Genomic DNA, 57,671 nt, shown 5'->3' on the forward strand with positions numbered 1-57,671 from the left:
CAAATATCCGTGCATGTCCGGTTCGGTAGTGTCGTCCGTCGACTTGAACATAAACACGCCACTGGTAACGGTTTTGTAGGGGAGTGGGACGAAGGTCTGGGTGTATTCAAAAGTAGTCATGGGTCAGCCTCACGCAGTGGCCGCGATTACGGATCGGTTGTCTTTGAAACGTTGCATGATGTCGATCACCAGCGAGTTGACGGCCAGAATTTTCATGGCTCTTGTGACAGCTACGTACAGAAGGTTCAGCTCATCGTCGCGTTTGCCGGCGTCGATGTCAGGGGAAAGCGGATCTGCAGAAAAGTCGTCATAAAGCCCAACGAAGTCCCACTCCAGACCTTTGGCTCTGTGCGCAGTGGTAAGGGTCACGGTTGCATCGAGCTCCGACGTGACAGATGCAGCACGCAGTTGCTCGATTCGTTGGGGCAGATCTGCATAGTTTTCGATGATTTTGATCGACCGCAGCATCTCAGGATCCTGCGTGGCCTTCGCGATCACGACATACTGGTCGTAATCGGCATAATCGGTCAGCAATTTGCGCTGTTGGACCTGGTCATTCATATGCCGGCTGAAATAGAACAGGTCCTCCAGATCGCGCAAGGAATAGCTGTCGATCCCTCCGATCCACTGCATGCGGTGGTTTTGGTTGACCAGGCGCAGCGCGTTCTCGATCACACCGCTCACAGTACGGTGCAGGTAGGCGCGGTGAGGGAGATCGTCCGGTAAGGCTCGTTTCACCAACGTCGGCTGTCCCAGGCCTTGCAGGGGGATCTTTTCACCCTTGAAGGAAAGGATGACGTTGGCCACGTAGGCAACAGCCGGTCCAAATCTGAAGCTCTGAGTCAGGAAGTGTTTCTCGGCGTCGTTCATCGCCGGGCTGTTTAACGCATCAACAGCGCCCCTGAACCGATAGAGCTGCTGATGTCGATCACCGACGGTGACTTGCGTGATTTTTTGGATCTGGACCAGATTCGCAATGACCGGGTTCACGTCTTGCCCTTCGTCGAGCAAAATCGCACCGAAGCGCTGGCTCAGATCCGGCTGGCTCATCTGGTACAGCTTCAGATAGCCGTCGTGCGTCATGGAGACTGAGCGATCGTTGATATCGACCATCTTGTCCCAAACGTCCATGGTCAGATTCAGCGCTTTGCTCATGTATTGTTGCTGGACCGAGGTCAGCGTGCGGTTGCTCTGGAATCGCACGAAGTGATCCTCCTTCAGCTCCAGGTCTTTGCTGGCCATGAACGCATTGAGGGTCGAGACGATGTCTTTGGCCAGCTCCCAATCCTGCGTATTGATCGTCCTTGCGATGTCGGTCAAACGCAGATTGCCGGCCTGCTTGTGTTTGTACTGGCTGCCATAGACAGCGTAGGCGAGGCCGTGAGCTGTTTTGCAGGTCACGTTGCGTGGAAAACGGTTCTTTGCCGCGATCTCAACGGCTTTGTTGTAGCAGAGGTACAGCATTTTGACCGACGAGTTATGCGTGGCGTAACCGACGAGTGTCGTTGTCTTCCCGGTACCGGCAAACGCCTGGACCAGTAGCTTCTTTGCGAAGGAGTGAATAGCTGGCAGTTGTTCTTCTGTCCATTGCATGGAGGGCACCTAGAGGTATTTTTTGAAGCTGGACGCCGTAATGCTGACCGCCAGGCCGAGCAGCGCCGCGCATGGCAGGAGCACTAGCAAAGGGCTCACGCTGAATGGCAGAGCCAGGTAAAGGCTCCAGGGGATTATCACCAGCGGCACCATCGTTGCCCGAGCTTTGTGATACAGGTAGCTGGACTCACGGCCGGCACCGAACCGCCGCAAGTCTCTGCGCACCAGTCCGTCGACGAAACCCACGAACGCCGTCATCATAAATAACGGGATTGCAAGGGTGAGGATCACCAGGCGTACGCAAAACACCAGTGTCGTGTAGAGAGCCGCGAGGCCGTAATCCTGAAACTTGCTGACTCCCACGCCCAGCATGTAACGCATATCGAAACCGCGTGTTCGTTGTCCTGTCGCAGCATAATCAGACGTGTGTTGAACCCAGTCCTGAAGCCCGGTCTTGACCACCAGCCAGTCATACGTGGTTTGAACCAGCCATGTCGCTGTTCGGCCAGGCTCTTGAACAACCACACTCTGCAGGAACCCTTTGGAGAGCCAACTGAGTTCATGATCGAGTATTGCACGAGCATGCTGCCAACCTGCCTCCGGCCAGAAAAAGTACATGCAGATCCATTCGACGATGATGGCCCCCCCAGAGACAGGAACATCACTGCCGCGAACCGGAAGGGCAGGGTGAACAGTGAACCGATGAGCGTCTGTTCCTGGTCTTGTTGCTGTTTCGCACGGTCGGCAACGTCTGCCATATCAGATGACCTCCCGCCGGTCGTTCAACAAGCCGAAAGTCATGCCGCGTCCTCGGGAGCTACAGCAATTTTTTTGAAGTCGTCGAGCAGATCAGCAGGCAGCGACTCGTTGAGCGTCTGATAACCAGGCGCTGACCACCAACCCGTGTCGTCGACCTTGCCCACCTGATAGGTCTGACGCATGCTTTCCGCCAGGGCTTGCAGATCTGCCGGCATCACCTCATAAGGATCATGCCCTGGCAAAGGCATTCTGATTTTCCACAGATTGCCGCCTTCCATGAGCGCAAAGCATTGGCCCTTGGGCAGGCCGACGACGTGCGCGGGCTCAATCATTGGCACGCTGACCTGCTGCACCTGGTCATGGCTGGAGGACGTGAACGCGGTATTGCCCGTTGCACTGTCATTCGCCGAGCTGGCCGGTGTGGATGTGAAAACCTGAACCTTAGGCAACTGGTTTGTGAGCAGCTCGGCGGTGGACGTTTCACGGACGCGCAGCATGAACACGTTGTTGAAGTTACCGATCACCTGGCCAGCCTTGGCTTTATTACCGATCTTCGCTTCGATATCGCTCATGGTCTGGGTGTAGGCAGTCACCTGCATGCCGGCACCGCCACCCTTGTTGATCATCGGAATGAATTCCTCACCCATCAGCTCGTTGAACTCATCGGCGTGGAGGTTGATAGGCACTTTGGTGCCAGGGACGCCGCCCGGTAGTCCGTCGTCGACACCGAACTTGTAGATATGGCCTGCTACCGAGACCAGGTCGGAGAACATCGAGTTGCCGACGGCAGCAGCGACCTCAGTGTCCGACAAGGCGTCCAGGCCGATATAGACCACAGCCTTTTTGCGGACTACTTGCATCCAGTCGAAGATCGGTCGCGGATCATTCACATCCTGATAGTCCGGCGAGATCAGTTCCGCCATGCGGCCTGTTGTCAGCTTCTCAAGCAGTGGCAGCAGCGAGGCGACGATCTTGTCGAAATAGGTCTTGTCGTAGCGGACCGCGCTGCGCAGTCCATCCATCACTGGATCTGCAACGCGCGTCTGAGACAGGTATTGATCGATGGCCACCACGCGGAACGGCCGGCCCTTCATATTGAACGGTACGTTTTTATCGTTGAGCTTGCCCTCAATGGCAACGATCGCCTCCCAAGCCTTTGGATCAGACTCATCAAAGTATTTAGAGGCATACTCTTGAAAGATCCCTTCGATGTTGATCACGTGCTGCTGGATCTGCAGGTAGTCAGGTCGACGGCCCAATGCGACAAGGGCTCTTGCGATGATGTTCACGAAACGCCATGCGAACTCACGGAATGCTGCTGAGTTACCTTCCCCGGAGAGTTGCCCAGCGATCCGGGTGGCCACCTCTGAAATCCGCCCAAAACGCCCAACGGCGTTGTAGCGTGCCGAGTGATCTGGCCAGCCCAGGTGGAACACATAAAATTCGTTCAGGCGGCCGGCGCGTTTGGCTTCCAGATACATGCGTTTGAGCAAATCTGCATCGCCCTTCGGATCAAAGACGATGACGACCTCGTGCTTGCCGTGCTTTTTCCGCCGAATGTCCTGAGTGATGAACAATTCAGCCAGGCGCGTTTTTCCGACACGGGTGGTGCCCAGAACAATCGAATGGCCTACTCGCTCGCCCAAAGGGAGAGAGACGTTCTCCTCGTATGGCTCGATGCCGTGCAGCCTTGGCAAGCCGCCTACGGGTGGCAGAGGTCGCACAGGATTGATGGGCACGTCCCATGATGTTGCTCTGGCCAGAAGGCGGACAGGGTGTGGAGCGAACTCCGCTCTCTCCTCAAAGCGGCGCGCTGCGCGGAACAGTGGGGTGGCTTCAACGTAGCTGGAGTACTTCGGCAGGTAAGTGTCCATCAGCCGCTGGGTATGGCGCTGCTGCCAGCGAAAGCCAAGACCGATGAACAGACGTTGATTGCTCACCGGCACTTCTTTACTGGTCATCGTGTAATGAGGCAGACGACGGATATTTCGTCGATAGCGCAGCACATGCCATGCCTGTTTCAGGCGTACTAACCCCAAAGCCAGAAAGCCCGCAGCCGTCACGATGCCGAACAGCGGAGTCAGCGCGAACGCCCAGGGCGCGAACACGCATAGAAAAGCACCTGCAGCGCACACGTACACGGTGTACAGCTCAACGGCGGGTCTGAGCAGGGATTCGATGGCGTATTCATGAGCCATAACCCAACCTCCTATTGCTCGATGGCAGTTGGGGTGATCAACACCGGGTAGTGGTTCAGGCCGAGTCGTTGAGACAGGTCATCGCCAGCGGCAGGGGATACCAGCGTGTTGGGCAACCAGCTCCTGACCACAGCAAGTCGCTCTGGTGTGGTCACGTTGACCACTAGGCCTACGGCCTGCATCTGTTCAAGCACCGCACCGCGCTCCTGGATCCATCGGCGTGATGTTTCATCGTCCCCGATCAGGAACAAAGGCTGCAGGCCTGGCGCGGTGATGATTCGGCCCTGAACGGTTCCTGGAGTCATTCGAGTGGTGCGTACCGGCAATCCCTGTGCTGCTACAGGATCCAGTTGCGAGGTCAGGTCATTTGAGACAGAAGAGGATGGTTCGGGATTGAGAGATCGATAGTAATGCAGCGCTGAGTCACCACCTTTGTCTTCAACCATGGTGAGCTCTGCAGCCTGGCAGATCATAAATGGCAGGCAGAGCGCTGTGCCGAGGATCACTGATCGGGTCATGGATTGGTCACCAGCATTTGGATGCCGGTTACCCGGCTGAGATGTTTGGCAAAGGCCTTGCGGTAATTGGCGGCTGGAGCGCCGCCGGCAGGCCGGTGATAGCGTCCGGCGACGGTGATCCAGTCACCACCAAGCGCTCGCTGTTCAGCCAGGATCTGCGCAGTCACATCGAGGTTTTTGTAGGGATTGAGCGCGTCGCACGGATTGCTTGATTTGAACCTCTGGCCGTTCCAGCCCATGTTCACCTGTCCCAGACCCACGTCGACACGCTTTGGGCCTGCCTGAACCAGTGCTATGAGTAGGGCGGTGCAGGCATCTGCGCGGGTTGCAAAACGGTAACCCGCGCCGGCGACATTCAGTGTCCAGGGCCACGGCACAAGCTGCCCACGCAACTTTGCCCCGCTTTCCTGCAGCGCCACTGAGTAGAGCACTTCCGAAGGGATGCTCGCGGCGTGGGCAGCCAACTGATAAGCCGGTGGAGGCAGCTCGGCTGCGTGACTTGTCAGCGCGAAGCACAGCAGGGCAAGGCCTGCCCACGTCACTGACGCAGCCATTGCCCATTCACCTCTCGCACAACGGCCGGTAACTCGCCACCCAGGCTCAGGCCAAGCCAGCGTCCACCGTCATGGTTGAGGGTGATTTGTCGGGTTCTGACATTCGCAGGGTCGATCCCCGAGACAATCGCCCAGTTGCGAATTCGCTCGTCGTCGTTCTGGCTACCCACCATGTAGACGTCAAACGGCTGCTTCTGAGCTTGAAGGGCCTTAACCCGAACTGAGCACTCCGGGCAATCGTCCTTGACGAATACTGCCAATCGGCCATTGCCCTGGTTAGCAGGGCTCCCGGTCGCACCTTGGGACGCCGAACTGGAGATGGGCATCAGATTGGGATAGAGGCGTTTGAAGGCATCGTCATATGCGCGTTGATACGCCAATTCTTTTGCCGTGCGCTGCGCCTCGGCTTTGACCTGGAGCTCTGCATACCGCCGGCGCTCTTCATCATTGCGGGCTTCGATACCCAATGCAGTCAGCGGATCCAGCCCGGGGGAATACATACCTCGTGAACTCTGCATCAGAGTTTGATAGCGCTGCCATTCCTGAGGACTGAGGTTCCAGTCCCGGGCCAACATCTCGTCGCTGGATTGCGACTGGCTGTCGGTCAACACGCTCTGTTGCTCCCGGCTGTTGGACTGTGCGGAGCTGTTGGTTGCAGCGTTGGCCATGTCAGCTGCTGTGATCAGGATGACTCCCGTCAGTGTGAACATTCGCAGGTTGTAAATGGACATATGAACCTCTATGGACGCAGGGGCAGAATGCGTGGGGAACCGTTTATGCTGAACAAAGCGCGGGAGTCATCCAGGCTGTTGAGCTGCCAGTTGCTCCCTGCGACCATATCGCCGGGGCGTATCAGGTTCAGTTGGCTCAGCTGAGTGCTGCCAGGCGGGGCAACTGACAAGAAACGTTCCCCTCCGCGATACTCCACACCCACGACCGAAAACGGTGGAGGAGCCTCCGGAACTTTGGTTTGTGCTGTTGATTTGCGGGAGGAGGGTGGAGTCTTCGGCTTGGCCGCAGCGGTGACTTGAGCAGATGCGGCTTCAACTGCACGCAGGTCCTGGAGTTTCACCTGCAGCTCCTCGATCCGAGCCCCCATGACCACAACCTCTTGCATCGAGGCGCCCTGCAGGGCAGCGTCCTTCGCCGCCTCCTGCACCTGCTTCAGGAGGGCTTGAACGGCATCGATGCGGTTGGACAGTGCTTGCTGGCCGGCCCTGAAATCATCGATGGTCACGGACTTCAGCTGGCTGGCGGCATCGAGCCGGTCATCCACGCCATTGATGCGTTGGGTGATGGCGTTGACGGTTTCCAGGTTTGCAGCTGATTCAAAACCTGTTTTCAGGTGGAGAATCTGCCACTGCTGGTAGACCAGCACGCCGATCAGGACGATCAGGGCCAGGATTTGCAGGATGGCAGCGCGGGAAAGAGAAGGGCGCAGTGGCAGCTTCATGGAGGACCTCACTCAAGATGTGAGGCACGTTCGCAAAAAATGTGATCCGAGGCAGTGGGAAACCATTTTTCAATCGAAATGGGTTTCAAGGGTTGATCGTTTCTCCAAAAAGTTCCCTGTAGGTAAATCGCACTCTATTGACACCCCCGATTCTCGCCCTGTCTGTCGGCTATCACTATCCGAGCCATTCACTGTGGTCGTTGCGATATTGGCAGAAGAGGTCGGCTTTGATCGCCCTCACCAAACGCTAGGGTGAGCGTCCCTTATCAGTGCGACAACAAGATGCAGCACCGGGTATGGCGTCTGCCGATCGGAGCCGTTACCGCGTTCGCCTGAGGCCAGCGTGATTGAACGCATCGACGCACTACCGCTGTAGAAGCTTTTTCTGTCAGTAATAACTGATGATGTGGCGCGCTGGCGTGGCACTGATGCTAATCGGCAAGCGGCGTACGACGCTGTCCACAGCTCGGTGTATCTTGCCTCTCAGTGTGCTACCTTGAGGGCAGAATTGATCAAGCCGTTTGGGGTACTAAAGTCATGAACCACAAGCTGAACACCTATGGCGTATCCATAGTAGAGAGGCCTAAAGTTAAAGCCATCAAGAAGCTAGACTTGGGTGGCGACTCGGGTAAGCAGATCGTTTATTCAGAAACCAAGCTCGTTCTCAGGACTCACAAGAAGACCTTTAAAAAGTTGGCTGACATGTAATGGAATTAATCTTCTTTCCATTTGAACGTGTCATTGAGATAAACACTCAGATCTTGACTACCGAGCCCGGCATGAAGGGGGCGGTAAATATTCCGACCTTGCAAGGTGCGCTGGCTCGAATCGATAATGCGATCGCCTATAATGGCCTTGACGATGTATTTGAAATTGCCGCCAAGTATACTGCCAGTATAGCGCAAGGCCACGCACTGCCTGATGCTAACAAGCGCACCGGACTTGCAGTTGGCTTGGAGTACCTTTCGCTCAATGATTATGAAATTACTCTAGATAATGATTTGATAGCGGATGCCGTTAGGGAGACGCTGATTTATTCTAAAACCCAGCTGTTGCCCCCAGATAAATCAAGGCCTCCAGAGCGTTGCAGGGACGAAAAATCGAATAAATCAGCGCCTCCCTAGGAAGGCCTGTAAAATTCACTGGCTCAATTGGCCGCAGTCATGATTAGGCAATAGCAGAGTTTTCCAGGCTGATCCGTCATATGCAGTTGAGGTGCTGGCTGAAGTTGTCCGTGAAGGCCATTGAGATTAATGCCCGCCCGTCCCGGAGCATCAGCTACCGGCTGCCATTTCTATGTAAGGCGCTGGCTTGGTCTCATGAATAATGTATTTTTCGGCATGGTATTATTCATGGTTCTTTGATTTAAGTCTGAATTATAATATTGATTTGTATAGACTCTTTCCGCCTATTAATAACTGAGTGGGAGATGGTTGGTTTGTGTTGACTGGTCAGACGCCAAGCTGAGTGCGTTATAGACTGTCAACGTCGGCCGAAAACTGACCCGCCTATGTTTTAAATCGCCGACTTAAAATTGACCCCTTGGCTTGTGTTATCGAGCCGGTACGGCCCGTGAAATTGGGCTTCAAGCCGATCATATCGAACAGCCCCCGTCAGCATTGATCACGAAATTGAAAATCGATTGGACAGCGTTGCTTCGTCCATACCCATCAAAAAGGCCACCCGAAGGTGGCCGTGGTCAAGCGTTGATGAGTTGTCTGGCCAGTGCCATCTCTACAGAATCACCATCCTGGTTCAGTGAATCCAATCCAGACTCTGGAACATCTCCTGACGTACTCTGCGATACGGCGATCTTCTTGGCCATCAGCTGCAGGCAGGTGATCTGAGAGCTGCCGATGTAGCCGAAAAAGATCACTCTCACGTCCTGCTTCTGTCCGATCCTCCATGACCGCCTCGCCGCTTGTTGCACCGTGTAGACGTTGTAACCCGTCTGCATGAACGCAATGGTCGGAAAGTCGAGCAGATCCAGGCCGGTTTTGACGAGCTCCGGATTGGTGATCAGTACGTCGACGCCTCGATCAACCTGGTCAAGGATCCAGTCCTCACGCCTGGCGGTGTCCACCGATGCACGCAGCACTGCCACCTTCAGTCCCGATTGCTCGAGCACCCGCTTCATGCGGCTCGTGGTGTCTCTTGTACCCGTGTAAACCGAGTAGGCCAGAACCTTGCGGTTGCGGGCTTTTTCAGCAAGACATAGGTCCAGAAGGGCTTGTTCCTTCGGCATGAGCTCATCGTCATCGAAGACCGACGACACGAAAGCCAACGTGTCTCTGGATCGAGGATGCTTCACCACCTCAGGTCGAAAGCAGCAGTCCGGCCATGCCAGTAGCACGTTCAACACCACCCCTAACAGCGTGGTGTCTCTGCGGGCCAGTGCCTGACGAAGCTCGATGGTCAATGTCTGGGCAAGCTTACGGTGAGCCGCCTCCTGGTCTGGAGACATCGGTACGTCAATGAACTCCTCCCGGTAACCAGGTAGCACGTTGCCGCCGATATCCTTGAGTTTCAGGAACACAGTGAAGGGTAAAACGAAGCGGTGAATACCTTTCGGGCCGAAGCCCGGAGCTTTGACCGTCCGCACGGAGAGTTTCTTGCCTTTGGCAGTCTTGTGAGAGCTGCCATCACGCTCGGTGTAGATGTCCTTCAATACCCCGTGATCCCGCATAAAAGACATCGCCGCCGGCGCCATGCTTCCTCGCGCGTTGGGCTGATAGCCGTCCTCGATCATACGTCTGGTGAGGATCCGGAACAGGAGGTAGAACAGATCGTCTGCATAGCCGCCCATGAGAGTGCCGGTCAGCAGCACAGTCTTTCGTGCTTTGGCTGCCAGCACGCCCATAGCCTGACCTTGTGCCGATCCACTGTTTTTGTACTCATGCCCCTCGTCCACGACCAGTAGGTCGAAGCACCCATCAGGCAGGTAGCGCTTGATGAACTCGGTGGGTTGGTAACCCCCCTCGCCGAACCCGAACTCGATGTTGGCCATTGCGCGCTCCATGCGCTTGGCCTGTCGATCGCTGAAGATGAAATTGCCCTTGGCGTCCATCAGGTTGATGAACTCAGAGACATTGTCCAGAAGCATCGAGGCGAGAAAGTCTTCGCCGAAGTCAGATAAAAGCCGTTCTGCGCGAACAGGTCCGATTGTAGGGATGCGGCACATCGACTTAAGGATCGTGTTGCGGCGGCTGCCGCCATCTGGTTTGCCCGGACGCTTCAGCGTCCATAAAGCGGCATCACAGTGGTCGCAGCGTCGACGTCGCTCTTCACGCTGAAATTCCTCAGCGGTGATCAGATTGCCTTCCTGGTCCTGGAGCAGACGTCCACAATCTGGACACGCTGCCAGGCTCCTTCCACCGCCAGCACGCCGTTGCCAAAAGGCTAGACGCCAGTGGAACCCCATCCGCATCCGCACGCGGCCGAGAATAAAGAACTCCTGACGTCCGTCGTAGGTATCACCCAGTTGATCGCGCAGCTTCAGCAGCTTGACCAGAGTATCTGGTCCGTTGAGCACCCAGACGCGAGCGTCAGGGATGGTTTCGAGGATCTCGCGCCGCCACTTGTAGACCAGGTGCGGAGGCGCGATGACCATCGTCCTGCGATAACCAGCTCCATGCATGACTGCAGCGAGCGCGATGGCCATCATTGTTTTGCCTGTACCCATCTCGGCATTGATGATGCCAGCCTGCTCATTCTGATCGAGCAAAAGCGCGGTAATTGCCTGGACCACTTGAGCCTGGGCAGGGAAGGGCTGTCGTTTGAGGCCGTCCATCACCCGCTGCCGGGCCGGATTGTCGATGCCGGCATAGACCGGCGGGTTTGAGCGGTTGAGAGATTCCAGAAGTTCGTCACCAAACTCCTCGATAAACTCAGTGAGCCCAATATTCAAAGCATCGGCTTTCAGGTGGCTCGAGGCCCTTGGCAATGTAATGTCGTTCATGGTGTTTCTCCACATGAGAATGAAACAGGGCACGCACGACACCACGGAGGGTATTGGGCATACCCTGCGGGTTGGTTGAGAGAATGTTTTGTTTAATGCGCTGTCAGTAGTCCGACGGCAACATGATGGTGGTCACGGAGCGATCGACCTCGGTGATGATCCAGAGTCTGGTCTCATCCTCAGCGTCGATGTCATACCCGGAAAACAATCGGCCATCAGCACTCAGTGCTTGCTGGTTGCTGTCCCAGTCGTCGTTCGAAATCTCGCCCCAATCGCCTGTCGCGTGACGCTTTAGGTACTGCATCACGTCGAGAGAGTTGTTTTCGAGCAGACTTTGAACGCTATGTGTGAGCACCACACGGCCCAGTTCAAATAAAGCGTCCTGGCTACGTGCTTCAGTGTTTGAGGTGGTTTCGTGTGCAGATGGTGTTGTCGCATCCGAGCTGATGGTCAGTGCGCACCCGAGATAGGATGAGCCTGGCGTCATCTCCCATGCCCGAATCCTGGGCACAAAACGATCAGTCAAGATCCTTGTCTCAAACACGTTGCCGTCCTCGTCCTCGGTGAATTCGGTCTTGGGAACCTTATCCTTGTAGGTGTCGCCCTTGAGGACAAGGACACGCCCGGACCGAGAGGTCACCACACCGGTTATGGCTCCAGCAGCGAGTGCCAATGCTAAGTGCCACCGTGAAAGTGCCTTCACGGGCGCGCGCGGTTGAGCGCCAGTCTGGCCAAAGTGCAGCGTGAAATCAGGCCATAGCCCTCTCAGGCGAAGAACCTCTTCACTGAATTGCTCTGGTTCAAGCGTGATTCGGTAGAAGTGTTCCAGATCATTGGCGATCGGCAGGACAGCGTATTGCTCCCATGGCCAAGTGGCCGGTAGCAGATCAGCAGCTTGCTCCCCAGATCCGATTGCCCGCAGATACTCACGCATCGCCGCCACTTCCCGGGGTCTTGCCAGATCCTGACGCCGTACCCTGATTCCGAATATCACGACCTGTTTGAACGTCCGGTCTACCGCGGCGCAGACCCGCAGCCCGGTAAAGTGATTGGTGAGCCAGCCACACAGCTCGTCGTCCAGCACGTAGTGAGGAACGATGAATACCATCACCCCTCCGTACTGAAGCAACGGCAGTGACCGTTGGTAAAATGCCTTCTCCAGCCTTTTGCGGCCGCTACCCTGGTACTGTGAAGCGCCAGAGTGATCAGCGACCAGATCCCCGTAGGGAGGGTTGAGCCAGAGCAGTCCGAAGGACTGTCGAGAGATCATGGTGTCCATCAAGTCACCCTGCAGCACTCGGTCCAGCAACGTTTTCGAGTGATCAGCGCGCTCTTTGTCGTACTCAACCGCATACGCCTCGGTTCGGTCGCGCTCCAGACGGTGTGCGACTTCAGCCAAAGCCACGCCTTCTCCCGAGCACGGATCAAGAATCCGCATCCGTCCCGAGGTCGCCGGCAACAATGCCTGCAGAGTGCGTTCCAGCGTCAGTTCGTCAGTCGGGTAGTAGCCATTGCGTGCAAAATTACGGGCAAGCCGTGAAAACATCAAAGCCATGATCGGCTCCTTGGTAGGTTCGGCGCAGCGCTACGCTGTCACTTCAGTGGTCAGTTTTCCTTCGCGAATGAGTTCGCCCAGGGCTATTTCGAGTACGTCCAGCTGCAGTGACAAACGCCAGGCAGTCACCGAGCCAATAGCCCCTGGTAGCGGATGCAACATGTTGTGCGCAGTAAGGACTTCCATCACCGGCTCACGCCAATGTGGAAGGAAGGGAAGCGGACAAGTGTCTACGATCAGCGGCCACAACCTGTCGAACGGGTCTTGGGCTTGATTGATGAGCGCGTACGCACAGTGGTTTGCTCGATCCGGCTGCGAGCAACGCTGATCGAACAGCCATAAGTGCAACAGGCTGCCGAAGAGCGTTCCGCGAAGCTGGCGAGTGGTCCGTTTTTCCAACAGATCCGTATCAGGGAACACGGGGATGCGTTGGTCATTCATGACGATGTGAAACTGGTCCAGGCCATTCTCAGCAGAGCCGAGTGTTAGCCTGGCCAGAAACTCCTGCATGGCCGTGTCGCGGCCCCAGGCTGAGAGGAATATCAGGTTTCGCTGCTCGTCACAGACGCACGCGTCGACGTACAGATCCGGGCATTCTTCTATGTGAAAGAGTTGAGTGCGGCTCGGCATTAGGACCTCCAAAACAGGAGGGGAACCGCCCTGAGGGGCGGTGAGGCCCCTCGGGATTCAATGTGTTTAGCGGATAAATACGGGTTTATCGATTGCCGCCCGTGTTTGTTTTTCTGTCTCATACTGCCAGCGACCATCAACGAACGCATCGCGGTCGAAGTCGTAAACTTCAAACACGACGTTTTTGTCGCATGGGTTTAGATGGGTGCAATACAGCTCACCCTCTGAATTCAAACCGGCGGCCCAGTGATCCCCCAGCTTGAGTCGGTAACCCGGTCGACTCTTCAGCTGAATCGCCCCGGGTTTCGTAGACACCTCCATGCCTTAAACTGAGGCCAATCAGGAGGTGCCATGAGCAACCCACGTTATCCCGAAGAATTCAAAATCCAAGCGGTCAATCAAGTGACCGAAAAGAAGCTGCCTGTCGCTGATGTGGCGGCGCGTCTTGGCGTGTCGACGCATAGCCTCTATGCCTGGATAAAGCGCTACAGCAAACCTCAGGCAGAACGGCAGCAAGACGATGATCAGCACGCTGAACTGCGTCGTCTGCGAGCGGAACTCAAGCGGGTCACTGAAGAGCGAGACATCTTAAAAAAGGCCGCCGCGTACTTTGCCAAGGAGTGCGGCTGAAGTACGCCTTTATCAAGCAGCGCGCGGGCGACTACTCCATTCGACGGCTTTGCCTGACGCTGAAAGTCCATCCCAGTGGTTATTACGCTTGGTTGTCTGAGCCGCAATCTGCACGCGCTAAAGACGACCAGCGATTGCTGGGTTTGATCAAGCACTCGTGGCTGGAGAGCGGCGGAGTTTATGGCTATCGCAAAATCCATGACGACCTGCGCGAGGTCGGTGAAGATTGTGGTCGGCATCGTGTGGCGAGGTTGATGCGTCTTGAAGGTCTGCGCTCTCAGACAGGGTATCGACGTCGCCCTGGAAAGTACGGCGGTAAGCCAGCGGTCGCCTCACCCAATTTACTGAAGCGCGAGTTCGATGTCGTGGAACCCAACAAGGTTTGGGTCACCGACATCACCTACATTCGTACGTATGAAGGCTGGCTGTATTTGGCGGTGGTGCTGGATCTGTTTTCTCGTCAGGTCGTTGGCTGGTCAATGAAGTCGCAGATGACCAGTGATTTGGCCATTGATGCGTTATTGATGGCGGTTTGGAGGCGAAAACCGAAACAAGAGGTGATGGTTCACTCCGACCAGGGCAGCCAGTACAGCAGCTCCGATTGGCGCAGTTTTTTGAAGGCAAACAATTTGGTTGCCAGCATGAGCCGCCGAGGCAATTGTCATGACAACGCCGTGGCTGAGAGCTTTTTCCAGCTTCTGAAACGGGAACGAATCAAGCGGAAAATCTACACCTCACGGCAAGATGCTCGTAGTGATGTGTTCGATTACATCGAGATGTTCTACAACCCAAAACGCCGCCATGGTTTCAACAATCAGCTGTCACCGGTAGAGTTTGAAAAACGTTACGCAATGAGCTTGCAAGGTGTCTAGGGAGACGCTGATTTATTCTAAAACCCAGCTGTTGCCCCCAGATAAATCAAGGCCTCCAGAGCGTTGCAGGGACGAAAAATCGAATAAATCAGCGCCTCCCTAGAGAATCCGGGGCGATTCAAGCAGCATCGTGTATATCTCTAAGATCTGATCGAAACTCAAAGGCTCAGCAGCCACGAGTTTTTTCTCAAGCGGATCGAAGGTTACGGTGTTTGTTTGATACAACGGGCTTTGCCCAGCAATGAATATCTCGCATCGGAAGCGCGGTCGCATTGCTATGGCCGCGTCTGCCTGTTCTATGGTCAGGTCGAGTTCGTCGACCAGAAAGTTCCAGATTTCTGCGTCAGGTGCTTCTTCGTTGTTGGTGAGTTGATCCTCAATGATGTCCAGGATCGCTTTCTTGATATTCATGAAAAGTGGATGCATGTGATGCTCCTTCAGTCAGTAATGAGGAGCACCCATGAGGGAGCCCTCAGGGGATGTGAAAGTAGAAAACGCTCAGTTTTGAACAAGGTCAATGAGTGCTGAGATTCCAAATCTGCAGCTTGAAGTCAAGCTCATACCCGAGCTCGCCAAGGCGAACACATTGTTGCCGCAGACGCTGACGGTCTACCGTTGTATCGAGCTTGACTGAACTTCCAAGAGGCCAGATGGTGCCAAACAGCTCTGCATCAGCCTCAAGTGCGGTGACCTGTTTCTCAGGCTCGGATCTCGTCATCCCGAACGGTGCGTCACTGTCAGCAGAAACTGATCTTCTGGGCGTTGTTTGAACAGCCGGACGAGGTTTGGTTGACGACGAGCCTCCCGAGGCTTCTTCGTCGATTGGGTCCGTTTCGTTGTTGGACAGCCTCTCAGCCTCGTCTGCGCTCAGGTTAGCCACATCGTCCAAAGACATGCTGTCCAGCCTGGCGCGGATTTCGACCACTAATCTGCCGCCGTTGGTGTAGTAGGAGGGACGAATTTCAGTGATAACGAAATCACCTCGATATTTGCCCTCATGGTACTGGTCCAGCAGCGCATCCTTGATAACGAACTCGCCGATGGATGTCGAAAGTCGCCCAACGTTGAAAGCGCCGTTGCGACCGCTGATGGTGCGTATGGCCAAATAGCCGGGCAGGTTGATCATGACTACTCCGGATTATCGGGCAGGCCACTTATATGGGAGCCCGAAAAAAAGCCCGAAGATTCGGGCTTGTTCGTGGTTTCAGGTTGACGACTGGGTCAGAAGAAGTTGAGAGGCTGTTCAGCTCTAAGGAAGGTCTGAAAAAGCCTTTTCTTCAAAAGTCGAAGCCAGTAAATACAGGCGCTCCAGCCCGGTTCCTCTCCAAAAAAATGGGCTTTTTCAGAGGATACCTAAGCGAAATGCAAAGGTAGGAATTGCCGTTTATGGCATCCATCCGATGAAGTCTCAGTTCGAGCCAATGACGCCCCGAGCGGTCACCGTTGGGCAGAAAACGATAGATGCCGAAGTCGATCTGGAGCTCCTCTGGCTGCAGATGAAGCTCGCGATAGGCTTCGAGTACGACTTCGCCAAGACGAGTGCCGACCTCCGCAATGTGTGATGGTTGTTCCAAATGAACCGATTCTTTCCAGGCGGAAGGAGTCAGCACAACAGGCAGTTTCAGTAAAGTGGATGGCAAGTGATTTATAGTGATGGACATAGTAATTCTCCAGGTGCGGGCAACCACCTGGCCCAACCGGGAGGTGAATTACCCGGTCAGGTTGGTTTACGTACTTGAGAACGGTTAGTTAGAATCTTTCTATAACGTGAAAGTCATCTGGCATACGTGTCGTATCAGGACATCATTGCGGTAGCCATCAAGGAAAGGAAAGTGGCTACCAATCCTCCAGCCCCTATCTGAGTCAATACTTGCGTGGACATTTGCTGTCCACATTCCAAAAAAAAGATGCTTAGCACTGTAAGCACGAGCGTAGCGATGGCGCTTTTCATGAAATCGACACCTAGTGTACTGTTTTCGAAAAAACCAGCTACTGACGAACGGAAAATTCAAATTTTATCAATAACTTAGTTTGTAGGTCATGGGTAAATAATTTCGCAAACAGTACACTAGGTTGTGATGAAAAGAAAAGGCGCCTGCAGGGCGCCTTGAGGTTGTAAAAGATCTATCAAGCGGCTTGTTTCTTTCCTCGTCCTGCGCGAGCTGGTTTTGCTCGTGTGGGCTTAGAGGGAGTAGCAGCTGGAGCTACATCAGTTGGTTCGCTTGCGGCAGACGCCTCGGACTGAACGACTGGGGTAGTGTCCGACTCTGAACTTTCAGAAGAGGCAGATGCTTCTTCTTTCTGCGGAGCCTGATAGACGTATTCACCTTCAACTTTGATCCAGGCAAGGTACAAGAGACGGCCTTTGAGGCTGACACCTGGTTGGCCTTGTTTAGCACCACTGCTGTAGGTAAAAACATCAGCCCAGATATCGCCAATCCGGAAAGAGACAAGAACCTTCTTCTCGGCAGCAACAGCTTCCTGGCAACGGCGAATCAGCTTGTCAGCTTCAGCACCAACCACGTTGCAGTCGATATAAGCGTACTCAGCCGAGTCAGTGCTGCCTTTGAGGGCGGCCACTGTGACAGCCATGAAAGGATTCCCTTTACGGGGTTTCACTTCACGAATGCGGTTGAGATAGCCAATACCAGTGGTATGCAGGTCGAAGTATTTGCTTTCGTTAGTAGAGTTGCTCATGGTGTGTCTCCAGTTTTGAATGATCAAAGCGGAGATACACTTCGCCCAGGGGGAAGGTATTCCCCGCATGGGTGGTAGAGCGAAATTTCACGACAATCAATGCATGAATCTGAACGCAGTAAGCATAACGCCTACGGCAGCAGTCAGCATGACAGCCATACGAATGGTGAGTTTCAGTTCGAGTCTAGACTCGAGATTGTCGATGTCGGCCTTTGTCGCGAGTTGCGTTTGCATATCCGACTCCAGAGCATCAACGACTGCAGCGGCGCGGGTTTCCTCGACATCAATCGAAATCAATGCTTGGTACAGCGCAATACTGCTTTTCATGAAGGTCTCCTGCTGAGCGCGAGACCTACCCTACGGGAGAGGTCCCGATGGGTGTGAGAATCAATGTGCATCCATCAATCAAAAATCTGATCAACCGTTCGCGCTTCCGAATGCTTTGCGAACTAGGGGGTGGATTAATGCGTGGAACGCATCGTAGTCATGAAATCCAGACTACCTCGGGCATGTTGCTGACAACGTCAGCGGTACATGGCTTTAGAATCCTTTAAGGGCGATTCGTTTGTCAACCCTCCCAATGAAAAAAGCCCCTCAATGAATGAGGAGCTTGTCGGGGGAGGGGGAGTATCAAGCAATCAGCTGGTCCAGAGAGCCCAGTACAGGGCCCTTAACGGCTGGTTCAGCATCCTGCTTTTTGGAGGTGGCGGGTGCCTTTGATGCGCGAGGTTTGCGGGGTTTCTTCGCTGGTTTGGTCTGAGCTTCTTGCGTATTAGCCTCATACCAATCATGAAGGTTGATCCCTTTGCGACGCACTATGGCTGGCACGCTGCAGTAGTTTTCGCACTCGTCGTGGGTCAGTGCAGGTTCGGGCATTTTCCTGCACTGCGGTGCCGCCATATGGACGTTTGCAGGGCTAAGCTTCTGGTTGACCGCACGTGTGCATTCACGCAATGCCGTGCCGACCCTAACGCCAAAACGAAAGCTTGCTGAACTCATGGTGTTTCTCCTGGGAAAAATGCGGAGAACACCGCCCGAGAGGGGAGTGATTCCCCGCTGGGTGAGTGACGCGTTTAGTGTGCAACCATCGGCAATTGGGTCGCCGAACGTTCGCCCTTCCGGAAGCTTTGCGAACTTTTTTTGGATCAATGCGCAGAACGCATCGTAGTCATGAGATCCAGACTACCTGGGGTGCTGCTGACAACATCAACGCCATAGGCGCAAGATCTTGAGGACACTACGGATACAGGCGCTCTTTGTGTTGAGGACAATGGCTTTCATGCAGGTTCTACTTGCGTCTGCAATTTCCTCTTGACGCCAGCGCTCCTCTTTCTCGGCCCACTCTTTGCGGATGAGCTCCGAATCATCCTCGGGGTAATATCCATCTGTACTGAAGTCCACATGGTCATCTGGCCCGGGGAGCTCAAAACACCCACAAGGACAAGTGTCTTCAGTCAGACCGTGGCTGCAGATGCCGTGACTACGATTATCGTCCATGTGTGCCTCAATTTCCGACGGTGAAAGATAATCATAGGCATAGCGTGCATAGGCAAATGCCTCCGCCACTTCGGGTGACGTTTCGTCACCGCCAAAAGTCTCGATCATCCGCGAACAGAAATGTTTGAGGACCATGGTTTCGTATGTGGGAAACTTGCAACATGCGTCGCCGTACAGCATGTTGACGCGTTCAGTAATCTCAACATTTTGGAGTGGTGAGGGTGAAGCCGCGTGGTTCGACATGTTCTATCTCCGTTCAAACAGCAGAAAACGGAGACACTTGTCCCCGAGGGAAAGTATTCCCCGAGGGTAGGTGAGTTATATGATATGACTCGGCTAAGCCGAGTGCAGCACGGTGTGCGACGTGAAGTATGCATCCATCGGTACGGAATACCGATCGTTCGCGCTTCCGGAAGCTTTGCGAACTTAGGGAAGGTCTGAAAAAGCCTTTTCTTCAAAAGTCGAAGCCAGTAAATACAGGCGCTCCAGCCCGGTTCCTCTCCAAAAAAATGGGCTTTTTCAGAGGATACTTAGGGAGACGCTGATTTATTCTAAAACCCAGCTGTTGCCCCCAGATAAATCAAGGCCTCCAGAGCGTTGCAGGGACGAAAAATCGAATAAATCAGCGCCTCCTTAGGGATGGATCAATGCGTTGAACGCACCGTAGTCATGAGATCCAGACTACCCGGGCATGTGGCTGACAACGTCAGCGGTACATGTCTTCAGAATGTGAATTCGGGGAGGGCTTGTCAAGCAGTAGTAGCGGGGAGTCGCTTATGATCTTGGGTGAACGGCAGTGGCCTTATGAAGTCGGAAACCCATTTAGGCGAGAATACTCGTCAACACGTCAGTGACGTGATTGGATCGCACGTTTTAGGTCAGGCCAGCTGGCATAGAGTCCTACGCCACCTACTGAGAAAAACATGAACATCAGAATCGCGATACCAGCCATTTCATGGCTCATATCATTCCTCCTTAGTCATAAAGATGCCGAGAAGCCACATTACAACCCCTACAACCATGGCGCAAGCAGATAGCAGGGAGAAGTTTGTAACGAAAATGCTGATCAGCGCAGCCGCAATCGCAGTCGAACCAATTTTGCGCAGATCCTCGGCCACGGCTTTTTTTTGGATTGTTTTCATTTGAAATCCTTGACCGACAGGTGAAAGCGCCTTCATAGAGGCTTCACGCATACCTGCGCGTGCCGGTAATCATCTCCAATGCCAGTCTCGCGTTGAGCACAGCGGCCAAGAGGGTAATGATGAGAATCGTGCTGAGAGTTATCATCGTCACAGACGATCACTCTCAGCCGATGTGGGCTTGGCTATAACTTGAAAAATGTGCCACCTGTGAGCGCAAGCTCAGCGAGGATCCCTGGGCATTGATCGCACGCATTGCTTCATCGACATCACCCGACCCGTTGTCGTGGCTTGGGTCAGTAATCAAAAGGCACGCATTCGCGCACAAAAGGAGCCCGTTTTTTCACCGGCGGGCACCGGCAGCGAAAAGTGGCTACCTTGGAAGGTAACCTGGTCATCCAGCGCGCTGCGAGATGACCAGGTTACCGTCCGAAAAAGCGGGGGAATTTAAAAAAAAGTGGGCCACAACACCAGTGTGACCCTGAGACGATTGTGCATCGAACCTTCCATGAACCCTGTGTGCCTATGAACCCGCTTTCACGAGTTAGACGGCTGCGTGTCTGCTATTGAACAGGGAGACACAGGGAGAATTCACAACAAGATCTGTACGCCCCTCCCGATGCTTTGCGTACTTTGGGGTTGGAGAATGAAGGCAAGGCCGACTTCTCCAGGGTGCCACTGATGACCGTCAGTGACCAGCGGGGTGGAACAGTGAATGGATCTATTGTGGCACATCATTTGTCAGGCCGCCATATCCAGTGGTTCAAGCGGTTTTCGTCGTGGCGGTGCGCGTCTTGGCTGACTTGCCCGGCGATTTTTTCTTCCCTGTACCGATGTTCACCGTACCTTTGCATTCGGGGTACCTGGTACACGCCCAGAAAACACCTGAGGCTCCTTTGCGCTGCGAGGTTTTCGCGTTGCACAACGGGCACTTGGGACCTTCGGGAACCTTGATCGACAAGGTAGTGCCCTTGTACTGATCGACGAGCCTGGTGATCCAGCTCGATTGCCTGGCGATAAAGTCATCGAGCGTCAAGGTGCCTTGCTCGATCATGGTGAGCGCCTGCTCCCAGATCGCAGTGGTGCCAGGGTCGGCCACGGCAGGAGGCACCGCATCGATCAGTGAAAACGCTGCTTCAGTTGCCCGCAGCGCGCGACCTTTCCTAATGAGCGAACCTCGGTCGATCAGGCTCTGGATTGTCCCGGCGCGAGTTGCTTCCGTCCCGATCCCCGTCGTTTCTTTTAGCTTCTGAGCCAGCCGTGGATCCTTGACCAGCTTGGCGATGGTCTTCATTGCCTTGACCAACGTGCCCTCGGTGTAGGGCTTGGGAGGTTCTGTCTTCAGCGCTTTCAGCTGCAGGTCCTGGATGTCACATCGAGAGCCAACCTGCAGCATTGGCAGGGCCTGTGACCGCCCCCCACTTTCGTCTCCCTCTTCCTCGGATGAGCTAGAAAATAGAATTTTCCAGCCCGGCACCACTATACGCTTGCCCACGGCATGCAGTGAAACCGCGTTGCACTCGAAGGTGGCCACGGTACGGTCATATTCATGGTTAGGCATGAACTGCGCAAGAAAGTGAGCGCGGATCAACTCATAGACCCTGCGCTCCTTCTCAGACATTGCTGAAAGGTTCGCGGGTTCCAGGGTCGGGATGATTCCATGGTGGGGCCCCGTGATTTTTTTGTCATTCCACGCCCGTGAGCGCTGCTCCGGGTCGATCAGCAGGAGTGCCTTACCAATAGTGGGATCAGTTCGGTTGATGGCATCAAGTACCATAGGCACCTCATCCAGCATGCTCTCTGGCAGGTAACCACAATCGGTTCTGGGGTAGGTTGTCGCTTTGTGGGTCTCATAAAGCGCTTGGGCGACGTCCAGCGTCTCTTGAACCCCCAGCCCGAATTTCGCCGAGCACACCTCTTGCAGCGTACTCAGATCGAACGGCAGCGGAGCACTATCACGGGCACGCTCAGTCTCCACAGAGATGGTTGTAGCCATCTGGCTATTTTGCAGCGCATTGAGCGCGGCAGTTGCTGCGCTCTGATCGAGGCAGCGGCCTTCGTCATCGGTGACTGATTCATCGGCGACCCATTTAGCCAGGAACGAATGCCCGGCAGCGCAGAGCTGAACGTCGAGGTTCCAGAACGGTTTGGGGATGAAGTTTGCAATTTCCCGGTCCCGGTCGACCACCAGGCGAAGGGGCGGTGTTTGAACACGGCCGACGGACAGCACGCCGGTGTACCCGGCCTGTCGTCCGAGCAGGGTAAACAGCCGTGAAAAGTTCATGCCGATCAGCCAGTCCGCTCTGGAGCGTGCGAGCGCCGACAGGTATAGCGGATAGGTTTCCGCACCCTGTTTGACGCTGTTGAGCGCCTGGCGAATGGAGGCCTCATTCAGGGCCGAAAGCCAAAGCCTCTGAATCGGCCCACGGTACCCACAATATTCGATCAGCTCGCGCGCGATCATCTCACCTTCGCGGTCGGCATCGGTCGCGATCACCAGTTCTGTCGCTTCTTTGAGCAACTGCTTCACGACCTTGAACTGGCTGGCGGTCTTCGGTTTGACGATGACTTTCCACTGTGCAGGTAGAATGGGAAGCGTATCCAGGCTCCAGTTTTTCAGGTGATCGCCGTAGGCATCCGGCGCGGCAGTTTCCAGCAAGTGGCCAATGCCCCACGTGACGGCCACCCCCGGCCCTCTGAGGCAGCCGTCACCCCGGGTTTTTGCTCCGAGTACGGCGGCAATGTCCTTACCCTGGCTGGGCTTTTCGCACAGATACAAACGCATAAAGACTCCAATGAGATTTCTCCCGCCCTCAGATCCTGCTGTCTGGGGTAGGAGTGAGAAGGTAGCCGGAGGATGCAGTGCCGATGGCCAATGCCCAACGGCCACGGCTGATAAGGTGCTGTTTACCGGGTTTTTTCAGTGTTGGACGGTGGGTCAGTTTGAACCGGTGCTGTGGGCTTTGGTGTATCCGGAAGTTGGTAACCAGGCCGCAGTACGAAACAGACATCGCGCGTAACCTCATTGACTTTGACCTGCCATGCGGGACCTGCGAGCACCTGCAGGGTGTTGCGCAGGCTCATGGGGCCGAGCTTGTATTGCGCGGAAGGAAGGGGGCGCGTGAACAGGATGTTTACGTGATCCGTGGTCGGTGGGCACAAGGCATAGCCCGAGCGGCTGATAACATATTGCATCGCATCCTGGACGGACGGGTGCATGTTGGGAGGAATGCTGACATCGATGATCTGGGCCATCAGGTCGCGTTGTTCGGCTTCTGGAGCGGTATTCACCAGGGCGTATCGTCCGTAGCGAACCGTGGGCTCCTGCCTGGTCTTCGCGCCATTTGAATACAGGTCTGGCGAGAGCAGCTCAGGATTCTGGCTGGTGTCGAAAGCTGGTCCAGCCGGTTTGTCCGCTACAGATGTGCATCCGGCGAACAGCGCGAGTATGGAAAGTGTGGAAAGCTGTTTGATCATGTGTGCCTTGACCCCATTTCGTGATGGGGCCAAGGTGACAGGACAACCGACTAATAGCAGTTGAAAACCTTTACTTGAACGCGAAAGGTTTGCTTCGCATCGACGCTCGAAGGCGTCAGCGTCTAGTCATAGCTGTGAGGCGTTGGTGAATCTCCTGCTATTCTTATTTTCCATAACGGGGTTGTAAGCCGGAAAGCCGGAACCGCCCAAATTTTCGTCATGGGCGGGAAGCCAGTACTGGTGCGGATTGACACCAAACAGCGGTAGCCTGGCCATCCAGCCGTTTAAGATCGAAGCTATTCAACGGTAAGCAACACTGATCACTGTCGGCCAGGGCTGAGCTGTCTCACAGCTCCCCGCCCCCCTAGATTCAGGCCTTTAAACACCAAATGCAAAAAGACCTGCCATCGCTGGCAGGTCTTTTTGTGTACTGACGTACATCCCTCGGCGAAATCAGAGCGTTATACTCATGATTCCTAACCAAGTGGCTAGTGAATTAACTATATGGCTAAATAGCGTGCTCGTCAACAGAGAACCGACCCCATGTCACCAGACATTGCCAGACAGGCAGCGCTTTCATTTCCCAGGATGGGTACATATCTATCCGTGAACTCCACCAATCCCTCACCTCTCAGCGCAGGGATCGCTCTCTACGCTTGGAATGCCCAAGCCGCCGCTGCATTCATGTACCCACTGCACTTTTGTGAGGTTCTTGTCCGTAACGCAGTTGCTGAGGTGCTGACGGCAACGTATGGGCCTCAATGGCCTTGGAACAACGGTTTTTTTCTCAGCCTTCCAAACCCAAGCAGCCCGAGTGCGTTCAAGCCTCGCACTGCCGTCCTTGCCGCCTGCAGAAAAGCTGAGGACCTGGCAGGCGCAGATACTCCGTCAACTGACAAAGCCATTGCGGAAATGAGCTTTGCATTCTGGCAATCCATGTTTACGGCCAGGTACGATCATGGCTTATGGGCCAATCATCTCAAAACTGTCTTCCCGAATGCGCCCGCCAGCATGCCTAACCACGAAATCAGATCGAAAATTCATAAGTCACTTGAATCGATTCGCAAGCTGCGCAACCGAATTGCACACCACGAACCCATCTTTGCTCGCCATCTTGCCCAAGATTACTCGAATATTCTGAGGCTAGTCGAATATCGCTGTAAACATACATCCAAATGGATGGATGATACACAATCAGTTAGACAAGTCCTCCAAGCCAGGCCTTGAATTTGGCCTAGAAGGGGAGGCTAAAGAATTCGGACAAAATCGCTAAGGAGGCGCTGCAAAAATAGCCAACTGTCCCCACCCTTGGCACACTAAGTTCCTTCAACAGCCTCCCTCTCCGTGAGCGTTACGCGCGTGCAGAAGACCTTCTCCGAACTCGAATATACCGGCAAGAAAAAGCAGACTCGCCGAGATCGCTTCCTGGCTGACCTTGAACAGTTGGTGCCCTGGGCCCTGCTGGAGGCGCAAGTGGCGCCGTTTTATAGCAACACCGCAGGCAAGCGCGGACGCCCTGCGATAGGGGTGTCGCGCATGTTGCGCATGTACGTCGTGCAGCAGTGTTTCGGTTTCTCCGATGAAGGTTGCGAAGATGCCGTCTACGACAGCCAGGCCATCCGCGGTTTTATGGGTATCGACCTGGGTCGCGAGTCTGCACCGGATGCCACCACCTTGCTGCGTTTTCGCCGCTTGCTGGAAGTCCATCAGCTAACCCGGCTGCTGTTTGAAACGATTAACCAGCATCTGGCCAGCCGGGGGCTGCTGCTCAAGGAAGGCACTATCGTCGACGCTACTCTGATCGCCGCGCCGCCCTCGGTCAAGAACCGAGAAGGCAAGCGTGATCCTGAGATGCATCAGGCCAGGAAAGGCAATCAATGGCACTTTGGGATGAAGGCCCACATTGGTGTAGACGCCACGTCGGGGCTGGTGCACAGCGTAGTAGGGACGGCCGCTAACGTGGCGGATGTCACCCAGGTTGGCCAGTTGCTTCACGGTGACGAAACCTATGTTTCGGGTGACGCTGGATACACCGGTGCGGCCAAGCGACCGGAGCATGCTGAACGGGACGTTATCTGGTCGATTGCAGAACGGCCAAGCAGTTACAAGCAGCACGGCGAAGGCAGCGTGCTGTATCGGGTCAAGCGCAAAATTGAATATGCCAAGGCGCAACTGCGTGCCAAGGTCGAGCACCCCTTCCAGGTAATCAAGGTGCGCTTCAATCATCGCAAGGTTCGCTACCGTGGGCTGGAAAAGAATACAGCGCAGTTGTTCAGTTTGTTTGGGTTGGCCAATCTGATGCTGGCCAAGCGGTATTTACAACAGACGGCAGGATAAATCCGTCTGAAAGGCGGGACTGGCCCGCCTTTCAGCAAAATGAGGGCAGAAATCTGCTCGAGAAACGTAAAATAAGGCCGGCAGGTTGAAAAAAACCGGCTTGGAAATGGGGACGGTGCGAACGGGTTAATTGTTCAGCGCCTCCCTAAGGCTATCGTCTCCTAAACCACCATGATAAGTGTCGTCAGAAGCATAACCCCATACAGAGTCATTGCCGCCAGTGGTGAGCACAACCATTGCCTTTACTTCATCTACAGACCAGCGAACTCCATTAGGGAGGCGCTGATTTATTCGATTTTTCGTCCCTGCAACGCTCTGGAGGCCTTGATTTATCTGGGGGCAACAGCTGGGTTTTAGAATAAATCAGCGTCTCCTTAGCAAAACGTACACTCTCCAACGCATAAGGACCCGCCGCATCGCGGTTGAAGTAACCACTGACCGTGATGCGGTCTGTGCTCCCATACCGGCTGATTAGAAGATCATCATAACTACGGCTCAACGCAATGTCTGAAGGCGAAATGCCTTCGGCGAATTCTATAACGTCCTGCTTGCTTGATGCTAAATCATAGTTATTAACAACATCCTGCCCCCACCCGGACCGGGAAAAATAGGTATCTGAACCCTCACCACCATAGAGATAATCGTTACCGTAGTCACCCTGCAGAAAATCATCACCCGCATCGCCATAGAGGCTGTCGCTTCCATGCCCTCCACTTAATACGTCAGCGCCAGCACCCCCGCTGATATAATCATTATCATTACCACCGGCAACAAAATCGTTACCCCCTCCGCCCGTCAAAGAGTCGCTTCCGTCGCCCCCCATGAGGGAGTCGTCTCGCTCGGTGCCAGTATATGAATCCGCAGCGCTCGTGCCCAAAAGCACGGAGTTGCCGCCTCCATATATAGATTTAAACTGTGCCAAGCCCGAACCATCCAACTCATTCAACCACGTTGAAATCGACTCATTCCATATGGCTTTCTTCAAAGACGAGCTCAATTCTACGGCATCAACTATCGCATTAGCCGGACTGACTGAGTGCGCTACCTCCAACGCGCTTGTAACACCGCTATAATCAATTACAAAGCCATCCTCAGACCAAGAAACCGTTAACAACGAACTATAACTTTGCAGTCGCGTCTGTAACAAGAGCCCCCGATAAACCGATTCCACCAAAGCGTCATAAGCTTTATTGATCTGATCAATCTGAAAACTTTGCAGACTCAGATTTTCTTCGGTTAGATAGATGGGTCCTGACACCAGACCGGTCACCGACCTATGACCACCGGCGCTGTTTCCAGATCTAGCCGAAATGTATAATTTTTTACTTTCTCCTCCACCGTCCTCTTGAGCAGAAAAACTGAAGTACTCAATACCTGTAAATATCTCGAGGATCTTTATTTTCTCCAAAGCGTTTTGCTGAGCAAGCTGAGCAGCTGTGGGTTCTCTTGAAACACTAGGGAGACGCTGATTTATTCTAAAACCCAGCTGTTGCCCCCAGATAAATCAAGGCCTCCAGAGCGTTGCAGGGACGAAAAATCGAATAAATCAGCGCCTCCCTAGAGGTGTTACTTCCTCCATTATCACTGGCGATAAAACCAGTGTCTGGCTTTTCCCAAGAGTAACTGAATTTTACTTTATAAGTCCCTCCGCCGAGGCCTTCCACGCGCTCGTCAAAAGTACTCATTTTGCTCGTGCCAGCCCACGCAACCAGCAGGCGATCAATCATTGACATCTGCTCTTGGCGAGTACTGACAGATGAGTATATTTCCAAGACACTTTTCAAAGAGCTGCTTAGCATACTCGCTTCACGAAGATCTCGAACTGTGCCAGACCCTTGCATATCAGGCAAGTTTTCAGCGTCTACATCCAACTCTATTTTGTCAGAGAACTCTCTATAAAACGTATTTTGCGCGAAGTCAATAGTACCAATAACACCTTGACTCTCCACCCCGGCGAGCGTGTCGGTATGCGTATATGACCCCAGATTTGAGACGATATTCCCGTTATTTGCAGAGCGTACGCTGCACCTGCGACATTTATTGACGTGACACCTAGGGAGACGCTGAACAATTAACCCGTTCGCACCGTCCCCATTTCCAAGCCGGTTTTTTTCAACCTGCCGGCCTTATTTTACGTTTCTCGAGCAGATTTCTGCCCTCATTTTGCTGAAAGGCGGGCCAGTCCCGCCTTTCAGACGGATTTATCCTGCCGTCTGTTGTAAATACCGCTTGGCCAGCATCAGATTGGCCAACCCAAACAAACTGAACAACTGCGCTGTATTCTTTTCCAGCCCACGGTAGCGAACCTTGCGATGATTGAAGCGCACCTTGATTACCTGGAAGGGGTGCTCGACCTTGGCACGCAGTTGCGCCTTGGCATATTCAATTTTGCGCTTGACCCGATACAGCACGCTGCCTTCGCCGTGCTGCTTGTAACTGCTTGGCCGTTCTGCAATCGACCAGATAACGTCCCGTTCAGCATGCTCCGGTCGCTTGGCCGCACCGGTGTATCCAGCGTCACCCGAAACATAGGTTTCGTCACCGTGAAGCAACTGGCCAACCTGGGTGACATCCGCCACGTTAGCGGCCGTCCCTACTACGCTGTGCACCAGCCCCGACGTGGCGTCTACACCAATGTGGGCCTTCATCCCAAAGTGCCATTGATTGCCTTTCCTGGCCTGATGCATCTCAGGATCACGCTTGCCTTCTCGGTTCTTGACCGAGGGCGGCGCGGCGATCAGAGTAGCGTCGACGATAGTGCCTTCCTTGAGCAGCAGCCCCCGGCTGGCCAGATGCTGGTTAATCGTTTCAAACAGCAGCCGGGTTAGCTGATGGACTTCCAGCAAGCGGCGAAAACGCAGCAAGGTGGTGGCATCCGGTGCAGACTCGCGACCCAGGTCGATACCCATAAAACCGCGGATGGCCTGGCTGTCGTAGACGGCATCTTCGCAACCTTCATCGGAGAAACCGAAACACTGCTGCACGACGTACATGCGCAACATGCGCGACACCCCTATCGCAGGGCGTCCGCGCTTGCCTGCGGTGTTGCTATAAAACGGCGCCACTTGCGCCTCCAGCAGGGCCCAGGGCACCAACTGTTCAAGGTCAGCCAGGAAGCGATCTCGGCGAGTCTGCTTTTTCTTGCCGGTATATTCGAGTTCGGAGAAGGTCTTCTGCACGCGCGTAACGCTCACGGAGAGGGAGGCTGTTGAAGGAACTTAGTGTGCCAAGGGTGGGGACAGTTGGCTATTTTTGCAGCGCCTCCCTAGCAAAAAATGGGTATCTGGCTTAGCGAGGCATCTCTGGCGAGCAATTCCAAGGCAACAACGCTTCGTAATCTTCTACCGATGCGGCATGTGGCAGGCGCTCAAGTACGTGGCGCAGCCACGTATAAGGCTCTTGGCCGTTGAGTTTGGCGGTCTCGACCAGGCGGTAGATCTGCGCGCTGGCTGTGGCGCCTTTGGGTGTGTCGCTGAACAGCCAGGCTTTTCGTCCGATGGCGAACGGTCTGATTGCCCGCTCGGCAGCGTTATTGTCGATGGGTAAAAAACCAGCTTCGATATAACGCTCCAGCCGGGTCCAGTTGTTGGCCAGATAATTCACCGCTTTGCCCAAGGCACTTTGGGCCGTGACCTGCGGCTGCGTTTTTTCCATCCATGCTTTCAGCTTTGCCAGCTCAGGCAGGCTTTTTTCCTGACGGCCGATGTAACGCTGCTCATCGCTGACATCCTTGAGTTCACGCTCGATGCCGTACAGTTTGTTTATAGATGCCAGTGCAACGTCGGCGCGGCCCGTCTTGCCTTGAGGGTGCACTTTCTTTGCCTCCACGAACTTGCGTCGTACATGGGCCATACACGCCAGACGCTCCACACCCGGTTGCAACGCCAACGCGTTATAGCCCGCATAATCATCGGTCATCACGTAGCCGCAATAACTTTCCAGCAGGCACAGCGGCACTTCCTGCGCACGGCTGGTGGTGTAGTCGAACAGGACGACTTTTCGGTCCGGCGGTCCGCTGGCTTGCACCCACATCCAGGATTGGCTGGTCGGGTCACGATCCGGCTCTTTTAGTACCTGAACTCGGGTTTCATCGCAGTGAATAAACGGACTTTCGAATAATCGATCACGCATCAAATTTAGCAGCGGCTGGAAGTGTTCGCTGCACTGGATCACCCAGCGTGCCAGTGTCTGGCGCGGTATTTCGATGCCATGTCGACTCAGTACCGTTTCAAAACGATGCAGAGGCAAGCCATCGATATATTTGGTGGTCAGCAGCATGGCCAATAGCTCGGACTGGCCATGCTCTTTTCGATCATCTGAGCCGGTTTGTCAGCCGTGACCGGTGCCGTTTCACAACCGCGGCAACCGTAGACTTTGCGGATATGTTTGATCACACGGATCTGCATAGGCACGATATCCAGCTGCTCGCTGATTTCGTCGCTGATGACATGCTTGCGGCAACCGCAGGCACAGGTCAGTCGTTTGCTGAGCAAGCCGAGCCTCGACTCTTTTCCTCCTGCCTCTTGAGGTGACAACCTTTATTCTTCTCGAACACCTGTCCTCGGACAAAACGCGCCAACCGTAAGGCGCGTTTTTTCAGAGGAAGTGAGTCAAGGCTTGGCCCGGACCCTGTTTGCGGCAAGGAAGTCTCCTGCCCGCTTTATTTCCTGCATTCTGAAACCTTCAATAGAGGTAACGTGCTGACCGGCAGATCTGTTGGCCCGGTAGGCCTGGTTTCTATGTAAAAGCGTTTCCGCATGTAGACCGCCCTTGTCCTTAGTAACGGTTGTATCTTTTTCCGGGTGATTCTCCACTAAACTTTTTGACTGAGCATGCTTCAAGAAGGTCGCCGGGATAGGCACCCCGTCTTCTCCATTGTGCAGAAGGGCGGTGTATTCATCGTGATGTTTAAAGGCTTTCAGGGCGTTATTAAGCGCAAACATGATGCAGTCAGTTTGCGAGTGTTGAATAAAATTTCCTACCATTTTGAGTTTGACATTGCCTAATGCTGAACGTATTTCCTTTTCTTCAAAATCTATAATGTTCCCTTCGGCAGACTCAAACCCGACGATTGACGGCCGGTGGCCGTATCTCAATTGGATATCCAAGGCTATATGATGGTCTGGCATCTTTCTGATTGGGGGGTAAATAACCCGCATACTCAGCGATTGCTGGTTTCTTTGAGCCTCCTTGTTTTGCTCTTTGATCGCCCTGCAACAATCTTTACTACTTTTGAACGTATGCAGATTCAAGCCGGGATTTCTTGCATTTTCCGCTTTGGCAAAAAGCGGCAGTAATTTGATATCTCCTTTTATAATAGCGTTGTTCGGACCATCGCCCTTTTTCACTTGGTCGCAGACCATCACGGCATGTTCATGCAGATCCTTATCACGCAAGGCTAACTGGGGCAGGTTAATCGGCTCCATCTTCTCAAGCAGACGCTTAGGTATTGCTTCGGGCTGCGCCGGTATAGCATCTCCCCGTGATGCTTTCGGTGAGTTCAGCATCATTTTATGAAAGTTTTCCAGCTCAGAATGGTTCCGCCCGCCGCCTAGACGAAATTGTAGAAGGGGGGACGACGAAGGCATTGAACCCTCGGCTTGCTGAGTATCCTGCGTGTCAGACGAACTGCCCCCCGCTTCATATCTTCCCGCTGCACGCGCGTTTTGCGGTGAGGTGGATGTCTGGCTGGCGTTGTATCTGTTGTTCGTTGGAAGCGCATCCTGACGTTGCAGACGTCTGCCCGCTCCACGCTGTAGCGGTGGAGTATTTACCGATGATGAAGCGCTTTCAGCATTTTCTGCCTGAGTTCTCTGACGTCTGTTCGCACCTGAGATATTCATCTAATAGTCCCCGCCATCGTTAACATTAAATCGGTTTTCGTCAGCCTGGATGACGAGGCAAGCGGAGCAGAATGGCTATGCAGTAACTTTGGCCGCCATAGGTTCGCTACTTCGATCATCTGAACGCAGGCGCTGACAAAGTCATCCTCGTCAATCCGTGACGGATCAAACCGCTGGAAGAGCAGCACCTCATTGTTTTTTTCGTCCAGCCCGAACGCCGCACCATCGCTTGAGCCGTAATGAAAGAGGTTGGCTGCCAGAATATTGCTCAGAAGTGTGCTGCTGGCTGGAGTAGAAAGCGTACCCACGCTCAGATAAACAAACAGCGTATTTTGCTGTTCAAGCCGTTCCAGCGTCATGTCCAGTTCGTTGACCTTCAGGCTGCACAGGTGATTCGCATCCAGAGAGAGCGGTCCACTTTCAAGTCGTATCGCCAACGCATTCAGTAGGTTTTGTATCATCATGATCCGAACTCTGCAGGTCAGGAAAATGTGCATAAAGCGCTATCGCGGCCAAACCTCGCCCTGTCATGGCCAGGTCCTGTCGGCTGGTGGCCCGGTGCCCTATTGTTGATCGTTGAGTGGTTGAAGGCCTTCGGTCAGTTCCCCAGGAGTTGATCGACTCAATGAAAGATCTTTTAGGGAGACGCTGAACAATTAACCCGTTCGCACCGTCCCCATTTCCAAGCCGGTTTTTTTCAACCTGCCGGCCTTATTTTACGTTTCTCGAGCAGATTTCTGCCCTCATTTTGCTGAAAGGCGGGCCAGTCCCGCCTTTCAGACGGATTTATCCTGCCGTCTGTTGTAAATACCGCTTGGCCAGCATCAGATTGGCCAACCCAAACAAACTGAACAACTGCGCTGTATTCTTTTCCAGCCCACGGTAGCGAACCTTGCGATGATTGAAGCGCACCTTGATTACCTGGAAGGGGTGCTCGACCTTGGCACGCAGTTGCGCCTTGGCATATTCAATTTTGCGCTTGACCCGATACAGCACGCTGCCTTCGCCGTGCTGCTTGTAACTGCTTGGCCGTTCTGCAATCGACCAGATAACGTCCCGTTCAGCATGCTCCGGTCGCTTGGCCGCACCGGTGTATCCAGCGTCACCCGAAACATAGGTTTCGTCACCGTGAAGCAACTGGCCAACCTGGGTGACATCCGCCACGTTAGCGGCCGTCCCTACTACGCTGTGCACCAGCCCCGACGTGGCGTCTACACCAATGTGGGCCTTCATCCCAAAGTGCCATTGATTGCCTTTCCTGGCCTGATGCATCTCAGGATCACGCTTGCCTTCTCGGTTCTTGACCGAGGGCGGCGCGGCGATCAGAGTAGCGTCGACGATAGTGCCTTCCTTGAGCAGCAGCCCCCGGCTGGCCAGATGCTGGTTAATCGTTTCAAACAGCAGCCGGGTTAGCTGATGGACTTCCAGCAAGCGGCGAAAACGCAGCAAGGTGGTGGCATCCGGTGCAGACTCGCGACCCAGGTCGATACCCATAAAACCGCGGATGGCCTGGCTGTCGTAGACGGCATCTTCGCAACCTTCATCGGAGAAACCGAAACACTGCTGCACGACGTACATGCGCAACATGCGCGACACCCCTATCGCAGGGCGTCCGCGCTTGCCTGCGGTGTTGCTATAAAACGGCGCCACTTGCGCCTCCAGCAGGGCCCAGGGCACCAACTGTTCAAGGTCAGCCAGGAAGCGATCTCGGCGAGTCTGCTTTTTCTTGCCGGTATATTCGAGTTCGGAGAAGGTCTTCTGCACGCGCGTAACGCTCACGGAGAGGGAGGCTGTTGAAGGAACTTAGTGTGCCAAGGGTGGGGACAGTTGGCTATTTTTGCAGCGCCTCCTTAGAGGTCAAGCTGGCAACGATACTCTGCTTGGCGAATCAGGTGATGACTATCTCAGTGGTGGGGATGGCAATGATACCCTTAAAGGCGATGCAGGTAACGACAACTTATATGGTGATGCGGGCAAGGATCAACTAGATGGCGGTCTGGGCAACGATTATCTTACGGGTGGCGAGGGGAATGACACGCTGCTAGGCGATGCAGGCAACGACACGCTGTACGGCGATTCAGGTAACGATCACCTGGATGGCGGTACTGGAAACGATTACCTGACGGGTGGCGAGGGTTCTGACGTCTATCGCTTCAGTCGAGGCTGGGGTCAGGACTCGATTAATAACTACGATTCGAGCGCTGGAAAGACAGACACTATCGAGTTTGCGGCGGATATTCTTCCGACCGATATCATTGTTACCCGTTCATACAATGATCTGGTCTTGTCCCTTAAAAATTCCACGGACAAGGTAACGATTTCCGGCTACTTCCAGAATGACGGCGACACGCCCTATACCGTAGAGCAGATTCGATTTGCTGACGGCACTCAGTGGAACGTTGAACAAATCAAGACCATGGCGGCCTTTACCTTCACTGATGGTAATGATGCCCTTACCGGCTATGCATCCGACGACCGTATTGCTGGTGGTAAGGGGGATGATGTCCTCAACGGTCTTGCCGGCAACGATGTTGTCAGTGGTGACGAAGGCAACGACAACTTGTACGGTGGCACTGGCCAAGACACTTTGAGTGGCGGTTCCGGTTCAGACTACCTGTATGGCGAGGACGGGAATGATTTGCTGTCGGGCAACGCCGGTAGCGATATTCTTTATGGCGCTGATGGCAACGACATCCTTGATGGTGGCACTGGCAACGATACGCTTGATGGTGGTCGTGGCTCTGACACTTACCGCTTTGCAAAAGGGTATGGTCAAGACAGCATCAACAACTACGCTTACGGCGAAACAGCTACCGATAAGGTTGATGTCATCCAGCTGGATGGCTTGAATCCGGCCGACCTGCGCTTTTCTCGGTCGGGTGACGATTTTGTCATTCAGATCAAGGCAACAGGTGACACCCTGACGGTGCGTTCGCATTTCAGTCAGGATGGCGTCACCGCCTACGCGATTGATCAACTGAAGTTCGCCGACGGCTCTGTATGGGGGGGCGCACAGATCAAAGCTGCCGTTGTTCAGTCATCGGAAGAGGCCGACACTCTCACTGGTTATGCCACAGCAGATAGCCTCTTTGGTCAGGATGGAAACGATTCGCTGAGTGGTCGTGCAGGCGACGATGTGCTCGACGGGGGCAATGGCTCGGACACTTTAAACGGTGAGGATGGCAATGACACATTGCTGGGACGCGCAGGTAATGACTCGCTCAATGGCGGTTATGGCGATGACGTGCTGGATGGTGGTTCGGGCAACGACAGCCTTGACGGTGGCTACGGCTCCGATACCTATATCTTCCGTAAGGGCTCGGGTCAGGACAGTATTTACAACGGTGCCTACAACGAAACCACGGCTGGCAAACAGGACGTAATTCGTCTTGAAGGGCTTAACCTGAGCGACATAAGTCTACGCCGGGAATCCAGTGACCTGGTCATACAGATCAAGGAAACAGGCGATATCCTGCGGGTTTCCTCACACTTCTCTCCCGCCAGTACCTACTACAACTATGCCATCGATCAACTGCAGTTCGCTGACGGTACGGTCTGGGGTGTGGAGCAAATCAAGACGTCGCTACTGACGGGGGGCGAGTTTAACGACACGCTTACCGGTTACGACACTGACGATACCCTTCAAGGCGTGGCAGGCAATGACACGCTGTATGGGGGACTTGGCAATGACACCCTTCGGGGAGGAGCGGGACGCGATACGTTGTATGGTGAAGACGGTGACGACACATTGCTCGGCGGCACCGACAACGACAGCCTGACTGGCGGGAACGGTAACGATCTGCTGGATGGCGGTGCTGGTAATGACACGCTGGAAGGCGGCAAGGGATCGGACACCTATATCTTCGCTAAAGGTTCTGGCTCCGATTCAATCGATAATTTGACTTACAGCGATACGACCCTCAACAAGCTCGATGTCGTTCGTCTGGATGGTTTGAACAGCGGAGACGTCAGTCTGCGTCGCGAATCCGATGACCTGATTGTGCAGATTCTTCAGACCGGCGAAGCCCTGCGCATTCGTTCGCATTTCAGTGCCGAATCCAGCACTTGGAGTTATGCCATCGATCAGCTGCAGTTTGCCGACGGTACCGTCTGGGATCGTGCACAGATCACCGCGGCCCTCCTTGATGGGACTGGAGGCAGTGACACCATCACGGGTTACGACACGGCCGACACACTATCCGGGCTGGCGGGTAATGACACCCTCAATGGCCGCAATGGCAACGATCTGCTTGATGGTGGGGATGGCAGGGATAGCCTTAATGGTGAGGCTGGCGATGACACCCTTCTGGGTGGTGCGGGCAATGACACCCTTTCTGGTGGCGAAGGTAACGATATCCTTGATGGCGGTACGGGCAACGATTCGCTTGAGGGCGGCAAGGGCTCGGATACCTATGTCTTCCGCAAAGGCTCCGGGCAGGACACCATCAGCAACTATGCCTACAACGACAGCACACCGAACAGGCTGGATGTGGTGCGTCTGGAAGGGCTGAACACGGGTGACGTCAATATCCGTCGCGAGTCCGACGATCTGGTGATTCAGATTGTTCAGACCGGTGAGGTCTTGCGGGTCAGCTCCCATTTCGCTACCGATCAGAGCTACGGCTATGCGATCGATCAACTGCAATTCGCGGACGGTACGGTCTGGGATCAGGCCAAAATTACGTCAGCGCTTTTGATTGGGAACGAGGGCAACGACAGTATCATCGGATACGCCACGGCCGATGAGCTGGTGGGGCTGGAAGGGGACGATGTTCTCAGTGGCCGTACTGGCGATGACCTGCTCAACGGTGGTGAAGGCAGGGACGGTCTCTACGGCGAAGACGGTAATGACACTCTTCTCGGGGGGCTCGGCAACGACACCCTATCGGGTGGCGCTGGCAACGACACGCTTGATGGCGGTGCCGGTAATGATTCACTGGAAGGTGGCAAGGGCTCGGATATCTATATTTTCCGTAGGGGCTCCGGGCAGGACACCATCAGCAACTATGTCTATAACGACAGCACGCCTGACAAGCTGGATGTGGTTCGTCTGGAGGGCTTGAACACCAATGATGTCAGTATTCGTCGCGAGTCCGACGACCTGCTGATCCAGATTCGCCAGACCGGCGAAACATTGCGCGTCAGCTCGCACTTCTATAGCGATCAAAGCTATGGCTATGCGATCAACCAGTTGCAGTTTGCCGATGGCACTCTCTGGGACGAGGCGCAGATAACCGCGGCCTTGCTGATCGGTACTGAAGGCGACGACAGCGTTACTGGCTATGCCAGCGACGATAACCTCACAGGCCTGGCGGGCAATGACTCCCTGAGTGGACGCGCAGGCGATGATGTGCTCGATGGGGGGGATGGCAAGGACACGCTCTACGGTGAAGACGGTAACGACGCGCTCTTGGGCGGCGCTGGAAACGATTCGCTTAGCGGCGGTGCCGGCAACGATCTTCTTGATGGTGGTGCCGGTAACGACTCGCTTGATGGCGGAAAAGGCTCTGACACTTATGTTTTCGGCAAGGGTTATGGCCGGGACACCATCAACAACTACTCCTACAACGACACCACGCTCGACAAGCTTGAAGCCGTTCGTCTAGAGGGGCTGACCAAGGATGATGTGAGCATTCGTCGTGAGTCCGATGATCTGGTGATTCAGATTCGTCAGACGGGCGAAACCCTGCGGGTTAGCTCTCACTTCTATAGCGATCCAAGCTACGGCTATGCGATCAACCAGTTGCAGTTTGCCGACGGGGTTGTCTGGGACCAGGCACAGATCACTGCGGCCTTGCTGATTGGCACTGAGATAGACGACAACATCACCGGTTACGTCAGCGATGATCGTTTGTCTGGCGCACAGGGCAACGACACCCTGAACGGCCGTGCCGGTAATGACATCCTCGACGTCGGCGATGGTCGTGACACCCTCAACGGTGAAGACGGCAACGACACACTGCTGGGCGGCGCAGGCAATGACTCGTTGACCGGCGGCTATGGCAACGACACCTTGGACGGCGGCAGCGGCAATGACTCGCTGGACGGTGGCTACGGTTCTGACACCTATGTGTTCCGCAAGGGCTCGGGTCAAGACACTATCAGCAACTATGCCTACAACGACACCACGGCCAACAAACTGGATGTGATTCGTCTGGAAGGTCTGAACGCTGCCGATGTAGTGCTGCGTCGTGAGTACGATGACCTGATCATCCAGATCAAGGACAGCGGCGAAACTCTGAGGGTCAGCTCGCACTTCAACACCAGCGTTCTCTACGGCTATAACATTGATCAGATACAGTTTGCCGATGGCTCGGCACTGACCAATGAGCAGATCCGTACGGCTCTGCTGACCGGTACCGAAGTCGACGAGACCGTCACCGGTTATGAGTCGGCGGACAGCCTGTTCGGTCTGTCGGGCAACGACACTCTTAATGGTCGTGCCGGTGATGACATCCTCGACGGTGGTGATGGCCGTGACACCCTCAACGGTGAAGACGGCAACGACACACTGCTGGGCGGCGCAGGCAATGACTCGTTGACCGGCGGCTATGGCAACGACACCTTGGACGGCGGCAGCGGCAATGACTCGCTGGACGGTGGCTACGGTTCCGACACTTATGTGTTCCGCAAGGGCTCGGGTCAGGACACCATCAGCAACTATTCTTACAACGACACCACGGCCAACAAACTGGACGTGATCCGTCTGGAAGGGCTGAACGCTGCTGATGTGGTACTGCGTCGTGAGTCCGATGACCTGATTATCCAGATCAAGGACAGCGGTGAAACCCTACGGGTCAGTTCGCACTTCTACAGCAGTGCCATCTACGGCTATGGCATCGATCAGGTGCAGTTTGCCGATGGTACGGCACTGACCAATGAGCAGATCCGTACGGCTTTGCTCACCGGTACCGAAGTCGACGAGACCGTCACTGGTTATGAGTCGGCGGACAGCCTGTTCGGTCTGTCGGGCAACGACACTCTTAATGGTCGTGCCGGTGATGACATCCTCGACGGTGGTGATGGCCGTGACACCCTCAACGGTGAAGACGGCAACGACACACTGCTGGGCGGCGCAGGCAATGACTCGCTGACCGGCGGCTACGGTAACGACACCCTGGACGGCGGCAGCGGCAATGATTCGCTGGACGGTGGCTACGGTTCTGACACCTATGTGTTCCGCAAGGGCTCGGGTCAAGACACTATCAGCAACTATGCCTACAACGACACCACGGCCAACAAACTGGATGTGATTCGTCTGGAAGGTCTGAACGCTGCCGATGTAGTGCTGCGTCGTGAGTACGATGACCTGATCATCCAGATCAAGGACAGTGGCGAAACCCTGCGGGTCAGCTCGCACTTCAACACCAGCGTTCTCTACGGCTATAACATTGATCAGATACAGTTTGCCGATGGCTCGGCACTGACCAATGAGCAGATCCGTACGGCTCTGCTGAGTGGTACCGACGTCGATGAGACCGTTACCGGTTATGAGTCAGCGGACAGCCTGTTCGGCCTGTCGGGCAACGACACCCTGAATGGCCGTACCGGTGATGACATCCTCGACGGAGGCGATGGCCATGACACCCTCAACGGTGAAGATGGCAACGACACACTGCTGGGTGGCGCAGGCAATGACACGCTGACCGGGGGCTATGGCAACGACACCCTGGAAGGCGGCAGCGGCAATGACTCGCTGGACGGTGGCTACGGTTCCGACACCTACGTGTTCCGTAAGGGCGCGGGTCAGGACACTATCAGCAACTATTCTTACAACGACACCATGGCCAACAAACTGGACGTGATTCGCCTGGAAGGTCTGAACGCTGCCGATGTAGTGCTGCGCCGTGAGTCCGATGACCTGATTATCCAGATCAAGGACAGCGGTGAAACCCTGCGGGTCAGTTCGCACTTCTACAGCAGTGCCATCTACGGTTATGGCATTGATCAGGTGCAGTTTGCCGATGGGGTGATCTGGAACAAAGAGAGTATCAGCGCCAATCTGTTCACACCTGTAGCGGTGAGTGCCTTGACTGTCTCCGGCACGGAGGTCGGCGAAACCCTCACCGGAGGTGACGGTAACGATACGCTCTACGGTAATGGTGGAGACGATGTGTTGGAGGGGGGCTCGGGTAATGACCGTCTGGATGGTGGTGCCGGTGACGACACCTACCTGTTCGGTAAGGGCTCGGGTCAGGACACGATCTACTACGCCAACGAAAGCCGCGCCGGCAAGGTCGATACCATTCAATTGCTCGACCTCAACGCAGCCGATGTCAGCGTTTCGCGAGACAGCTATGACCTGGTGATTCGCATCAACGGCACGACTGATACGTTGCGCGTCGTGTATCACTTCCTGAGCGATGCCACAGCGGGTTATCAGATCGACCGCATCCAGTTTGCCGATGGCAATGCCTGGGATCTGGACGCAATCAAGACCCAGGTATTGAAGGGAAATGATGCTGACCAGTCCCTGACGGCTTACGCCACCGACGACCTGATCGACGCCGGTGCCGGTGACGACACCGTCAGTGGTGGTGCTGGCAATGACAGCCTGGCCGGTGGTTCGGGTGCCGATACCCTGAACGGTGAAGAGGGTAACGATCTGCTGCAAGGCGGTCTGGGCAATGACGTCCTTAGCGGCGGCGCCGGCAATGACGTGCTCGATGGCGGTGCTGGCAATGATCGTCTGGATGGTGGTGCCGGAGACGATACCTACCTGTTCGGCAAGGGTTCGGGTCAGGACACGATCTACTACGCCAACGAAAGCCGCGTCGGCAAGGTCGATACGATTCAGTTGCTCGGCCTCAACGCTGCCGACGTCAGCGTTTCGCGAGACAGCTATGACCTGGTCATTCGGGTCAATGGCACGACCGATACCCTGCGTGTTACGTATCACTTCATGAGTGATGCGACCTCGGGTTATCAGATCGACCGCATCCAGTTTGCTGATGGCAATAACTGGGACCAATCGGCCATCAAGGCGCAGGTGCTCAAGAGTAGTGACGCAGCCCAGGTCCTGACCGGTTTTGCCAGCGATGATCTGATCGATGGCGGCATAGACGACGATACGTTGTATGGCGGTGCAGGGCAGGACAGACTGTTGGGTGGTGACGGTGCTGACTCGCTCAATGGCGATGAGGGTGACGATTACCTCAATGGTGACGCAGGCAATGACACCCTTAACGGCGGTGCTGGCAACGATGTGCTCGATGGCGGTGCTGGCAATGATCGTCTGGATGGCGGAGCCGGTGACGATACTTATCTGTTCGGCAAGGGCTCGGGCCAGGACACGATCTACTACGCCAACGAAAGCCGTGCAGGTAAGGTCGACCAGGTCAAGCTGGTTGACCTCGATGCAGCCGACGTCAGCGTGGCGCGTGACGGTTATGACCTGGTGATTCGCATTAACGGCACGACTGATACGTTGCGCGTTGTGTATCACTTCATGAACGATGCCACAGCGGGTTATCAGATCGATCGGATTGCGTTTGCTGATGGCAGCTTCTGGGATCAAACCGCGATAAAGGCGCAAGTACTGCAAGGTACTGAGGCGGATGAAACCCTGGCTGGTACCGGCAGCGATGACATTATCAACGCAGCAGCAGGTGACGATGTCGTCAATGGCGGTAGTGGCAACGATATCCTCTCGGGCGGTATTGGTGCCGATACCTTGAATGGGGAAGATGGCAATGATGTGTTGAATGGGGGCGACGGTAAAGACGCTCTCTATGGCGGCAACGGTAACGACCAACTCGATGGTGGTGCTGGCAATGACATGCTGGACGGCGGGAATGGTGATGACATTTACCTGTTCGGCAAAGGCTCTGGTCAGGACAGCGTCTACTAAGCCTATGAGGTCCGCGCAGACAAGCTCGATACAGTGAAGCTGATCGGATTGAATGCGGCGGATGTAAGTGTGCGTCGTGAGAGTAATGACTTGCTCATTCGCGTGCTGGGCACCACCGACAGCCTGCGCGTGGTGAGCCACTTCACCAACGACGCAACCTATGGTTACCAGATTGACCAGATCCAGTTCGCTGACGGTAGCACCTGGAATCAGGCGGCGATCAGGTCCGCAGTCTTGCAAGGAACCGATGCCGACGAGACGCTGGCAGGTACTGCCAGCGATGACAGCATTGATGCAGGCGCCGGTGACGACACCCTCAATGGGGGGGCGGCAACGATACGCTGTCAGGCAGCAAGGGCGCAGATACTCTCAATGGTGAAGCCGGAGATGATCTGATGCTGGGCGGTCTGGGCAACGACACCCTTAATGGCGGTCTTGGTAACGATATCCTTGATGGCGGTGCGGGTAATGATCGCCTCGATGGCGGAGATGGCGACGATACCTATCTGTTTGCCAAGGGGGCCGGTCAAGACACGATCTATTACGCCTATGAAAATCGTGTGGGCAAGCTCGATACCGTCAAGCTGGTTGACCTGAACGCGGTGGATGTCAGCGTGCGTCGTGATGGTAACGACCTGCTTATTCGAGTGCTGGGTAGCACTGATAGCCTGCGTGTCGTTTATCACTTCCAGAGCGACGCCACGGGTGGATATCAAATCGACCGTATTCAGTTCGCAGATGGGAGTTTTTGGGATCAGGCCGCTATCAAGAACCAGGTCCTGCAGGGCAGCGAAGTTGAAGAAACTCTATCGGGCACTGGGGGTGACGATGTCATCGATGCGGGAGCGGGTGATGACATCATCAATGGCGCAGCCGGCAACGACACTCTGGCCGGCAATGCGGGCGCCGATAGCCTGAACGGTAACGAAGGCAATGACTTGCTGCTGGGCGGTGCGGGGAATGACAGTCTCATTGGCGGTACCGGTGATGACATTCTTGATGGCGGTTTGGGCAATGACCAACTTGACGGTGGCGAGGGCAACGATACCTATCTGTTCGGTAAGGGGGCGGGTCAAGACACGATTTACTACGCCTATGAAAATCGCGAAGGCAAGCTCGATACGATCAAGCTTACCGATCTCAATGCCTCTGATGTCAGCGTGCGCCGCGATGGTAACGACCTGATCATCCGGGTACTGGGTAGCACCGACAGCCTGCGAGTGGTTTACCACTTCCAGGGGGACGCCGCTGGCGGTTATCAAATCGACCGTATCCAGTTTGCCGATGGCAGTTTCTGGGATCAGAGCCAGATCAAATCCCAGGTCATGCAAGGCTCGGACATCGATGAAACCCTCTCCGGTACATCCGGCAATGACTTGATCGACGCCGGTGCTGGCGACGATACGGTGAACGGTGGTAGCGGCAACGATACTTTGTCCGGCGGTGCGGGCGCTGACACGCTTAACGGTGACGGTGGTAACGACTTGCTGCAAGGTGGAGCAGGCAATGACACGCTCTACGGCGGAGATGGCAATGATGTTCTGGACGGCGGTGCCGGGAATGATCAACTGAACGGTGGTGACGGAGACGATACCTACCTGTTTGGCAAAGGCGCCGGGCAAGACAGCATCTACTATGCCAATGAAGCCCGTGTCGGAAAGCTTGATACCGTAAAACTTGCCGACCTGAACGTCAGTGATGTCAGTATCACTCGGGACAGCAGTGATCTGCTTATTCGCGTCAACGGTACAATCGACAGTCTGCGCGTGATGAACCATTTCGCCGAGGACGCAACGAGCGGGTATCAGATCGATCAGCTGCAATTTGCTGATGGCACACTCTGGAATCAGTCGGCCATCAAGTCCCAGGTACTGTTTGGAAATTCATCTGACCAGAGCCTCCGCGGTTACGCGAGTGATGATGTTATCAACGCTGGCGACGGCGACGATAACGTTTCCGGTGCGGCCGGCAATGACAGCATCTATGGCAGCAAAGGGCTTGATACGCTGTATGGCGAAGAGGGCGACGACAGGTTGTACGGAGAGTCGGGCAACGACACTCTCTATGGCGGCGCGGGCAATGATGTACTCAACGGCGGCACTGGCAACGATAGCCTTATCGGGGGCGATGGCAGTGACACCTACGAGATCAATATTGGTTCAGGGCGAGACGTTATCAACAATTACGATGTCAGTAGCGGCACCGATGTGCTGCAATTCGGCACGGATGTAAGCCTTGAAGACTTGTGGTTCCGTCGCAGTGGCAGCGACCTGGAAGTCAGCATCATTGATACCAGCGACAAGGTGGTGGTGAGCAACTGGTATGCGGCTAACGACTATCAGGTGGACCAATTCAAGACTGCCGATGGAAAAACGTTGCTTGATAGCCAGGTGCAAAGCCTGGTCGACACAATGGCGTCGTTCGGAGTTGATGCGGGGGCGGAGCGGGATCTGACTACCGCACAGCAAACGCAGTTAGATACTGTGCTGGCTGCAAACTGGCAGTAAGAAGGTAGAGGGGAAAGAGGTGTATCGATTATAGATACATCTCTTTTTCAAATCATTGTTAGCGGTCGTCGCGTTCAGATATCCTCTATTGGATATCTGAGTTGCGCAATGCACTAACTTATTAGGTTTCTGGAAATCAAGGAGGGGTTTATGCAAGCGGGAAACGTTAATGGATACGATGTTGTGTCTGAGGTGTGGTGCGACAAGTGCGCAGCAGAAGGGGAGCGTCGAGGTGACTTTATCATCACAGATGCAGGCCCCGTGCAACCTCAGCCCTGTCAACGGTCGAGTTGTGGCGATCCATTGGCTGAACTGAATAAGGCCAAGAAAAAATAGTCGCGTCTTGCGATAGGGCTCACCACAGCCGCTTGAAATGAGGCGGCTGTGTCATGGCTTTCTTAAGCAACGCGGATCGCCGCCCCGGTCACTCCCACGCCCGTTGCGCAGAAGCAGAGCTGTCTCACATCCGCTGTTATCAATGCCCTCTATGCGGCGCCTCCAAGTCACCCGAAAACATATCATCCTCAGCATCCGGGCTTACCGGAATTGCATGCTCTTCAGAAGCCCACGCCCCCAGATCAATCAGTTTGCAGCGCTCCGAGCAAAACGGACGGCTCGGGCTGGCGGCGCTCCACTCCACCGGGGCGTCGCAGGTCGGGCATTGAACGGTCATTGGTTGGCTCATGATTGGCCTCCACGCAAAGTAAGGTAAAAGTGGTGCAGCCGCTCGACTTCGCTGGTCAGCCAGGCGTGATCGCGGTCGTTTGTCAGCACATCGTCGGCGTGGCGCAGACGTTCGTCGCGCTGGATCTGCACCTTGAGGATGGCGTCGACCTGCTCTTGGCTGGAACCATCGCGCAGCATCGTGCGTTCTATCTGCACCTGCCGGGGCACATCGATCACCAGCAGGCGCTGTACCATCCGCGATTGCCCGGATTCGATCAGCAGCGGCGAAACCAGAACGGCATATGGCGATTTGGATTTAGCCAGGTAGCTGACGATTTCCTGATTGACCAGCGGATGCAACAGCGCTTCCAGCCAGCGTCGCTGTTCTGGATTTTCGAAGATCAGCTTGCGCAGCGCGCTACGGTCCAGCTCGCCGCTGGGCTGCAACACGCTATTACCGAAGTGCGTTGCTATCTGCTCCAGCGCCGGGCGTCCAGGCTCGACGACCCAGCGGGCGGCGTGGTCGGCATCCACGGTGTCGATGCCGAGGTTGATAAAGCACTGCGCTGCCGCACTTTTACCGCTACCAATGCCGCCAGTCAGGCCAAGAATCCAGGGTTTTTGATCAGGTTGAGTCATCTGAAACCGGCAAACTGCATGTAAGAGTCGGTTATTTGACCACCCCAGAGCAAAGCGATCCACCCCGCAATCGCCAGATAGGGACCAAAGGGAATCGGCGTGCCGCTTTCAACCCGGCAAATACGCATCATGATCACGCCCAACACCGCGCCCACCAGCGACGACAACAGAATGGTCAGCGGCAAAATCTGCCAGCCTCCCCAGGCACCAAGCATCGCCAGCAACTTGAAATCGCCATGGCCCATGCCTTCCTTGCCTGTGATCAGTTTAAACAGCCAGTACACCGACCACAGCGTCAGGTATCCGGCCACCGCGCCCCACAGCGCATCTCTCAGCGAGGTGAACAGCCCGAACGAGTTGACGATCAGGCCCAGCCACAGCAGCGGCAGCACGAGCGAGTCAGGCAGCAGTTGGTGATCAGCATCGATCAGACTCATCGCCAACAGCCCCCAGCTCAACACCAGCATCGCAGCCGCTTGCCAGCCAAATCCGAAATGCCAGGCGATATAGGCCGACAGCAGTGCACAGGTCAGCTCGACCAGCGGGTAGCGTTTGCTGATGGGGGCTTTGCATTGTGAGCATTTTCCGCGCAGCAGCAGGTAACTGATGATCGGCAGGTTTTCCCATGGACGGATCTTGTGCGCGCAGTTTGGGCAACTGGAGTTGGGGAGAGTCAGGTTGAAGACGGGTTGGTCCGGCTCGGCGGGGAGGCCGAGCATTTCTCGGGATTGGGCTTTCCAGTCGCGCTCCATCATGATCGGGAGTCGGTAGACGACTACGTTGAGGAAGCTTCCGATTATCAGGCCGAGTAGAGAGCAGATAGTGATGAAGGCCAGGGGTGAGCTGGCCAGGAGGTCGAGGAGGGGCATGTCAGACGACGTTTCCGAGTTTGAAGATGGGGAGGTACATGGCGATAACGAGGCTGCCGACGACAACTCCTAGTACTGCCATGATCATGGGCTCCAGAAGGCTTGTCAGACTATCAACCATGTTATCGACCTCGTCCTCGTAGTATGTCGCAACCTTGTCTAGCATTGTGTCTAGCGCACCAGACTCCTCACCAATTGCGGTCATTTGAATTGCAAGACTTGGGAATACTCCGGTCGAACGCATTGAGAAATTCAGTTGTATACCTGTTGATACATCTTGCTTGACCTTGTTGACTGCATTTTTGAACACCACATTGCCGGTAGCTCCGGCAACCGACTCCAAAGCCTCTACTAGTGGGACACCAGCGGAAAAAGTAGTCGCAAGCGTACGTGCGTAGCGGGCAACCGATGACTTAAAAATCAATGGCCCTATGATGGGGACTTTTAACAGAAAGCGATCAAGGGTGTCCCGAAATTTTTGGGAGTTTTTATAAGCCTTTTTGAATAAAAAAAAGCTCGCAAAAAATAGACCTACTATCGCCAGCCACCACCTTTGTACAACGTCTGAAAGCCCTATGACCATTAACGTGAACGCGGGTAGTTCCGCACCGAAACTTGAAAACACTGACTGGAACTGTGGCACGACCTGAATGAGCAAAATACCTGAAACTATAACTGCCACTATCAGTACGGCGGCAGGGTAGGTCATGGCTTTTTTGATTTTTGCCTTAAGCTTTTCAGTTTTTTCCTTATAGCTTGCTACTCTGTCTAGTAGACTCTCGAGAGCCCCTGCTTGCTCGCCAGCGTCCACTAGGTTGCAAAAAAGATCATCAAAGTGCTCGGGCTTACGCCTTAGTGCAGTAGCGAAGCTATTGCCAGACGATACTTCTTGTTTTAGAGAGTTAACTAAAGACTGCATGTTCGGGTTTTCAGCACCCTCGCTGATAATATCGAAAGATTGGAGTAGAGGTACGCCAGCTTTCATCATCGTCGCCATTTGACGCGAGAAAAACGCAATGTCCAGTGGCTTGATCTTCTTGCCCTTGCCAAATATTGAGACTGACTTCTTACGCACCTTGGTCGGGTTAACGCCTTGTTTACGCAGTTGGGCCTTTACGAGAGCCGGGTTATGGCTGCTCAGTTCGCCACTAAGTTTGGCGCCCTTTTTGTCGACGCCCTCCCAAGTGTAAACGGTAACTTTTACTGCCTTGCTGGCCATGCTTAATCCTTGGTCACACGGTTGACTTCTTCAAGGCTAGTGATGCCTTGCATAGCTTTCGACAGACCTGAGGTTCGCAGGTCATTGAAGCCGTCTTTGCGCATCTGTTTGGAAATCTCCAGTGAGTTGCCCTCTTCCATGATGATGCGCTCCAGTTCTGCTGTTTTTTTGACCACTTCGTAAATGCCGACTCGGCCTCTGTAGCCGCCATTACAATGCTCGCAGCCCACCGGACCGTAAATCTTGAAATTGCCAATATTCGCTTCTGGAAATCCTTCTTTGATCAGAGTCTCACGAGGAATATCGAGTTCTTTCTTGCAATGGCTGCACAACTTTCGCGCAAGTCGTTGCGCAATAATCAGGTTGATTGCTGTGGCAATGTTGAATGCCGCGACGCCCATATGATGCAGTCGTGTCAAGGTTTCCGCAGCGCTGTTGGTGTGCAGGGTTGATAGCACCATATGCCCCGTCTGAGATGCCTTGATGGCAATTTCGGCGGTTTCCAGATCTCGGATTTCGCCAACCATGATGACGTCGGGATCTTGACGCAGAAAGGCGCGCAATGCCTGAGAAAAGTCCAGCCCCTGACGCGGGTTGACGTTGACCTGATTGATGCCTTCTAGGTTAATCTCTACCGGGTCTTCGGCTGTAGAAATATTGATATCCACGGTATTGAGGATATTCAGGCCGGTGTACAGCGAAACGGTCTTGCCTGAACCCGTGGGGCCGGTCACGAGAATCATGCCCTGCGGCTGTTTCAGTGCCTCCAGATACAGTGCTTTTTGTTCTGGCTCGTATCCCAGAGCATCAATACCCATCTGCGCGCTGGTCGGATCGAGGATTCGCATCACGATCTTCTCGCCCCACAACGTAGGCAGGGTATTCATACGAAAATCGATGGCTTTTGTTTTAGACACCCGCAACTTGACGCGCCCGTCCTGCGGTTTGCGCCGTTCCGAAATGTCGAGGCTCGCCATGACTTTCAGGCGCGCAGCGATACGGTTTGCCAGATGAATCGGAGGCCTGGCGACTTCATGCAAAATGCCATCGGTACGCAAGCGCACGCGAAAGATTTTTTCGTAGGGCTCGAAGTGCAGGTCGGACGACCCTAGCCGGATGGCATCCAGCAGCATTTTGTTGACGAAACGTACTACCGGGGCGTCGTCAGCGTCATTCTGGGCAGCGAGGGACGTCTCCTTGCCATCAGCCGGTTCGATATCCAGGCCCAGATCGACATCTTCAAGATTACCCAGACCGCTGTCACTGTCGAAAAATCGATCGATCGCAGTCGTCAGCTTGTCATCTTCGACCAGAATGGCCTCGGTATTCAGGCCTGTACTGAACTGAATATCGGTCACTGCCTGATGATTAGTCGGGTCCGATATGCCAATAAACAGCTTGTTTCCGCGTCTCCATAGCGGCAGTGCGTGATGCTGGCGAACCAGCTTTTCACTCACCAGGCCTTTGGGCTGACTTTCCTTGTCCAGGCTGGCGAGGTCCATGAACGGCACGCCAAACTGGTCGGACGCCATTTCTGCTAGCGTCAGGCTCTTGACCAGTTTGTTCTGAACCAGATAGCTCACCAACGAAATCTTGTCGCGGCGCGCCTGTTGATAAGCCTGCTGCGCGACAGTATCGGTAAGTAGATCGGCAAGGACAAGTTGTTTGGCCAAACCAGTGAGAACAGCATCAGTCATAAAACCACCAGACACGGACAATGAGAGGTTTATAGCGCAGTCGGGCGGTGCTGCCAAATGAGGGTGAGGTATGTGACAAAAATTGTCAGTTTCTACGAATTTCTGGGGCTACGATCGTCGCGACAGCCGCGTCAAAATCAGATGGCTTCGACTACTTCTACGTTGGCATGACGTGTGCTTACGCCCTATCAAGGCACACAAAATTGACGCCTCGGAGAAGTATGCGATGAAAGCACAAAAAGGTTTTACGTTGATAGAGTTGATGATCGTGGTTGCGATCGTAGGTATTTTGGCAGCGGTAGCGATTCCGTCCTATCAGAACTACACCAAAAAAGCAGCGTACTCAGAGGTTCTGGCTGCGATGGCATCTGTCAAGACTGCTGTGGGTGTCTGTGCTGTTCAGGCAGCAGCTATGACGGAATGTGATACTGCTGGAGAGGTAGGGGTTGTATTGCCAACTGATGTAAAAACTGGCGCAGTTAATACTATTGCGATAGGTACTGGCGGAGCGATCACCGCTACTCCTAATGCTTACAAAGGTATTGCTACTACGGAAACGTGTAGTCTTACTCCATCTGGAGTGGGCGCGGCAGCCACTTGGACTTTTAGTGGGTCATGTGTATCGGTTGGTTATGTGAGAGCCAACTAATAAAGCATGCTTCCTGTAGCTATGTTGCGAGCTAGTTTAAGCTCGCAACATAGCTACTAAGATCCATGTCTTTGGTCGGGATCTTAGTTTGAACTGGCGTGTTTAGAATGGCTTTTCACAAGCTGGTTAAGCCTTATCGCTGTGCTGTCTAAATATATTGTATCTGCTGTGTGTGTTATGTGTTCAACAGTAAGTTTTATGGTTTTAGGTTAAGGCTGTGCGCTTATTATAAAGCGTCGTCATATATGTTATCTTTGGTTCTCGATAGTTTCCAGTTGGGCTGTGGCAGTGTTAGGGAGGCGCTGATTTATTCGATTTTTCGTCCCTGCAACGCTCTGGAGGCCTTGATTTATCTGGGGGCAACAGCTGGGTTTTAGAATAAATCAGCGTCTCCTTAGGGAGGCGCTGATTTATTCGATTTTTCGTCCCTGCAACGCTCTGGAGGCCTTGATTTATCTGGGGGCAACAGCTGGGTTTTAGAATAAATCAGCGTCTCCTTAGGGAGACGCTGAACAATTAACCCGTTCGCACCGTCCCCATTTCCAAGCCGGTTTTTTTCAACCTGCCGGCCTTATTTTACGTTTCTCGAGCAGATTTCTGCCCTCATTTTGCTGAAAGGCGGGCCAGTCCCGCCTTTCAGACGGATTTATCCTGCCGTCTGTTGTAAATACCGCTTGGCCAGCATCAGATTGGCCAACCCAAACAAACTGAACAACTGCGCTGTATTCTTTTCCAGCCCACGGTAGCGAACCTTGCGATGATTGAAGCGCACCTTGATTACCTGGAAGGGGTGCTCGACCTTGGCACGCAGTTGCGCCTTGGCATATTCAATTTTGCGCTTGACCCGATACAGCACGCTGCCTTCGCCGTGCTGCTTGTAACTGCTTGGCCGTTCTGCAATCGACCAGATAACGTCCCGTTCAGCATGCTCCGGTCGCTTGGCCGCACCGGTGTATCCAGCGTCACCCGAAACATAGGTTTCGTCACCGTGAAGCAACTGGCCAACCTGGGTGACATCCGCCACGTTAGCGGCCGTCCCTACTACGCTGTGCACCAGCCCCGACGTGGCGTCTACACCAATGTGGGCCTTCATCCCAAAGTGCCATTGATTGCCTTTCCTGGCCTGATGCATCTCAGGATCACGCTTGCCTTCTCGGTTCTTGACCGAGGGCGGCGCGGCGATCAGAGTAGCGTCGACGATAGTGCCTTCCTTGAGCAGCAGCCCCCGGCTGGCCAGATGCTGGTTAATCGTTTCAAACAGCAGCCGGGTTAGCTGATGGACTTCCAGCAAGCGGCGAAAACGCAGCAAGGTGGTGGCATCCGGTGCAGACTCGCGACCCAGGTCGATACCCATAAAACCGCGGATGGCCTGGCTGTCGTAGACGGCATCTTCGCAACCTTCATCGGAGAAACCGAAACACTGCTGCACGACGTACATGCGCAACATGCGCGACACCCCTATCGCAGGGCGTCCGCGCTTGCCTGCGGTGTTGCTATAAAACGGCGCCACTTGCGCCTCCAGCAGGGCCCAGGGCACCAACTGTTCAAGGTCAGCCAGGAAGCGATCTCGGCGAGTCTGCTTTTTCTTGCCGGTATATTCGAGTTCGGAGAAGGTCTTCTGCACGCGCGTAACGCTCACGGAGAGGGAGGCTGTTGAAGGAACTTAGTGTGCCAAGGGTGGGGACAGTTGGCTATTTTTGCAGCGCCTCCTTAGGGAGGCGCTGATTTATTCGATTTTTCGTCCCTGCAACGCTCTGGAGGCCTTGATTTATCTGGGGGCAACAGCTGGGTTTTAGAATAAATCAGCGTCTCCTTAGGTATCCTCTGAAAAAGCCCATTTTTTTGGAGAGGAACCGGGCTGGAGCGCCTGTATTTACTGGCTTCGACTTTTGAAGAAAAGGCTTTTTCAGACCTTCCTTAGAGGGTGTAGACAAAATAAATTAAACTTTCACTCCCTTGTCTGAATAGCCCTCAAGCCATGCCTAAAACCGGACGTCCTCGCTCGATTGCCGCCGAGCACTATCCCGTGCTGGTGAAACTCGCTCATGCACAGCCCTATTCCAGCCAGGCCGAATTGGCGCTCGTATTCTTCGCCGAAACCGGTATCACTGCGCATCCCGACACCTTTGCAAAAGCGTTGAAAATGGCAGGGATTACGCGTGTAAAGCAGCGGGCCAAGGGAAGTTTTCAGTCACCTGAACCTAATAAAGCCTATGGCTACAATGAAACCCACCGCCGCCAACTACCGGAGCAGCTATATCCGAGTTGCTTGACAGATACCGAGTGGGCACTGGTCGCCGACCTGTTTGAAAGCCAGGGCGGACGAGGAGTGCCACCGCTTCACTCTCGGCGCACGTTGCTGGAAGCCTGTTGCTATGTCGTACGCACGGGGTGCTCATGGCGAATGCTACCCCGCGATTTTCCTCATTGGGACAATGTCTACAAAACGTTCCGCCGGTGGAGCGCTCAAGGCAAGTTCGAGCAAATGCATGATCGCTTGCGAGCTCAATGGCGTGAGCGGGAAGAACGCGCTGACAGCCCGTCAGCAGCGATCCTGGATTCACAGTCGACCCGCAGTTCTCCTCAAGGCGGTGACAGCGGCTACGACGCAGGCAAAAAAGTGAAGGGGCGTAAACGAAGTCTGATTGTCGATACATTGGGCCTGCTGCTGGCTGTCAGTATCAGTGCTGCAAGCGTGCAGGATCGTGACGCGGCGGATGATGCGGTGGCGTACTCGAAGGAAAAATATCCGTCACTGAGCACGCTTTTTGTTGATAGTGCGTACGCAGGAAAATGGGCACAGCGCACCCATCAACTGCACGCTATCGATGTTCAAGTGATCCGTGGCCCGAATAACAGAAGAACAGGGCAATGGCACTCTGAACAAGGCGATCTATTTTCCGTGGAGCCTGTTCAGACTGGATTTGTGGTCATGCCCAAGCGATGGGTAGTGGAGCGAACTCATGCCTGGAATGAGAGAGCTCGGCGACTGATCATGCATCATGATCGCCTTTTTGCGGTAAGCGAGGCATGGGTTTGGTTGGCCGAGGCTCGAATACTCGCGCGCCGACTCACTACATGATTTTGTCTACACCCTCTTAGGGAAGGTCTGAAGTAGCCGGATGTTTTCCGGCTACCGAGTCCTCAGCACTTTTCAAAAAAAGATGCATGTCGAAATTTGCTCAATTATCTTCGCTTTTTAGCTCTTTCGGCCGCTGCAAAGCCTTTTGCGGTAACCATTTCCTGCATTACACGCGCACCTCTCCTGCGCTCGCCAACAAATGTCGGCGGGCCATCCACAGGTTTGACAGGGCGAACAACGTCACCATCTGCGCGGTGTTCTTGGCCAAGCCCCGAAAGCGCACTTTTTCATAGCCAAACTGGCGTTTGATGACCCGAAACGGATGCTCGACCTTGGCGCGAACCTGGGCCTTGGCCTTCTCGATTTTGCGGATCGCCTTGTACAAAATACTGCGTTTTCCGTGCTTTTTGTAAGTGCTGCGGCGGGCGGCAATCTGCCAAATGACCTTGCGCCCAGCGTGTTCTTCGCGCTTCTCGACCCCGGTGTAACCTGCGTCGGCGCAGACTACGTTTTCCTCGCCGTGCAGCAGTTTGGCAACCTGCGTGACGTCTGCCACATTGGCCGCTGTTACTACCACGCTGTGCACCAGGCCTGACTCGTCGTCGGCGCCGATGTGAGCCTTGGCGCCGAAATAGTACTGGTTACCTTTCTTGGTTTGATGCATCTCAGGATCGCGTTTGCCATCCTTGTTCTTGGTCGAACTGGGCGCGTGAATCAGCGTGGCATCGACGATGGTGCCTTGACGCAACGACAAGCCACGGTCGCCCAGATAACCATTAATTACGCCGAGAATCCCGGTCGCCAACTCGTGCTTTTCCAGCAGACGACGGAAGTTGAGAATGGTGGTTTCGTCTGGAATTCGCTCCAGGCTCAGGCCTGAAAACTGACGCAGGATGGTCGTCTCATACAGCGCTTCTTCCATCGCCGGATCGCTGTAGCCGAACCAGTTCTGCATCAGATGAACACGCAGCATCGCCATCAGTGGGTAGGCGGGCCGGCCACCTTCTCCTTTTGGATAATAGGGCTCAATCAGGGCAATCAAACCTTTCTAGGGCACCACCTGATCCATCTCGATCAGGAACAATTCCTTACGGGTCTGCTTGCGCTTGCCGGCATACTCGGCGTCGGCGAAGGTCATCTGTTTCATCATCGAAAAGCTCGGCGACTGGTGTCCGGAGATTTTGCCAAATTAGGAAGTCTTTTTCAGAGTTTCCTTAGAGGGTGTAGACAAAATAAATTAAACTTTCACTCCCTTGTCTGAATAGCCCTCAAGCCATGCCTAAAACCGGACGTCCTCGCTCGATTGCCGCCGAGCACTATCCCGTGCTGGTGAAACTCGCTCATGCACAGCCCTATTCCAGCCAGGCCGAATTGGCGCTCGTATTCTTCGCCGAAACCGGTATCACTGCGCATCCCGACACCTTTGCAAAAGCGTTGAAAATGGCAGGGATTACGCGTGTAAAGCAGCGGGCCAAGGGAAGTTTTCAGTCACCTGAACCTAATAAAGCCTATGGCTACAATGAAACCCACCGCCGCCAACTGCCGGAGCAGCTATATCCGAGTTGCTTGACAGATACCGAGTGGGCACTGGTCGCCGACCTGTTTGAAAGCCAGGGCGGACGAGGAGTGCCACCGCTTCACTCTCGGCGCACGTTGCTGGAAGCCTGTTGCTATGTCGTACGCACGGGGTGCTCATGGCGAATGCTACCCCGCGATTTTCCTCATTGGGACAATGTCTACAAAACGTTCCGCCGGTGGAGCGCTCAAGGCAAGTTCGAGCAAATGCATGATCGCTTGCGAGCTCAATGGCGTGAGCGGGAAGAACGCGCTGACAGCCCGTCAGCAGCGATCCTGGATTCACAGTCGACCCGCAGTTCTCCTCAAGGCGGTGACAGCGGCTACGACGCAGGCAAAAAAGTGAAGGGGCGTAAACGAAGTCTGATTGTCGATACATTGGGCCTGCTGCTGGCTGTCAGTATCAGTGCTGCAAGCGTGCAGGATCGTGACGCGGCGGATGATGCGGTGGCGTACTCGAAGGAAAAATATCCGTCACTGAGCACGCTTTTTGTTGATAGTGCGTACGCAGGAAAATGGGCACAGCGCACCCATCAACTGCACGCTATCGATGTTCAAGTGATCCGTGGCCCGAATAACAGAAGAACAGGGCAATGGCACTCTGAACAAGGCGATCTATTTTCCGTGGAGCCTGTTCAGACTGGATTTGTGGTCATGCCCAAGCGATGGGTAGTGGAGCGAACTCATGCCTGTAATGAGAGAGCTCGGCGACTGATCATGCATCATGATCGCCTTTTTGCGGTAAGCGAGGCATGGGTTTGGTTGGCCGAGGCTCGAATACTCGCGCGCCGACTCACTACATGATTTTGTCTACACCCTCTTAGAAACTGTCTAGTTATTGATGATGTTGATGGCTTCCACGCGAACGTCTTCACTTCCCCCGCTCCATCTTCAACCGATACCCAATCTCCGCAATCACCTCAATCGCCGGCAACAACTCCAGCCCCAGTTCCGACAAGCTGTACTCAGCCGAAGGCGGCGACGTCGCCAGTACCGTCCTAACCACAACACCTTTCTCCTCCATTTCCTTGAGCCTTACCGACAGCATCTTTGCCGATATGCCGGGGATGTCGACGCGCAGTTCGCCGAATCGCCGAGGTCCGCCGCTCAAACTCCACAGCAGGTTTGGCGTCCAGACGCCGCCCAGCAGCCACATGCAGGCGGCCACTGCGCATTCGGGGACAGGGTTGTCGACTTTGCTCTTGCGCATTTTCAGGGGCATTGCGGGGTGTTCCTTTTTAGGGACGCGGGTTTCCGGGGCGTAACCTGGTTACAGAAAGGTAACCGGAGAATGAGAGTAACCTTAAGTTACCAGCTATACAAAAGTTATCGAGGTGCTAGGATCGGGTCATTCTCAACCACCGGAACAATCCCTTATGAAGCGTTACTATTCACCTGGATCTTGCTCGCTGGCTGCCCACATTGTGTTGCACGAGGCTGGTGTCGCTCATGAGCTGGTCAAGGTCAATTTGCGGCAGCACACGCTTGAATCCGGCGAGGACTATTACGCGATCAATCCTAAAGGTGCCGTCCCCGCTCTTGAGTTAGAGGGCGGCGCTGTTCTGACTGAAGGCGCTGCCGTTCTGCAATATCTGGGCGACCACTTCGTACACGCGCTGGTGCCAGCCAACGGCACGCTAGAGCGCGCAAGGCTGCAAGAGATCCTCAATTATCTGGCTGCTGAATATCACAAGGCCTGGACACCGCTGTTCTATCTGGCAAAAGGCGCCGATGCCACCGACGCCCAGCGCCCGGTCATCGCCAGACAGACCTACCTGAATGGCCTCTTGACGGATGGTCGTGAATACCTGCTGGGGAATGACTTCAGCGTTGCCGACACTTACCTGTTCGCCGTAACCCGCTGGTCAGTCAACTTCGGCATTTCGCTGGACGAGCAGCCTGCGTTGAAAGCCTTCATGGCCCGCGTCGAAGCGCGTCCGTCCGTCAAGGCGGTGCTGCAAGCCGAGGGGCTGCCTGAGTCGTTCAGCAAGGCCTGAGTCATTCAGGTCTAAAGGCAGATTCAACCTGTTGAACCGAAAACGCCCCGTCGGCTGTGCTCCGCCGGGGCGTTTTGTTTTGATTTTGCAGAGATAGTGCGCTGGCATCGTAGGATATTTCAGCTTTTACCCTAGGGTCTGTTCCCGTTTCACATTGGTAGCCACAGAAAAGCGCAGGCCATTGCTATGACGCTTTCATAGTTTCTCTTGAGTTTGTCAAATCGAGAAGCCACCGCCCGGAAATGCTTCAACCGGGCGAAGGCGTTTTCTACGAGATGTCGATTGCGATATAACCCTTTGTCCAGATCTGCGTTCCCTTTCAGAGAATTGCGCTTTCGTGGAATCACCACTTTGCTGCCTTGCTGCTCGACCTGAGCCCGTATCGCTTCAGTGTCGTAGCCCTTGTCCGCAATGATCACTTCTGCATCGGGCACCTTGGCAATCAACGAGGCCGCCTGCGAACAATCATTGGTCTGGCCTGCGGTCACGTCAAATGCAATAGGCAGCCCACAAGCGTCTACAGCCAGGTGAATCTTGCTGGTGTTACCGGCTCGGCTTTTTCCGATGGCCTGGTCCTGCGTGCTGGCAGCACCTGCGCTGTGCTGATGAGCCTTGGCATAGCTGCCATCAATGAAGACCCACTCCATGTCAGGATCAGTCATCAGCACCTCAAGCACCTTGACCCACTTGCCTGAAGCAGACCAGGCATTGAACCGCTTGTAGACCTTGCTCCAGTTTCCAAACGCTTTCGGCAGGTCTCGCCAAGGGCAACCCACACGCATGCGATACAGCATGCCTTCAACCGTGGTGCGCAAATCTCGCTTGTTGTAGATCGATTCGTGTAGCAAAATTTCTCGTAGCTTCGGCCAGTGCTCATCACTGAGCATTAATCGGGGCATTGCAGGCTCGTATTGGTGTTGTGTGAGAACTCCAACAATACGGGGCTGTTCTCATAAGGATCAATGGGTTACGTGCAAACGGGAACAGACCCTAGGGCAGGTCTCAATCTATGCTGATCACCCAAACGTACATTGATTGATACCCCGATCACGCCCAAAATCAGCCGTCTGTTAACCCACACTCGAAGGGAGGGGCATATGAAAACCGTTGCATCACCCAGCCGCCTCCTCGGAACAGGGCTTTATACGGCGTCGGAAGCCTCGTCATATAAGGGCATTCCCGCAAAAGACATTCGCAGATGGATGTTTGGC

Annotated in this window: 44 protein-coding genes and 7 pseudogenes (2 of these 51 only partly in view); 12 read left to right on the forward strand and 39 right to left on the reverse strand. The window is 54.5% G+C overall.

The features are described from left to right. The 8 genes and pseudogenes from BLT55_RS33605 to BLT55_RS26410 all read right to left on the reverse strand — a co-directional run. Positions 1–120 (reverse strand): annotated as a pseudogene (locus BLT55_RS33605) (DUF4177 domain-containing protein); its annotated part reaches 45 nt to the left of the window's first position; the annotation flags it as partial. Positions 121–129: 9 nt separating this feature from the next. Further along, positions 130–1,593, reverse strand: a complete 1,464-nt coding sequence (locus BLT55_RS26380) for a UvrD-helicase domain-containing protein (RefSeq protein WP_074801185.1) — start codon at positions 1,591–1,593, stop codon at positions 130–132. Positions 1,594–1,602: 9 nt separating this feature from the next. Further along, positions 1,603–2,351, reverse strand: a pseudogene (locus BLT55_RS26385) (TIGR03747 family integrating conjugative element membrane protein). A gap of 39 nt (positions 2,352–2,390) precedes the next feature. After that, the gene (gene traD, locus BLT55_RS26390; protein WP_074801189.1) at positions 2,391–4,550 is read right to left on the reverse strand and encodes a type IV conjugative transfer system coupling protein TraD; all 2,160 of its coding nucleotides are present in this window, start codon (positions 4,548–4,550) and stop codon (positions 2,391–2,393) included. Positions 4,551–4,561: 11 nt separating this feature from the next. Next, complete coding sequence (locus tag BLT55_RS26395; protein ID WP_055001935.1) at positions 4,562–5,068, reverse strand: integrating conjugative element protein; 507 nt, start codon at positions 5,066–5,068, stop codon at positions 4,562–4,564. Then, positions 5,065–5,622 carry a lysozyme family protein gene (locus tag BLT55_RS26400; protein ID WP_004667210.1) on the reverse strand — a complete coding sequence of 186 codons (558 nt, stop codon included), beginning with the start codon at positions 5,620–5,622 and terminating at the stop codon, positions 5,065–5,067. Before BLT55_RS26400 ends, BLT55_RS26395 begins: the two co-directional genes overlap by 4 nt. Next, positions 5,607–6,353: a TIGR03759 family integrating conjugative element protein gene (locus BLT55_RS26405; RefSeq protein WP_054999581.1), complete on the reverse strand. Its 747-nt coding sequence runs from the start codon at positions 6,351–6,353 to the stop codon at positions 5,607–5,609. The genes BLT55_RS26400 and BLT55_RS26405 overlap by 16 nt, the downstream gene beginning before the upstream one ends. Positions 6,354–6,361: 8 nt before the next feature. After that, complete coding sequence (locus BLT55_RS26410; protein WP_004662758.1) at positions 6,362–7,075, reverse strand: hypothetical protein; 714 nt, start codon at positions 7,073–7,075, stop codon at positions 6,362–6,364. 707 nt (positions 7,076–7,782) lie between these two features. On the opposite strand from BLT55_RS26410, the gene BLT55_RS26420 reads away from it, so the two are divergent. After that, positions 7,783–8,199 (forward strand): type II toxin-antitoxin system death-on-curing family toxin, encoded by a 417-nt coding sequence (locus BLT55_RS26420; protein WP_082438124.1) that lies wholly within the window; start codon positions 7,783–7,785, stop codon positions 8,197–8,199. A gap of 575 nt (positions 8,200–8,774) precedes the next feature. Here BLT55_RS26420 and BLT55_RS26425 read toward each other — a convergent pair. The 4 genes and pseudogenes from BLT55_RS26425 to BLT55_RS26440 form a co-directional block, all read right to left on the reverse strand. Beyond that, the gene (locus BLT55_RS26425; protein WP_054999582.1) at positions 8,775–11,033 is read right to left on the reverse strand and encodes an SNF2-related protein; all 2,259 of its coding nucleotides are present in this window, start codon (positions 11,031–11,033) and stop codon (positions 8,775–8,777) included. 103 nt (positions 11,034–11,136) lie between these two features. Continuing rightward, a complete protein-coding gene (locus BLT55_RS26430; RefSeq protein WP_054999583.1) occupies positions 11,137–12,588 on the reverse strand; it encodes a DUF6094 domain-containing protein in 1,452 nt (483 codons plus the stop codon). Positions 12,589–12,618: 30 nt separating this feature from the next. Further along, positions 12,619–13,218 carry a hypothetical protein gene (locus BLT55_RS26435; RefSeq protein WP_054999584.1) on the reverse strand — a complete coding sequence of 200 codons (600 nt, stop codon included), beginning with the start codon at positions 13,216–13,218 and terminating at the stop codon, positions 12,619–12,621. 66 nt (positions 13,219–13,284) lie between these two features. Next, positions 13,285–13,506, reverse strand: a pseudogene (locus BLT55_RS26440) (hypothetical protein); the annotation flags it as partial. A 63-nt stretch (positions 13,507–13,569) separates the two neighbouring features. Here BLT55_RS26440 and BLT55_RS26450 point away from each other — a divergent pair. Then, a protein-coding gene (locus BLT55_RS26450; RefSeq protein WP_086004489.1) for an IS3-like element ISPsy29 family transposase occupies positions 13,570–14,720 on the forward strand; the annotation gives its coding sequence in 2 pieces (ribosomal slippage) (positions 13,570–13,804 and positions 13,804–14,720; 1,152 coding nt in all). Between the two features lie 114 nt (positions 14,721–14,834). Here the strand turns inward: BLT55_RS26450 and BLT55_RS26455 are convergent. The 10 genes and pseudogenes from BLT55_RS26455 to pilL2 form a co-directional block, all read right to left on the reverse strand. Continuing rightward, positions 14,835–15,146, reverse strand: a pseudogene (locus BLT55_RS26455) (hypothetical protein); the annotation flags it as partial. An 88-nt stretch (positions 15,147–15,234) separates the two neighbouring features. Continuing rightward, positions 15,235–15,846 carry a DUF3275 family protein gene (locus BLT55_RS26460; RefSeq protein ID WP_074801194.1) on the reverse strand — a complete coding sequence of 204 codons (612 nt, stop codon included), beginning with the start codon at positions 15,844–15,846 and terminating at the stop codon, positions 15,235–15,237. A 151-nt stretch (positions 15,847–15,997) separates the two neighbouring features. Then, entirely contained in the window at positions 15,998–16,381 is a 384-nt protein-coding gene (locus tag BLT55_RS26465; protein ID WP_167359969.1) for a hypothetical protein, read from the reverse strand. Positions 16,382–16,847: 466 nt separating this feature from the next. Continuing rightward, entirely contained in the window at positions 16,848–17,417 is a 570-nt protein-coding gene (locus BLT55_RS26470; RefSeq protein ID WP_054068783.1) for an STY4534 family ICE replication protein, read from the reverse strand. 96 nt (positions 17,418–17,513) lie between these two features. Then, positions 17,514–17,744, reverse strand: coding sequence for a hypothetical protein (locus tag BLT55_RS33610; protein ID WP_004663548.1), 231 nt, complete (start codon positions 17,742–17,744; stop codon positions 17,514–17,516). Between the two features lie 303 nt (positions 17,745–18,047). Next, the gene (locus tag BLT55_RS26480) at positions 18,048–18,416 is read right to left on the reverse strand and encodes a hypothetical protein (protein ID WP_046835358.1); all 369 of its coding nucleotides are present in this window, start codon (positions 18,414–18,416) and stop codon (positions 18,048–18,050) included. A gap of 207 nt (positions 18,417–18,623) precedes the next feature. Continuing rightward, positions 18,624–19,157: a hypothetical protein gene (locus tag BLT55_RS26485; RefSeq protein WP_005741094.1), complete on the reverse strand. Its 534-nt coding sequence runs from the start codon at positions 19,155–19,157 to the stop codon at positions 18,624–18,626. 722 nt (positions 19,158–19,879) lie between these two features. Continuing rightward, a complete protein-coding gene (locus BLT55_RS33615) occupies positions 19,880–20,056 on the reverse strand; it encodes a hypothetical protein (protein WP_004663543.1) in 177 nt (58 codons plus the stop codon). A 760-nt stretch (positions 20,057–20,816) separates the two neighbouring features. Then, positions 20,817–22,838: a DNA topoisomerase III gene (locus tag BLT55_RS26495; protein WP_074801199.1), complete on the reverse strand. Its 2,022-nt coding sequence runs from the start codon at positions 22,836–22,838 to the stop codon at positions 20,817–20,819. A 128-nt stretch (positions 22,839–22,966) separates the two neighbouring features. After that, positions 22,967–23,530: pseudogene (pilL2, locus tag BLT55_RS26500) on the reverse strand (PFGI-1 class ICE element type IV pilus protein PilL2); the annotation flags it as partial. Between the two features lie 543 nt (positions 23,531–24,073). On the opposite strand from pilL2, the gene BLT55_RS26505 reads away from it, so the two are divergent. Both BLT55_RS26505 and BLT55_RS26510 read left to right on the forward strand, forming a co-directional pair. Continuing rightward, positions 24,074–24,757 carry a hypothetical protein gene (locus tag BLT55_RS26505; protein ID WP_005747020.1) on the forward strand — a complete coding sequence of 228 codons (684 nt, stop codon included), beginning with the start codon at positions 24,074–24,076 and terminating at the stop codon, positions 24,755–24,757. A 132-nt stretch (positions 24,758–24,889) separates the two neighbouring features. Further along, entirely contained in the window at positions 24,890–25,867 is a 978-nt protein-coding gene (locus tag BLT55_RS26510; protein ID WP_007247761.1) for an IS5 family transposase, read from the forward strand. A gap of 126 nt (positions 25,868–25,993) precedes the next feature. Here BLT55_RS26510 and BLT55_RS33620 read toward each other — a convergent pair whose 3' ends face one another. The 8 genes and pseudogenes from BLT55_RS33620 to BLT55_RS26545 all read right to left on the reverse strand — a co-directional run bounded on the left by BLT55_RS33620 (position 25,994) and on the right by BLT55_RS26545 (position 33,474). Next, positions 25,994–26,104: a hypothetical protein gene (locus BLT55_RS33620; RefSeq protein ID WP_162235003.1), complete on the reverse strand. Its 111-nt coding sequence runs from the start codon at positions 26,102–26,104 to the stop codon at positions 25,994–25,996. A gap of 34 nt (positions 26,105–26,138) precedes the next feature. Further along, positions 26,139–27,275 (reverse strand): calcium-binding protein, encoded by a 1,137-nt coding sequence (locus BLT55_RS26515; protein ID WP_055002030.1) that lies wholly within the window; start codon positions 27,273–27,275, stop codon positions 26,139–26,141. Positions 27,276–27,342: 67 nt separating this feature from the next. After that, complete coding sequence (locus BLT55_RS34110; protein WP_156357579.1) at positions 27,343–27,816, reverse strand: hypothetical protein; 474 nt, start codon at positions 27,814–27,816, stop codon at positions 27,343–27,345. Positions 27,817–28,068: 252 nt separating this feature from the next. Next, positions 28,069–29,046 carry an IS5 family transposase gene (locus BLT55_RS26525; RefSeq protein ID WP_007247761.1) on the reverse strand — a complete coding sequence of 326 codons (978 nt, stop codon included), beginning with the start codon at positions 29,044–29,046 and terminating at the stop codon, positions 28,069–28,071. 109 nt (positions 29,047–29,155) lie between these two features. Further along, a pseudogene (tnpC, locus tag BLT55_RS26530) lies at positions 29,156–30,345 on the reverse strand (IS66 family transposase); the annotation flags it as partial. Positions 30,346–30,477: 132 nt separating this feature from the next. Further along, complete coding sequence (locus BLT55_RS26535) at positions 30,478–31,710, reverse strand: YopJ family acetyltransferase (RefSeq protein WP_054999076.1); 1,233 nt, start codon at positions 31,708–31,710, stop codon at positions 30,478–30,480. Next, positions 31,707–32,174 carry a type III secretion system chaperone gene (locus BLT55_RS26540; protein ID WP_054999077.1) on the reverse strand — a complete coding sequence of 156 codons (468 nt, stop codon included), beginning with the start codon at positions 32,172–32,174 and terminating at the stop codon, positions 31,707–31,709. Before BLT55_RS26540 ends, BLT55_RS26535 begins: the two co-directional genes overlap by 4 nt. 322 nt (positions 32,175–32,496) lie before the next feature. Beyond that, positions 32,497–33,474 (reverse strand): IS5 family transposase, encoded by a 978-nt coding sequence (locus BLT55_RS26545; protein WP_007247761.1) that lies wholly within the window; start codon positions 33,472–33,474, stop codon positions 32,497–32,499. A 73-nt stretch (positions 33,475–33,547) separates the two neighbouring features. On the opposite strand from BLT55_RS26545, the gene BLT55_RS26550 reads away from it, so the two are divergent. Genes BLT55_RS26550 through BLT55_RS35140 form a run of 3 tightly spaced genes read left to right on the forward strand, consistent with a single transcriptional unit; the run spans position 33,548 to position 44,067 of the window. Continuing rightward, positions 33,548–41,560 carry a calcium-binding protein gene (locus tag BLT55_RS26550; protein WP_263398996.1) on the forward strand — a complete coding sequence of 2,671 codons (8,013 nt, stop codon included), beginning with the start codon at positions 33,548–33,550 and terminating at the stop codon, positions 41,558–41,560. 33 nt (positions 41,561–41,593) lie between these two features. Next, positions 41,594–41,956 (forward strand): calcium-binding protein, encoded by a 363-nt coding sequence (locus tag BLT55_RS35135; RefSeq protein WP_244159012.1) that lies wholly within the window; start codon positions 41,594–41,596, stop codon positions 41,954–41,956. Beyond that, positions 41,902–44,067 (forward strand): calcium-binding protein, encoded by a 2,166-nt coding sequence (locus tag BLT55_RS35140; protein ID WP_244159020.1) that lies wholly within the window; start codon positions 41,902–41,904, stop codon positions 44,065–44,067. The genes BLT55_RS35135 and BLT55_RS35140 overlap by 55 nt, the downstream gene beginning before the upstream one ends. Positions 44,068–44,542: 475 nt before the next feature. On the opposite strand, the gene yacG is transcribed toward BLT55_RS35140, so the two are convergent. From yacG to pilB, 5 genes are read right to left on the reverse strand one after another with little or no spacing between them, the layout of a single operon-like run. Then, positions 44,543–44,752: a DNA gyrase inhibitor YacG gene (yacG, locus tag BLT55_RS26555; protein WP_074801206.1), complete on the reverse strand. Its 210-nt coding sequence runs from the start codon at positions 44,750–44,752 to the stop codon at positions 44,543–44,545. Next, positions 44,749–45,372 (reverse strand): dephospho-CoA kinase, encoded by a 624-nt coding sequence (gene coaE / locus BLT55_RS26560; RefSeq protein ID WP_055000554.1) that lies wholly within the window; start codon positions 45,370–45,372, stop codon positions 44,749–44,751. The genes yacG and coaE overlap by 4 nt, the downstream gene beginning before the upstream one ends. Continuing rightward, the gene (locus tag BLT55_RS26565) at positions 45,369–46,241 is read right to left on the reverse strand and encodes a prepilin peptidase (RefSeq protein WP_055000553.1); all 873 of its coding nucleotides are present in this window, start codon (positions 46,239–46,241) and stop codon (positions 45,369–45,371) included. The genes coaE and BLT55_RS26565 overlap by 4 nt, the downstream gene beginning before the upstream one ends. A 1-nt stretch (position 46,242) precedes the next feature. Beyond that, on the reverse strand, positions 46,243–47,460 hold the full coding sequence (locus BLT55_RS26570; protein WP_055000552.1) for a type II secretion system F family protein: 1,218 nt from the start codon (positions 47,458–47,460) through the stop codon (positions 46,243–46,245). 2 nt (positions 47,461–47,462) lie between these two features. Next, a complete protein-coding gene (gene pilB, locus BLT55_RS26575) occupies positions 47,463–49,157 on the reverse strand; it encodes a type IV-A pilus assembly ATPase PilB (RefSeq protein ID WP_055000551.1) in 1,695 nt (564 codons plus the stop codon). Positions 49,158–49,383: 226 nt separating this feature from the next. On the opposite strand from pilB, the gene BLT55_RS26580 reads away from it, so the two are divergent. Then, the gene (locus BLT55_RS26580) at positions 49,384–49,806 is read left to right on the forward strand and encodes a pilin (protein ID WP_074801541.1); all 423 of its coding nucleotides are present in this window, start codon (positions 49,384–49,386) and stop codon (positions 49,804–49,806) included. Between the two features lie 646 nt (positions 49,807–50,452). Here the strand turns inward: BLT55_RS26580 and BLT55_RS26585 are convergent. Further along, positions 50,453–51,430, reverse strand: a complete 978-nt coding sequence (locus BLT55_RS26585; protein ID WP_007247761.1) for an IS5 family transposase — start codon at positions 51,428–51,430, stop codon at positions 50,453–50,455. Between the two features lie 354 nt (positions 51,431–51,784). On the opposite strand from BLT55_RS26585, the gene BLT55_RS26590 reads away from it, so the two are divergent. Continuing rightward, entirely contained in the window at positions 51,785–52,888 is a 1,104-nt protein-coding gene (locus BLT55_RS26590; RefSeq protein WP_004663854.1) for an IS5-like element ISPsy19 family transposase, read from the forward strand. Between the two features lie 166 nt (positions 52,889–53,054). On the opposite strand, the pseudogene BLT55_RS26595 reads toward BLT55_RS26590, so the two are convergent. Then, a pseudogene (locus BLT55_RS26595) lies at positions 53,055–54,035 on the reverse strand (IS5-like element ISPsy2 family transposase). Between the two features lie 128 nt (positions 54,036–54,163). Between BLT55_RS26595 and BLT55_RS26600 the strand changes: the two are divergent. Continuing rightward, the gene (locus tag BLT55_RS26600; RefSeq protein WP_074801114.1) at positions 54,164–55,267 is read left to right on the forward strand and encodes an IS5-like element ISPsy19 family transposase; all 1,104 of its coding nucleotides are present in this window, start codon (positions 54,164–54,166) and stop codon (positions 55,265–55,267) included. Positions 55,268–55,334: 67 nt separating this feature from the next. On the opposite strand, the gene BLT55_RS26605 is transcribed toward BLT55_RS26600, so the two are convergent. Then, positions 55,335–55,685 (reverse strand): winged helix-turn-helix transcriptional regulator, encoded by a 351-nt coding sequence (locus tag BLT55_RS26605; RefSeq protein WP_054999033.1) that lies wholly within the window; start codon positions 55,683–55,685, stop codon positions 55,335–55,337. Positions 55,686–55,839: 154 nt separating this feature from the next. Between BLT55_RS26605 and gstA the strand changes: the two genes are divergently transcribed. Next, positions 55,840–56,460: a glutathione transferase GstA gene (gene gstA / locus BLT55_RS26610; RefSeq protein ID WP_054999032.1), complete on the forward strand. Its 621-nt coding sequence runs from the start codon at positions 55,840–55,842 to the stop codon at positions 56,458–56,460. A gap of 149 nt (positions 56,461–56,609) precedes the next feature. On the opposite strand, the gene BLT55_RS26615 is transcribed toward gstA, so the two are convergent. After that, positions 56,610–57,359, reverse strand: a complete 750-nt coding sequence (locus BLT55_RS26615; protein WP_082438194.1) for an IS5 family transposase — start codon at positions 57,357–57,359, stop codon at positions 56,610–56,612. Between the two features lie 198 nt (positions 57,360–57,557). Here BLT55_RS26615 and BLT55_RS26620 point away from each other — a divergent pair, with 198 nt between their 5' ends. Next, on the forward strand, positions 57,558–57,671 hold the 5' portion of the coding sequence (locus tag BLT55_RS26620) for a MerR family transcriptional regulator (protein ID WP_055001525.1). It continues 579 nt past the right edge of the window; the window shows 114 of its 693 coding nt (coding positions 1–114); it begins with the start codon at positions 57,558–57,560; its stop codon lies off the right edge, out of view.

The sequence above is a fragment of the Pseudomonas cannabina genome (assembly GCF_900100365.1).
Taxonomy (GTDB): domain Bacteria; phylum Pseudomonadota; class Gammaproteobacteria; order Pseudomonadales; family Pseudomonadaceae; genus Aquipseudomonas; species Aquipseudomonas cannabina.

Coding starts and splice junctions, on each gene's coding strand:
- BLT55_RS26495 (WP_074801199.1), bottom strand. CDS start 22,838: ATGCGTTTGTATCTGTGCGAAAAGCCCAGCCAGGGTAAGGACATTGCC.
- BLT55_RS26505 (WP_005747020.1), top strand. CDS start 24,074: ATGTCACCAGACATTGCCAGACAGGCAGCGCTTTCATTTCCCAGGATG.
- BLT55_RS26435 (WP_054999584.1), bottom strand. CDS start 13,218: ATGCCGAGCCGCACTCAACTCTTTCACATAGAAGAATGCCCGGATCTG.
- BLT55_RS26400 (WP_004667210.1), bottom strand. CDS start 5,622: ATGGCTGCGTCAGTGACGTGGGCAGGCCTTGCCCTGCTGTGCTTCGCG.
- BLT55_RS26420 (WP_082438124.1), top strand. CDS start 7,783: ATGGAATTAATCTTCTTTCCATTTGAACGTGTCATTGAGATAAACACT.
- BLT55_RS33620 (WP_162235003.1), bottom strand. CDS start 26,104: ATGGTTGTGCTCACCACTGGCGGCAATGACTCTGTATGGGGTTATGCT.
- BLT55_RS33615 (WP_004663543.1), bottom strand. CDS start 20,056: ATGAAAACAATCCAAAAAAAAGCCGTGGCCGAGGATCTGCGCAAAATT.
- pilB (WP_055000551.1), bottom strand. CDS start 49,157: ATGACTGATGCTGTTCTCACTGGTTTGGCCAAACAACTTGTCCTTGCC.
- BLT55_RS26565 (WP_055000553.1), bottom strand. CDS start 46,241: ATGCCCCTCCTCGACCTCCTGGCCAGCTCACCCCTGGCCTTCATCACT.
- BLT55_RS26600 (WP_074801114.1), top strand. CDS start 54,164: ATGCCTAAAACCGGACGTCCTCGCTCGATTGCCGCCGAGCACTATCCC.
- BLT55_RS26425 (WP_054999582.1), bottom strand. CDS start 11,033: ATGAACGACATTACATTGCCAAGGGCCTCGAGCCACCTGAAAGCCGAT.
- BLT55_RS26480 (WP_046835358.1), bottom strand. CDS start 18,416: ATGAGTTCAGCAAGCTTTCGTTTTGGCGTTAGGGTCGGCACGGCATTG.
- BLT55_RS26605 (WP_054999033.1), bottom strand. CDS start 55,685: ATGCCCCTGAAAATGCGCAAGAGCAAAGTCGACAACCCTGTCCCCGAA.
- BLT55_RS26395 (WP_055001935.1), bottom strand. CDS start 5,068: ATGACCCGATCAGTGATCCTCGGCACAGCGCTCTGCCTGCCATTTATG.
- BLT55_RS26470 (WP_054068783.1), bottom strand. CDS start 17,417: ATGAGCAACTCTACTAACGAAAGCAAATACTTCGACCTGCATACCACT.
- BLT55_RS26430 (WP_054999583.1), bottom strand. CDS start 12,588: ATGGCTTTGATGTTTTCACGGCTTGCCCGTAATTTTGCACGCAATGGC.
- BLT55_RS26590 (WP_004663854.1), top strand. CDS start 51,785: ATGCCTAAAACCGGACGTCCTCGCTCGATTGCCGCCGAGCACTATCCC.
- coaE (WP_055000554.1), bottom strand. CDS start 45,372: ATGACTCAACCTGATCAAAAACCCTGGATTCTTGGCCTGACTGGCGGC.
- BLT55_RS26570 (WP_055000552.1), bottom strand. CDS start 47,460: ATGGCCAGCAAGGCAGTAAAAGTTACCGTTTACACTTGGGAGGGCGTC.
- BLT55_RS26410 (WP_004662758.1), bottom strand. CDS start 7,075: ATGAAGCTGCCACTGCGCCCTTCTCTTTCCCGCGCTGCCATCCTGCAA.
- BLT55_RS26580 (WP_074801541.1), top strand. CDS start 49,384: ATGAAAGCACAAAAAGGTTTTACGTTGATAGAGTTGATGATCGTGGTT.
- BLT55_RS26535 (WP_054999076.1), bottom strand. CDS start 31,710: ATGAATATCTCAGGTGCGAACAGACGTCAGAGAACTCAGGCAGAAAAT.
- yacG (WP_074801206.1), bottom strand. CDS start 44,752: ATGAGCCAACCAATGACCGTTCAATGCCCGACCTGCGACGCCCCGGTG.
- BLT55_RS26460 (WP_074801194.1), bottom strand. CDS start 15,846: ATGATCAACCTGCCCGGCTATTTGGCCATACGCACCATCAGCGGTCGC.
- BLT55_RS26405 (WP_054999581.1), bottom strand. CDS start 6,353: ATGTCCATTTACAACCTGCGAATGTTCACACTGACGGGAGTCATCCTG.
- BLT55_RS26615 (WP_082438194.1), bottom strand. CDS start 57,359: ATGCCCCGATTAATGCTCAGTGATGAGCACTGGCCGAAGCTACGAGAA.
- BLT55_RS26465 (WP_167359969.1), bottom strand. CDS start 16,381: ATGTCCATCACTATAAATCACTTGCCATCCACTTTACTGAAACTGCCT.
- BLT55_RS33610 (WP_004663548.1), bottom strand. CDS start 17,744: ATGAAAAGCAGTATTGCGCTGTACCAAGCATTGATTTCGATTGATGTC.
- BLT55_RS26380 (WP_074801185.1), bottom strand. CDS start 1,593: ATGCAATGGACAGAAGAACAACTGCCAGCTATTCACTCCTTCGCAAAG.
- BLT55_RS26485 (WP_005741094.1), bottom strand. CDS start 19,157: ATGTCGAACCACGCGGCTTCACCCTCACCACTCCAAAATGTTGAGATT.
- BLT55_RS26540 (WP_054999077.1), bottom strand. CDS start 32,174: ATGATGATACAAAACCTACTGAATGCGTTGGCGATACGACTTGAAAGT.
- gstA (WP_054999032.1), top strand. CDS start 55,840: ATGAAGCGTTACTATTCACCTGGATCTTGCTCGCTGGCTGCCCACATT.
- traD (WP_074801189.1), bottom strand. CDS start 4,550: ATGGCTCATGAATACGCCATCGAATCCCTGCTCAGACCCGCCGTTGAG.